The organism is Methylobacterium crusticola (assembly GCF_003574465.1).
Taxonomy (GTDB): domain Bacteria; phylum Pseudomonadota; class Alphaproteobacteria; order Rhizobiales; family Beijerinckiaceae; genus Methylobacterium; species Methylobacterium crusticola.
Genome location: NZ_QOWC01000044.1, coordinates 1 through 45,347 on the forward strand (window position 1 = coordinate 1; position 45,347 = coordinate 45,347).

General features: G+C 73.5%; 47 protein-coding genes. 34 read left to right on the forward strand and 13 right to left on the reverse strand.

Annotation, left to right across the window (positions count from 1 at the left end; translation table 11 throughout):
* Positions 1 to 188: 188 nt before the first annotated feature.
* The 9 genes from murB to DT057_RS17770 all read left to right on the forward strand — a co-directional run bounded on the left by murB (position 189) and on the right by DT057_RS17770 (position 11,219).
* The gene (murB, locus tag DT057_RS17730) at positions 189 to 1,106 is read left to right on the forward strand and encodes a UDP-N-acetylmuramate dehydrogenase (RefSeq protein ID WP_128563431.1); all 918 of its coding nucleotides are present in this window, start codon (positions 189 to 191) and stop codon (positions 1,104 to 1,106) included.
* Between the two features lie 50 nt (positions 1,107 to 1,156).
* The gene (locus tag DT057_RS17735; protein ID WP_128563432.1) at positions 1,157 to 2,080 is read left to right on the forward strand and encodes a D-alanine--D-alanine ligase; all 924 of its coding nucleotides are present in this window, start codon (positions 1,157 to 1,159) and stop codon (positions 2,078 to 2,080) included.
* Positions 2,047 to 3,048: a cell division protein FtsQ/DivIB gene (locus DT057_RS17740; protein ID WP_128563433.1), complete on the forward strand. Its 1,002-nt coding sequence runs from the start codon at positions 2,047 to 2,049 to the stop codon at positions 3,046 to 3,048. Before DT057_RS17735 ends, DT057_RS17740 begins: the two co-directional genes overlap by 34 nt.
* Positions 3,049 to 3,220: 172 nt before the next feature.
* The gene (gene ftsA / locus DT057_RS17745; protein ID WP_128563434.1) at positions 3,221 to 4,546 is read left to right on the forward strand and encodes a cell division protein FtsA; all 1,326 of its coding nucleotides are present in this window, start codon (positions 3,221 to 3,223) and stop codon (positions 4,544 to 4,546) included.
* Positions 4,547 to 4,668: 122 nt separating this feature from the next.
* Positions 4,669 to 6,504: a cell division protein FtsZ gene (ftsZ, locus tag DT057_RS17750; RefSeq protein WP_128563435.1), complete on the forward strand. Its 1,836-nt coding sequence runs from the start codon at positions 4,669 to 4,671 to the stop codon at positions 6,502 to 6,504.
* A gap of 360 nt (positions 6,505 to 6,864) precedes the next feature.
* Complete coding sequence (lpxC, locus tag DT057_RS17755; RefSeq protein WP_128563436.1) at positions 6,865 to 7,812, forward strand: UDP-3-O-acyl-N-acetylglucosamine deacetylase; 948 nt, start codon at positions 6,865 to 6,867, stop codon at positions 7,810 to 7,812.
* A gap of 266 nt (positions 7,813 to 8,078) precedes the next feature.
* A complete protein-coding gene (locus tag DT057_RS17760) occupies positions 8,079 to 8,978 on the forward strand; it encodes an outer membrane protein assembly factor BamD (protein ID WP_128563437.1) in 900 nt (299 codons plus the stop codon).
* Between the two features lie 169 nt (positions 8,979 to 9,147).
* Positions 9,148 to 10,821: a DNA repair protein RecN gene (recN, locus tag DT057_RS17765; RefSeq protein ID WP_128563438.1), complete on the forward strand. Its 1,674-nt coding sequence runs from the start codon at positions 9,148 to 9,150 to the stop codon at positions 10,819 to 10,821.
* Positions 10,822 to 11,015: 194 nt separating this feature from the next.
* Positions 11,016 to 11,219, forward strand: coding sequence for a hypothetical protein (locus DT057_RS17770; RefSeq protein ID WP_128563439.1), 204 nt, complete (start codon positions 11,016 to 11,018; stop codon positions 11,217 to 11,219).
* A 196-nt stretch (positions 11,220 to 11,415) separates the two neighbouring features.
* Here DT057_RS17770 and DT057_RS17775 read toward each other — a convergent pair whose 3' ends face one another.
* From DT057_RS17775 to DT057_RS17785, 3 genes are all read right to left on the reverse strand, one after another.
* Positions 11,416 to 12,141, reverse strand: a complete 726-nt coding sequence (locus DT057_RS17775; RefSeq protein ID WP_128563440.1) for a sigma-70 family RNA polymerase sigma factor — start codon at positions 12,139 to 12,141, stop codon at positions 11,416 to 11,418.
* Positions 12,142 to 12,327: 186 nt separating this feature from the next.
* Positions 12,328 to 12,501 (reverse strand): CsbD family protein, encoded by a 174-nt coding sequence (locus DT057_RS17780; protein ID WP_128563471.1) that lies wholly within the window; start codon positions 12,499 to 12,501, stop codon positions 12,328 to 12,330.
* Between the two features lie 101 nt (positions 12,502 to 12,602).
* Positions 12,603 to 12,860: a hypothetical protein gene (locus tag DT057_RS17785; RefSeq protein ID WP_238313731.1), complete on the reverse strand. Its 258-nt coding sequence runs from the start codon at positions 12,858 to 12,860 to the stop codon at positions 12,603 to 12,605.
* A gap of 228 nt (positions 12,861 to 13,088) precedes the next feature.
* On the opposite strand from DT057_RS17785, the gene pstS reads away from it, so the two are divergent.
* From pstS to phoB, 6 genes are all read left to right on the forward strand, one after another.
* Entirely contained in the window at positions 13,089 to 14,129 is a 1,041-nt protein-coding gene (gene pstS / locus DT057_RS17790) for a phosphate ABC transporter substrate-binding protein PstS (protein ID WP_128563441.1), read from the forward strand.
* A 109-nt stretch (positions 14,130 to 14,238) separates the two neighbouring features.
* On the forward strand, positions 14,239 to 15,213 hold the full coding sequence (pstC, locus tag DT057_RS17795; RefSeq protein ID WP_128563442.1) for a phosphate ABC transporter permease subunit PstC: 975 nt from the start codon (positions 14,239 to 14,241) through the stop codon (positions 15,211 to 15,213).
* A gap of 26 nt (positions 15,214 to 15,239) precedes the next feature.
* A complete protein-coding gene (pstA, locus tag DT057_RS17800; RefSeq protein ID WP_128563443.1) occupies positions 15,240 to 16,220 on the forward strand; it encodes a phosphate ABC transporter permease PstA in 981 nt (326 codons plus the stop codon).
* Between the two features lie 19 nt (positions 16,221 to 16,239).
* Positions 16,240 to 17,052: a phosphate ABC transporter ATP-binding protein PstB gene (pstB, locus tag DT057_RS17805; RefSeq protein ID WP_128563444.1), complete on the forward strand. Its 813-nt coding sequence runs from the start codon at positions 16,240 to 16,242 to the stop codon at positions 17,050 to 17,052.
* Between the two features lie 22 nt (positions 17,053 to 17,074).
* Positions 17,075 to 17,794 carry a phosphate signaling complex protein PhoU gene (gene phoU, locus DT057_RS17810; RefSeq protein WP_128563445.1) on the forward strand — a complete coding sequence of 240 codons (720 nt, stop codon included), beginning with the start codon at positions 17,075 to 17,077 and terminating at the stop codon, positions 17,792 to 17,794.
* A 31-nt stretch (positions 17,795 to 17,825) separates the two neighbouring features.
* A complete protein-coding gene (gene phoB, locus DT057_RS17815) occupies positions 17,826 to 18,527 on the forward strand; it encodes a phosphate regulon transcriptional regulator PhoB (RefSeq protein WP_128563446.1) in 702 nt (233 codons plus the stop codon).
* Between the two features lie 83 nt (positions 18,528 to 18,610).
* Here phoB and DT057_RS17820 read toward each other — a convergent pair whose 3' ends face one another.
* Together DT057_RS17820 and DT057_RS37245 are read right to left on the reverse strand one after the other, a co-directional pair.
* Complete coding sequence (locus DT057_RS17820) at positions 18,611 to 19,075, reverse strand: hypothetical protein (protein WP_203236305.1); 465 nt, start codon at positions 19,073 to 19,075, stop codon at positions 18,611 to 18,613.
* Between the two features lie 449 nt (positions 19,076 to 19,524).
* The gene (locus DT057_RS37245) at positions 19,525 to 19,656 is read right to left on the reverse strand and encodes a hypothetical protein (protein WP_269153052.1); all 132 of its coding nucleotides are present in this window, start codon (positions 19,654 to 19,656) and stop codon (positions 19,525 to 19,527) included.
* A gap of 520 nt (positions 19,657 to 20,176) precedes the next feature.
* Between DT057_RS37245 and DT057_RS17825 the strand changes: the two genes are divergently transcribed.
* Positions 20,177 to 20,368 carry a hypothetical protein gene (locus DT057_RS17825; RefSeq protein ID WP_128563447.1) on the forward strand — a complete coding sequence of 64 codons (192 nt, stop codon included), beginning with the start codon at positions 20,177 to 20,179 and terminating at the stop codon, positions 20,366 to 20,368.
* A gap of 27 nt (positions 20,369 to 20,395) precedes the next feature.
* Here DT057_RS17825 and DT057_RS17830 read toward each other — a convergent pair whose 3' ends face one another.
* A complete protein-coding gene (locus DT057_RS17830; RefSeq protein ID WP_128563448.1) occupies positions 20,396 to 20,590 on the reverse strand; it encodes a hypothetical protein in 195 nt (64 codons plus the stop codon).
* 197 nt (positions 20,591 to 20,787) lie between these two features.
* Here DT057_RS17830 and DT057_RS17835 point away from each other — a divergent pair, with 197 nt between their 5' ends.
* Complete coding sequence (locus DT057_RS17835; RefSeq protein WP_128563449.1) at positions 20,788 to 21,258, forward strand: Lrp/AsnC family transcriptional regulator; 471 nt, start codon at positions 20,788 to 20,790, stop codon at positions 21,256 to 21,258.
* Positions 21,259 to 21,269: 11 nt separating this feature from the next.
* Here DT057_RS17835 and DT057_RS17840 read toward each other — a convergent pair whose 3' ends face one another.
* Positions 21,270 to 22,385: a helix-turn-helix transcriptional regulator gene (locus DT057_RS17840; RefSeq protein WP_128563450.1), complete on the reverse strand. Its 1,116-nt coding sequence runs from the start codon at positions 22,383 to 22,385 to the stop codon at positions 21,270 to 21,272.
* A gap of 278 nt (positions 22,386 to 22,663) precedes the next feature.
* Between DT057_RS17840 and DT057_RS35515 the strand changes: the two genes are divergently transcribed.
* On the forward strand, positions 22,664 to 22,954 hold the full coding sequence (locus tag DT057_RS35515) for a hypothetical protein (RefSeq protein WP_162501439.1): 291 nt from the start codon (positions 22,664 to 22,666) through the stop codon (positions 22,952 to 22,954).
* 52 nt (positions 22,955 to 23,006) lie between these two features.
* On the opposite strand, the gene DT057_RS17850 is transcribed toward DT057_RS35515, so the two are convergent.
* From DT057_RS17850 to carB, 3 genes are all read right to left on the reverse strand, one after another.
* Positions 23,007 to 23,507 carry a hypothetical protein gene (locus tag DT057_RS17850; RefSeq protein WP_407068118.1) on the reverse strand — a complete coding sequence of 167 codons (501 nt, stop codon included), beginning with the start codon at positions 23,505 to 23,507 and terminating at the stop codon, positions 23,007 to 23,009.
* A 98-nt stretch (positions 23,508 to 23,605) separates the two neighbouring features.
* Complete coding sequence (gene greA, locus DT057_RS17855; RefSeq protein WP_128563452.1) at positions 23,606 to 24,082, reverse strand: transcription elongation factor GreA; 477 nt, start codon at positions 24,080 to 24,082, stop codon at positions 23,606 to 23,608.
* A 126-nt stretch (positions 24,083 to 24,208) separates the two neighbouring features.
* Positions 24,209 to 27,682 (reverse strand): carbamoyl-phosphate synthase large subunit, encoded by a 3,474-nt coding sequence (gene carB / locus DT057_RS17860; protein WP_128563453.1) that lies wholly within the window; start codon positions 27,680 to 27,682, stop codon positions 24,209 to 24,211.
* A gap of 165 nt (positions 27,683 to 27,847) precedes the next feature.
* Between carB and DT057_RS17865 the strand changes: the two genes are divergently transcribed.
* On the forward strand, positions 27,848 to 28,621 hold the full coding sequence (locus tag DT057_RS17865) for an SDR family NAD(P)-dependent oxidoreductase (RefSeq protein ID WP_128563454.1): 774 nt from the start codon (positions 27,848 to 27,850) through the stop codon (positions 28,619 to 28,621).
* 143 nt (positions 28,622 to 28,764) lie between these two features.
* Positions 28,765 to 29,229 carry a GtrA family protein gene (locus DT057_RS17870; RefSeq protein WP_407068115.1) on the forward strand — a complete coding sequence of 155 codons (465 nt, stop codon included), beginning with the start codon at positions 28,765 to 28,767 and terminating at the stop codon, positions 29,227 to 29,229.
* A gap of 103 nt (positions 29,230 to 29,332) precedes the next feature.
* Here DT057_RS17870 and rplS read toward each other — a convergent pair whose 3' ends face one another.
* Positions 29,333 to 29,728, reverse strand: a complete 396-nt coding sequence (gene rplS / locus DT057_RS17875; RefSeq protein ID WP_128563455.1) for a 50S ribosomal protein L19 — start codon at positions 29,726 to 29,728, stop codon at positions 29,333 to 29,335.
* Between the two features lie 289 nt (positions 29,729 to 30,017).
* Between rplS and DT057_RS17880 the strand changes: the two genes are divergently transcribed.
* From DT057_RS17880 to DT057_RS17940, 13 genes are all read left to right on the forward strand, one after another.
* Positions 30,018 to 30,281, forward strand: a complete 264-nt coding sequence (locus DT057_RS17880; RefSeq protein ID WP_128563456.1) for a GCG_CRPN prefix-to-repeats domain-containing protein — start codon at positions 30,018 to 30,020, stop codon at positions 30,279 to 30,281.
* A 264-nt stretch (positions 30,282 to 30,545) separates the two neighbouring features.
* Entirely contained in the window at positions 30,546 to 31,049 is a 504-nt protein-coding gene (locus DT057_RS17885) for a universal stress protein (RefSeq protein ID WP_128563457.1), read from the forward strand.
* Positions 31,050 to 31,237: 188 nt separating this feature from the next.
* Positions 31,238 to 31,801 (forward strand): NifU family protein, encoded by a 564-nt coding sequence (locus tag DT057_RS17890; RefSeq protein WP_128563458.1) that lies wholly within the window; start codon positions 31,238 to 31,240, stop codon positions 31,799 to 31,801.
* 211 nt (positions 31,802 to 32,012) lie between these two features.
* Complete coding sequence (gene tsaB / locus DT057_RS17895) at positions 32,013 to 32,711, forward strand: tRNA (adenosine(37)-N6)-threonylcarbamoyltransferase complex dimerization subunit type 1 TsaB (protein ID WP_128563459.1); 699 nt, start codon at positions 32,013 to 32,015, stop codon at positions 32,709 to 32,711.
* A gap of 12 nt (positions 32,712 to 32,723) precedes the next feature.
* Positions 32,724 to 33,206, forward strand: coding sequence for a GNAT family N-acetyltransferase (locus tag DT057_RS17900; protein ID WP_128563460.1), 483 nt, complete (start codon positions 32,724 to 32,726; stop codon positions 33,204 to 33,206).
* A 197-nt stretch (positions 33,207 to 33,403) separates the two neighbouring features.
* A complete protein-coding gene (locus tag DT057_RS17905) occupies positions 33,404 to 34,288 on the forward strand; it encodes a lysophospholipid acyltransferase family protein (RefSeq protein ID WP_128563461.1) in 885 nt (294 codons plus the stop codon).
* Positions 34,289 to 34,341: 53 nt separating this feature from the next.
* Positions 34,342 to 35,754, forward strand: a complete 1,413-nt coding sequence (gene miaB, locus DT057_RS17910; RefSeq protein WP_128563462.1) for a tRNA (N6-isopentenyl adenosine(37)-C2)-methylthiotransferase MiaB — start codon at positions 34,342 to 34,344, stop codon at positions 35,752 to 35,754.
* An 11-nt stretch (positions 35,755 to 35,765) separates the two neighbouring features.
* The gene (locus DT057_RS17915; protein ID WP_128563463.1) at positions 35,766 to 36,881 is read left to right on the forward strand and encodes a PhoH family protein; all 1,116 of its coding nucleotides are present in this window, start codon (positions 35,766 to 35,768) and stop codon (positions 36,879 to 36,881) included.
* Complete coding sequence (gene ybeY / locus DT057_RS17920; RefSeq protein WP_128563464.1) at positions 36,878 to 37,363, forward strand: rRNA maturation RNase YbeY; 486 nt, start codon at positions 36,878 to 36,880, stop codon at positions 37,361 to 37,363. Before DT057_RS17915 ends, ybeY begins: the two co-directional genes overlap by 4 nt.
* Before the next feature lie 30 nt (positions 37,364 to 37,393).
* Positions 37,394 to 38,521 carry a hemolysin family protein gene (locus tag DT057_RS17925; RefSeq protein WP_128563465.1) on the forward strand — a complete coding sequence of 376 codons (1,128 nt, stop codon included), beginning with the start codon at positions 37,394 to 37,396 and terminating at the stop codon, positions 38,519 to 38,521.
* Positions 38,518 to 40,248, forward strand: a complete 1,731-nt coding sequence (gene lnt / locus DT057_RS17930) for an apolipoprotein N-acyltransferase (RefSeq protein WP_128563466.1) — start codon at positions 38,518 to 38,520, stop codon at positions 40,246 to 40,248. The genes DT057_RS17925 and lnt overlap by 4 nt, the downstream gene beginning before the upstream one ends.
* Entirely contained in the window at positions 40,223 to 40,639 is a 417-nt protein-coding gene (locus DT057_RS17935; RefSeq protein ID WP_128563467.1) for a helix-turn-helix domain-containing protein, read from the forward strand. The genes lnt and DT057_RS17935 overlap by 26 nt, the downstream gene beginning before the upstream one ends.
* Before the next feature lie 200 nt (positions 40,640 to 40,839).
* The gene (locus DT057_RS17940; protein WP_238313729.1) at positions 40,840 to 42,081 is read left to right on the forward strand and encodes an MFS transporter; all 1,242 of its coding nucleotides are present in this window, start codon (positions 40,840 to 40,842) and stop codon (positions 42,079 to 42,081) included.
* 81 nt (positions 42,082 to 42,162) lie between these two features.
* Here the strand turns inward: DT057_RS17940 and DT057_RS17945 are convergent, their stop codons facing one another.
* Positions 42,163 to 43,359, reverse strand: coding sequence for a lytic murein transglycosylase (locus DT057_RS17945; protein WP_128563468.1), 1,197 nt, complete (start codon positions 43,357 to 43,359; stop codon positions 42,163 to 42,165).
* Between the two features lie 212 nt (positions 43,360 to 43,571).
* Here DT057_RS17945 and DT057_RS17950 point away from each other — a divergent pair, with 212 nt between their 5' ends.
* Complete coding sequence (locus DT057_RS17950) at positions 43,572 to 44,591, forward strand: hypothetical protein (RefSeq protein ID WP_128563469.1); 1,020 nt, start codon at positions 43,572 to 43,574, stop codon at positions 44,589 to 44,591.
* 10 nt (positions 44,592 to 44,601) lie between these two features.
* Here DT057_RS17950 and leuD read toward each other — a convergent pair whose 3' ends face one another.
* The gene (gene leuD / locus DT057_RS17955; RefSeq protein WP_128563470.1) at positions 44,602 to 45,204 is read right to left on the reverse strand and encodes a 3-isopropylmalate dehydratase small subunit; all 603 of its coding nucleotides are present in this window, start codon (positions 45,202 to 45,204) and stop codon (positions 44,602 to 44,604) included.
* Between the last annotated feature and the right edge of the window lie 143 nt (positions 45,205 to 45,347).

Consider the following 45,347-nt stretch of genomic DNA (forward strand, 5'->3'; position numbering starts at 1 on the left):
CGGGGCCCCGCGATGGGGTCCGGGACCGGGTCCCCGCGGCCGGGCGCCCGGGCCCGCCGCGGGCGGTGAGCGCCGCCGGTGCCCGCCCCCCGCCCGAAAAAACCGCCCCGCCGCCCGGGCGGCGGGCCCCCATCCCCCCGTCGGCGCCCGCGCGCGCCCTCGTCCCGCGCCGAGCCGGAACCGACCCCATGACCTCCGACGACATCCTCTCCGCCCTGCGGCCCGCCGCCCTGCGCGGCCGCCTGCTGCCCGACCACCCCCTCGCCGACCTGACCTGGTTCCGGGTCGGGGGACCCGCCCAGGTGCTGTTCACCCCGGCCGACGAGGAGGACCTCGCCGCCGCCCTGGCGGCGCTGCCCGCGGAGGTGCCCGTCACGGTGATCGGGCTCGGCTCGAACCTGATCGTGCGCGACGGCGGCGTGCCCGGGCTGGTGGTCCGCCTCGGCGGGCGCGCCTTCGGGACGATCGCGGTCGACGGCGAGGCGATCCGCGCCGGGACGGCCGTGCCCGACATGAAGGTGGCCCGCGCCGCCGCCGAGGCCGGGCTCGACGGGCTCGCGTTCTACCGCGGCATCCCGGGCTCGATCGGGGGGGCGCTGCGCATGAATGCCGGGGCGCATGGCGGCGAGACCACCGGCGTCCTGGCCGAGGCCCGCGCCGTCGACCGCGGCGGGGTGCTCCGGGTCCTCGGCCACGCCGAGATGGGCTTCGCCTACCGCCATTGCGGGGCGCCCGCCGACCTGATCTTCACGAGCGCCCTGTTCCGGGGCCGGCCCGGCGACCCCGCGGCGATCCTCGCCGAGATGGACCGGGTCACGGCGGCCCGCGAGGCGGCCCAGCCGATCCGCGAGCGCACCGGCGGCTCGACCTTCAAGAACCCCGACGGCGCCAAGGCCTGGCAGCTCATCGACGCCGCGGGCTGCCGCGGCCTCGTGCGCGGCGGCGCCCAGGTCTCGGAGATGCACTGCAACTTCCTGATCAACCGCGACCACGCCACCGCGGCCGACATCGAGGGCCTCGGCGAGACCGTGCGCGGCCGCGTGCTCGCCCGGTCCGGCGTCGACCTGCACTGGGAGATCAAGCGGATCGGCGTGCCGGCCCGCTGATCCGCGAATCACCTCATGGGCCGGGCCGGGCCCGGGCGAGAGAGAGAACCATGACCAAGCACGTCGCCGTCCTGATGGGCGGCTGGTCCGCCGAGCGGGAGGTCTCGCTCAATTCCGGGCGGGCCTGCGCGGCTGCCCTGGAGGCCCGCGGCTTCCGGGTCACGCCGGTCGACGCGCAGCGCGACCTCGCCTCCGTCCTGGCCCGGGTCGCCCCCGACGCGGTGTTCAACGCCCTGCACGGCCCCCACGGCGAGGACGGCACCGTCCAGGGCCTCCTCGAGATCATGGGGCTGCCCTACACGCATTCGGGCGTGCTCGCCTCGGCGCTCGCGATGCAGAAGGACCGCGCCAAGGTGGTGATGAAGGCCGCCGGCGTGCCGGTGCCGGACGGCGTCGTGGTTAACCGGCGTGAGGCATCTCGGCAACACATCCTGCCGCCGCCCTACGTGGTCAAGCCGGTGGCCGAGGGCTCCTCGGTCGGGGTCATCATCGTGCGCGAGGGCAGGTCCCACCCGCCCCAGGAGCTCGCCCGGGAGGATTGGTCGTTCGGGGAGCAAGTCCTTGTCGAGACTTACATTCCGGGCCGCGAGCTGACCTGCGCGGTGATGGGCGACCGCGCCCTCGGGGTGATCGACATCCGGCCCGCCACGGGCGAGTGGTACGACTACGACGCGAAGTACGCCAAAGGCGGCTCGATCCACGTCCTGCCGGCGGAAATTTTACCGGATATTTACCAGCGAGTTCGAGAGTTGGCGTTAACGGCGCATCAAGCACTTGGTTGCCGGGGCGTGAGCCGTGCCGACCTCCGCTACGACGACACACCGGATGGAACCGGTGCGCTCGTGGTGCTGGAGGTCAACACGCAGCCCGGGATGACCGAGACGAGCCTGGTGCCGGAGATCGCAGCCCATGCCGGGCACAGCTTCGGTGAACTCGTCCAATGGATGGTGGAGGACGCTTCCCTGAACCGCTGACCGTCGCCGGTTTCGCCGGCGCCGGGGCCGGCGCACCCGCGACGCCCCCCGGGGCGGGGCGGGCGGCCGGCGGAGCGGGCCCGCGCGCGCCCTCGGGGCGGCTCGCCGGGTACCTGCCGCGGTTCCTGCGGCCCCGCCGCGCGTCGGTGGCGGTGCCCCTCGGGCGCAGGATGCCGCGGCTCCTCGGCACCGCCCTGGTGTTCGGGTTCTTCGGCGCCGTCAGCGCCGTCGGCTTCGTGGCCGGCGGGAGCTACGCCGAGTTCTCGGCGCGCCACGGCACCCCCGCCGACGTCGCGGCCCGCGCCCTCGGCTTCGGCCTCGACAAGGTCACGATCGCGGGCCTCGCGCAGCTGCGCTCGGCCGAGATCCTGCAGGCGGCCGGCATCGACCAGCGCCACTCGCTGCCCTTCCTCAGCGTGGTGGAGGTCCGCGACCGCCTGTCCGCGGTGCCGCTGATCGGCGCGGTCTCGGTGCGCAAGATCTACCCGCGCGAGCTCCTGGTCACCCTGACCGAGCGCGAGCCGAGCGCGCTCTGGCAGCGCAACGGCGAGATCGCCGTGATCGCGGCGGACGGCACGGTCATCGACCGGATGCGCGACGGCCGCTTCGAGGCCCTGCCGCTGGTGGTGGGGGAGGAGGCGAACCTCCGCACCAAGGACTACCTCGCGCTCCTCGAGGCGGCCGGCCCGCTCAAGGACCGCATCCGCGCCGGCACCCTGGTGTCGGGCCGGCGCTGGACCCTCAAGCTCGACGGCATCGACGTGCGCCTGCCCGAGACCGGCGCCCGCGAGGCGATGGCCCGCCTGGTCCGGCTCGAGGCCGAGTCGCGCCTCCTGGGGAAGGACATCATCGCGGTGGACCTGCGCATGCCCGACCGGGTGGTCGTGCGGCTGACCGAGGAGGGCGCGGCGGCGCGCCAGGAGGCCCTGAAGAAGCAGCAGAAGAAGCCCAAAGGGACCGAGACATGATGCGGGACCGAGACATGATGCGGGACCGAGACATGATGCGGGACCGAGACCCGATGCGGGACCCCGTCCCGCCCCACGACGGCGGCGCGCCCCGCGCCGGCCGCCCCGACGCCCACGGCCCCCGGCCCCTCCCTCGCCCCATGAGCCTCCCTCGCCCCATGAGCCCCGCGTCATGAGTCTCCTCCAGCACGGCCTGACGCCGCGCCTGAAGCCGCTCTCGGCGCGGCGCAGCGCGACCCTGTCGGTGCTCGACATCGGCACGAGCAAGATCGTCTGCCTCGTCGCCGAGCTGCAGCCGGTCGAGACGCTCGCCTCCCTGCGCGGCCGCACCCACCTCGCCCGCATCATCGGCATCGGCCACCAGCGCTCGCTCGGCCTCAAGGGCGGCGCCGTGGTCGACCTCGAGGCGGCCGAGAACGCCATCCGCCAGGCGGTGCACGCCGCCGAGCGCATGGCGCGGGTCGAGGTCCAGTCCGTCATCGTCAGCCTGTCGGGCGGGCGGCTCGGCTCGCAGCACTTCGACGCCCGGGTGCCGGTGCGCACCGGCGCCGTCACCGGCGCCGACGTGCAGCGGGTGCTCGAGGCGGCCAGCACCCACAGCGTCAGCCCCGGGCGCGCGGTGCTGCACGCCCTGCCGACCGGCTACGCCCTCGACCAGCAGAGCGCGGTGATCGACCCCTCCGGCATGCTCGGCGAGAACCTCGGCGTCGACCTGCACGTCGTGACGGCCGAGATCGCGGCGGCCCGCAACCTGATGCTCGCCGTGGAGAACACCCACCTGCGGGTCGAGGCGGTGATCGCCACGCCCTACGCCTCGGGCCTGTCGGCCCTCGTGGACGACGAGGCCGAGATGGGCGTCGCCGTGGTCGACATGGGGGGCGGCACCACCAGCGTCGGGGTCTTCTCCGGCGGCCACCTCGTCCACGTCGACGCGCTGGCGGTGGGCGGGCACCACGTCACCATGGACATCGCCCGGGGCCTCTCGACCCGGGTGGCGGCGGCCGAGCGGCTGAAGACGCTCTACGGCGCCGCCATGGCGACCGCCTCCGACGAGCGCGACATGATCGCCGTGCACGGCGTCGACGAGGACGAGCGCGACCTGCCGCACCACATCCCGAAATCGCACCTCGTGCGCATCATCCGGCCGCGGGTCGAGGAGGTGCTGGAACTGGTGCGCGACCGCCTGCGCAACGCGGGCTTCGCCGCCCAGGCCGGGCGCCGGGTGGTGCTGACCGGCGGCGCGAGCCAGCTCGTCGGCCTGCCGGAGGTGGCCCGCCGCATCCTCCAGGGGCAGGTGCGGATCGGGCGCCCGCTCGGGATCAAGGGATTGCCGGAGGCCGCCAAGGGTCCGGCGTTCTCGGCCGCCGTCGGCCTCCTGGTCTACCCCCAGGTGTCGCACGTCGAGCACTTCGAGCCGCGCGGGCAGAGCGGCGCGATCGGCCTTCCGCACGACGGCTACCTGCACAAGGTCGGCCGCTGGTTCCGGGAGAGCTTCTAGGGAATCGCCCGCCCGTCTCCGGCCCCGCGGGGGGCCGGAGACGGGCGGGCGGGACGGGACATCGGCGCCGGGTACGGGCGCCTGCCAAGACACAAACGAGAGGCACGAGAGGCTCGCGCACCATGGCCATCAGTCTGCAAGCGCCGGATATCCGGGAACTCAAGCCCCGCATCACCGTCTTCGGAGTCGGCGGAGCCGGGGGCAATGCCGTCAACAACATGATCGAGTCGGGCCTGCTCGGCTGCGAATTCGTGGTCGCCAACACCGATGCCCAGGCGCTGACCTCCTCCAAGGCCGAGCGCGTGATCCAGATGGGCATCGGGGTGACGCAGGGGCTCGGCGCCGGCTCCCAGCCGGAGGTCGGCCGCGCCGCCGCCGAGGAGGTGATCGACGAGATCCGGGATCAGCTCTCGGGCGCCCACATGTGCTTCATCACCGCCGGCATGGGCGGCGGCACCGGCACGGGCGCGGCGCCCGTCATCGCCCGCACGGCCCGCGACATGGGCATCCTCACGGTCGGCGTCGTGACGAAGCCGTTCCAGTTCGAGGGCGTGCGCCGCATGCGCACGGCCGAGACCGGGATCTCGGAGCTGCAGCAGGCCGTCGACACCCTGATCGTGATCCCGAACCAGAACCTGTTCCGGGTCGCTAACGAGAAGACCACCTTCGCGGACGCCTTCGCGATGGCCGACCAGGTGCTCTACTCGGGCGTCGCCTGCATCACCGACCTGATGGTGAAGGAGGGCCTCATCAACCTCGACTTCGCCGACGTGCGGGCGATCATGCGCGGCATGGGCAAGGCCATGATGGGCACCGGCGAGGCGAGCGGCGAGAAGCGCGCCAACCGGGCGGCCGAGGCCGCGATCGCCAACCCGCTCCTCGACGACGTCTCGATGAAGGGCGCCCGCGGCCTGCTGATCTCGATCACCGGCGGCAACGACCTCACCCTCTACGAGCTCGACGAGGCCGCGACCCGCATCCGCGAGGAGGTCGATTCCGACGCCAACATCATCCTGGGCGCCACCTTCGACGAGAGCCTCGACGGCATCATCCGGGTCTCGGTCGTCGCCACCGGCATCGAGCCGGCCCTGATCGCCGCCAACGCCGTTGGGTCGCCGGAGATCGCCCAGACCGAGCAGCGCATCGCCGAGGTGGCCGAGCGCCTGCGGGCCGAGGCCCGGGCCCGGGCGGCGGCGCCGAGCGCCTCCTTTCGGCCCGAGGCCCCGGTAGCGGCCCGCGCCGCCGAGCCGGCCCCGATGCCCGTGGCCCCGGCGCCCGAGCCGGTCCGCCTCGAGGCGGCCGCGCCGCAGCATCAGCCCCACCCGCCGATGATGCGCGACGAGGTCCAGATCACCCCGGCCCAGCCCCGGTCCGCCCCGGTCTACGACCCGGCCCCGGCGCCCCAGCCCGAGCCGCAGATGAGCGTGGCCTCGGGTCCCTTCATCCCGCCGTCGCCGGCGGTGGTGCGGGCGCCGCGGATGCCCCGGGTCCAGGATCTGCCCCTCCCGGCGCAGAACCAGATCCGGGCGAGCCGCGGCGAGGAGCCGGTGCAGCAGCCGACCGCCCAGGACGTCAAGCGCACCTCGCTCCTGCGCCGCCTCGCCACCGTCGGCTTCGGCGGGCGCCGCGAGGACGAGGCCCCGGCGGCCCAGCCGGCCCCGCACCCGCAGGCGATGCCCCAGCCCGCCCCCCGGCAGGCGCCGCCCCAGGCTCAAGGGGGACAGGCCTACGGCGCCCCCCAGGGCTACGCCCCGCAGGCGCAGCATGCCGCGCCCGCCCACCGGCAGCCCGCCCCCCCGGCCTACGCGCCGCAGGCTCCCGCCTACCCCGCCCAGCCGCAGGGCTACCGCCCGGCGCAAGGCAACCTCGACCCCCAGGGCAGGATGGTGCCCGCCCCCCGCATGATGGACGACGACCAGCTCGAGATCCCGGCCTTCCTGCGGCGCCAGGCGAACTGACCGAAGGCCGGACGGCGGGGCCCCGTCCGGGGTGCCATCTTCCCGCCATCAAGGCGCTCTGTGGAACCCAAATGACACACCCCGAGGCCTCGCGGCCTCGGGGTTAACGCGTCTTTTAAACCTTTGGTGCAAAAGAGCTTTCGGCGGGCCAATCCGGTCCGCCGTTCTGTTACAGAGCGTAAGAAAGCGTGATTTGGCCGTGCTTCCGAGCGCGACTATAGCTGTCTTCAGACGAATAAGGGTGCCGGCCCGCGCTGCGGGCACAGGCATCCCCAAGGGGCTTCAAGCAACGGACGGATCGCCTCGAGCGTGTCACCCCACAGTGGGACGCGACGGTGAGTCACGGCCGAGGGCTGAGGAATGAGAACAAGTCAGCAGACGACCCTTCGCTCAGCCGCAAGCCTCTCGGGCATCGGCGTACATTCCGGCAATCCCGTTTCCATCACGCTCCACCCCGCCGAGGCGCATCACGGCATCGCCTTCCTGCGCACCGGCATGGCCGGCGGCCGGGACCGGGTGATCCAGGCCCACCACGCCCAGGTCACCGCCACCGAGCTCTGCACCGTGATCGGCGACCGCCAGACCGGCGCCGTCGCCACCATCGAGCACCTGATGTCCGCCCTCTACGGGCTCGGGATCGACAACGCCCTCGTGGAGATCGACGGGCCCGAGATGCCGATCCTCGACGGCAGCAGCGCGCCCTTCGTGGACGCCGTCGCGGCGGTCGGCACCACCTCCTGCGGGGCGCCCCGCCGCTTCATCAAGATCCTGCGGGGCGTGCGCGTCGAGAAGGGCCGCGCCTTCGCGGAACTGCGTCCCTTCGAGCGCGGCTTCCGCCTCGACGTCGAGATCGACTTCGAGAGCCCGGTCATCGGCCGCAGCCGCAAGGCCCTCGACCTCACCCCGGCCGCCTACCGCCGCGACATCGCCCGTGCCCGCACCTTCGGGATGATGCGCGACGTCGAGCGCTACTGGAAGGCCGGCTTCGCCCTCGGCGCCTCCCTCGAGAACACCGTCGCGGTCGGCGACGGCGGCGTGGTGAACCCGGAGGGCCTGCGCTACAAGGACGAGTTCGTCCGCCACAAGATGCTCGACGCCATCGGCGACCTCGCCCTCGCGGGCCTGCCGATCCTCGGCGCCTACCAGTCCTATTGCGGCGGCCACGGCCTCAACGTCGGCGTCCTGACGGCCCTGTTCGCCGACCGGGCCAACTACACGATCGTCGAGGCCGCCGGCGGCCGCCGCGAGCCCGTCTTCGCCGAGTTCGGCGTCAGCCTCGGCAGCGCGGTCTACGCGCCCGAGTGCTGAGGCTCCGTCCGGGTTGTGCCGAAGCCACACCCCGGGGCTTTCGACGCGCCGACGCCCCCCGGAGGGGTGATCCGGGCGCACAACCGGCCGGCGCGCCGCTTTCGCGCCCTAATCGCCTCCCAGGGTTAAGCGGTTCCGAACGATCGCCGCGGCGTCCTGGCGAGGCGGTCGTTCCCGGGCGTGGCGCTCGCCGCGCGCCCGGGATGAGGGGCTTGGCTTTGACGATCAGCGGCCGCGACGTGCCGCCTGCTTGGGGAAGAACCCGAATGCCGCTCGCCCACCCGCTTCGCGACGCGAAGGTAACCGTTCTGCGGACCGTGCTGCTCGCGGCGTGCGGCCTCGGCCTCGCGGGCTGCGACTCGCTCGACGCCATCAACCCGTTCGCGTCCGAGAAGTACAAGACCGAGATCGTCCCCGACGTCCCGGCCGACAAGCTCTACAGCCAGGGCCTCGCCAAGATCGAGGATCGCGACTTCGAGGCCGCGACCAAGAAGTTCGGCGACCTCGACAAGCAGTACGCCTACTCGGACTGGTCGCGGAAGGCCGTGCTGATGACCGCCTACGCCAATTACGAGGGCGGCCGCTACGAGGACGCGATCACCGCCTCGAAGCGCTACCTCCAGCGCCATCCGGGCTCGAAGGACGCGGCCTACGCCCAGTACCTGCTGGCGATGTCGCACTACAAGCAGATCCCGGACGTGACCCGCGACCAGGATCGCTCCGAGAAGGCGCTCGTCGCCCTCCAGGAGCTGGCGCAGAAGTACCCGACCTCGGAATACGCCGTCGACGCCAAGGCCAAGATCCAGATCACCCGCGACCAGCTCGCCGGCAAGGAGATGGAGATCGGCCGCTACTACCTGGAGCGCCGCAACTTCCCGGCCGCGATCAACCGCTTCCGCGACGTGGTGAGCAAGTACCAGACCACCCGCCACGCCGAGGAGGCGCTCGAGCGCCTCGCCGAGGCCTACATGGCCCTCGGCATCGCGGGCGAGGCTCAGACGGCCGCCGCGGTGCTCGGCCACAACTTCCCCGACTCGCCCTGGTACAAGGACGCCTACGGCCTGCTCCAGAACGGCGGCCTCCAGCCCCGCGAGGAGCGCTCGTCCTGGATCAGCAAGGCGTTCCGCGGCATCATCGGCGACACCCGCACCGCCGAGGCCCAGTAGAGGAGGGCGCCCCGGGACCCGGGGCGCGTCCGGGCCCCCCGGAGCCCCGCGGGGGTGTCCGGGTCCATCCGGGACCGGCCGCTGCGGCGGCGGCGCGCACTCGCGCCACGGCTCTCGCGGCTGTAAACACCGTCCCGTTCCTCCGTTCGACGGTCCCGGCAAGGGTGGCATGCTGGTTCAGCTCGCGATCCGCGACATCGTCCTGATCGACAAGCTCGAGCTGAATTTTCGCGATGGCCTGAGCGTCCTGACCGGCGAGACCGGCGCCGGCAAGTCGATCCTCCTCGACGCCTTCACGCTCGCCCTCGGGGGGCGCGGCGACGGCCGTCTCGTGCGCCACGGCGAGGCGCAGGGGCAGGTCACGGCGGTGTTCGACGTTCCCCCGGCGCACCCGGCCCGGGCGCTCGCGGCGGCGGCCGACCTCGACACCGAGGGCGACCTGATCCTGCGCCGGATCCAGGTGGCGGACGGGCGCACCCGCGCCTTCGTCAACGACCAGCCCGTGGGCGTGCAGGTCCTGCGGGCGATCGGGTCGGCGCTGGTCGAGATCCACGGCCAGCACGACGACCGGGCCCTCGCCGACCCGACCACCCACCGGGCCATCCTCGACGCTTTCGGCGCCCTGGCGGAGGCGCAGGGCGCGGTCGCCGGGGCCGCCCGGCGGGTGCGCCAGGCCCGCACCGCCCTCGCCGAGCACCGCGCCCGCGTCGAGGCCGCCCGCAAGGAGGTCGACTTCCTGCGCCACGCGGTCGACGAGCTCGGCGCCCTCGATCCGAAAGCCGACGAGGAGACGGGGCTGGCCGAGCGCCGCACCGCCATGCAGCAGGGCGAGAAGGTCGCCCGGGAGCTCCACGAGGCCCTCGACGCCGTGGGCGGCCAGGGCTCGCCCACGGCCCACCTCTCGGCGGCCCTGCGCAAGCTGGAGCGCCGCGCCGCCCAGGCCCCCGGGCTGGTCGAGCCCTGCATCGCCGCCCTCGACAACGCCCTCGTGGCCCTGGACGAGGCCCGCACGGCGCTGGAGGACTCCCTCCAGGCCGCGGAGTTCGACCCCCGGGAGCTGGAGCGCGTCGAGGAGCGGCTCTTCGCCCTGCGGGCCGCCGGCCGCAAGTACGACGTGACGGTCGACGACCTCGCGGCCCTGCGCGAGCGCTACGCCGCCGACGTCGCCGCCATCGATGCCGGGGAGGAGGCCCTGGCGCGCCTGGAGGCGGAGCTCGCGGCGGCGGACGCCGCCTATCTCGGCCTCGCCCAGGGCCTCAGCAAGGGCCGCCGCAAGGCGGCGGCCGCCCTCGACAAGGCGGTCCAGGCCGAGCTGCCGCCCCTGAAGCTCGAGCGGGCGCGCTTCATCACCGAGATCAGCACCGACCCGGACTCCCGCGATCCCGCCGGGCTCGACCGCATCGAGTTCTGGGCGCAAACCAACCCGGGCACCCGGCCCGGGCCGATGATGAAGGTCGCCTCGGGCGGCGAGCTCTCCCGCTTCATGCTCGCCCTCAAGGTCGTGCTGGCCGACAAGGGCTCGGCCCCGACCCTGATCTTCGACGAGATCGACACCGGCGTCGGCGGGGCCGTCGCCGACGCGATCGGCGCGCGCCTCGCCCGGCTCTCCGAGCGGGTCCAGGTCGTGGCCGTCACCCACGCGCCGCAGGTCGCGGCCCGGGCCTCGACCCACTTCCTGATCGCCAAGGAGGCCGTCAAGGGCTCGGACCGGGTCGCGACCCGGGTCAGGCCGCTCTCCGCCGCGCCGCGCCAGGAGGAGATCGCCCGGATGCTCGCCGGCGCCACGGTGACCGAGGAGGCCCGCGCCGCCGCGGCCCGCCTGCTCCAGGCCGCCGAGGCCTGAGGGCCCGCCCTGGACAGCCCTGAGCGGGCGGTTAAGCTGACAGCGCGCTGCGCTGATTCGCCGCCCGGGATCGCCGTCATGGTGAATGAAGCGCGAATTTAACGAAATCTTTACCATATCGGCCGAGACTGGCGCTTCACGGAGCAGATCACCCGATCGGGGTGCTGACGCGGCGGCACGGGGCTCTCGGTCTCATGAAGCAGGATTCCATTCCATCCGGCGAGGCGGCGCGGGAGCGCGCCATGCCGGCCCTCGGCGCCGACGCGCAGCGCCGGCTCGGGCTCAAGCTGCGCTCCCTCTACGAGCGCACGATCGACGGCCTGCCGATCCCGCTCGAGCAGGTCGAGTTGCTGCTGCGCCTGCGCCACCGCGAGCGGGACGCCCAGCGCGCACGCTAGGGCGCGCGCGCCGCCGCGCCATCGATCGAGGGCGGGGCCCGGTCATCCGCACGACCGGGTCTCGCGCCGCCGGGACGGCGCGCGTGCGCGCCGCGGGGCCTCCCCGCGCCCGGCCTTGCCGGAACGCGAAAGGGGCGGGCCCGCGCCGCCGCGTGCCCGCCCCCCAAAAAAAACCTTCTCGCCCCGGGACGGCGGCTCAGACGCCCTCGCCCATGGCGGACTGCATCATCCGGTCGCCCGTCAGGTCGTCGTCGCCGTAGCCGAGCAGCTCCGCCAGCCGGTTGCGGGCCCGGTTGACCCGGCTCTTGATCGTCCCGATCGCGACGCCGCAGATCCCCGCCACCTCCTCGTAGGACAGGCCCTCGGCGCCGACGAGGATCAGCGCCTCGCGCTGGTCCGGGGGCAGCTTGGCGAGGCCGGCGCGCAGGTCCTGCACGTCGAGGCGGTGGCCCTGGTCGGGGGCCGTGAACAGCCGCGCCGCGTACGAGCCGTCCTCGTCCTGCACCTCCCGCATGCGCTTGCGCTGCTCGGAGTAGAAGGCGTTGCGCAGGATCGTGAACAGCCAGGCGTTCAGGTTGGTGCCGGGCTGGAAGCGGTGCTGGTTCTGCCAGGCCCGCAGGATCGTGTCCTGGACGAGGTCGTCCGCCCGGGCCGCGTTGTTCGTCAGCGACAGCGCGAAGGCCCGCAGGGACGGCAGCGCCGCGAGCAGGCCGGCCCGGAATTCCGGCTCGACCGCCTGGCCCCGGGCGGTGAGCGCCGCCTCGAGCTTCTCGATCAGCGCCAGGAAGGCATCGGGCGTCTTCGCGGTCTCGATCGGCGCGTAGGCGTCCCGCAACTGCTGCCCGAGATGCCGCTGGACGCCGGAGGGCAGGCAGGGCTTCGCATCGGACTCGGTGTCGGTGACGGTGCGGTTGGCGAGCATTCGACTCTCACAAGGCTGGAACGGAACGGGAAGGGGGGCGGTCATGCCCTGCGGCCGGGCCTCGCCCTACCGCCAGGGTGCTGCCGCTCGCCCCATCCCGCGCGGGACGGCATCCATGGGAGGGAAGTGGGGTCGGGAGCGCGCCTGTCGAGGTGCGGCACGGCCCCGCGGGGCACGCGGCCGGGGTCAGCGGCCCTTGAGGGCGTCCTTCACGCCGCCGACGGCGTTCTGGACCTTGCCGCCGGCCTTCTGGCCCTTGCCCTCGGCCTCGAGCTTGGCGTCGCCCGTGACCTTGCCGGCGAGTTCCTTGGCCATGCCCTTCGCCTGCTCGACCGCGCCCTCCACCCGGTCCTTGTCGATCGCCATCGGGGTCTCCTCTCTCGACGCGGCGCGCCCGAGGCCGCCGCTCCGGGGCAACGGGCCACAATGGTCAAGGTTCCGGGGCCGAACCCCGAACGGGCTCACCAGGAGCGCGCGCCGGGCTTGGTCCGGTACTCCGCGGCGCGGATGCGCGTCATGAGCCGGTCGAGCGCGACGAGGAGCGCCGCCTCCTCGGCCTGCGCGGCCGCGACCGCGGCGGGGTCGCTCCGGTAGAGGCGCTGCTGCGCGGCGAGCGCCAGCCGGCGCTCGAGCGCCTCGCGCTCGGCGTGGAGCGCGTGGAGCTCGCGGCGGCAGGCGTCGTTCCCGTTTCCGGTCTGGATCGTCTCGGCGTTCGGCACGGGCGCGGATCCTCTCGCCTCCTCGCGGATGTCGCGGGGGGTCAACGCGCGAGGGCGTGGAAACGTCGCAACGGAGGCCGCCCGGCGGGGGCAGACCCGCCCCTGTCATCCAATCGTCATCCAACCGTCATAGGGCCGGCGTCGTGCGGGGCCTATGGCTCCCGGCGCGACGGCGGCCCCGGTCCGGCCCCGGCACCGTGCCAGATCGACCCGAACACGGAGAGTCACGTGAAACCCTTCTCCACCGCGCTCGCCATCGGGCTCGCGACCGCCCAGATCGCCACCTCGGCGCTGGCCCTCGACATCACGGGGGCCGGGGCCACGTTCCCGTTCCCGGTCTACTCCAAGTGGTCCGAGGTCTATCGCCGGGACACCGGCAACGGCCTGAACTACCAGTCGATCGGCTCCGGCGGCGGCGTCAAGCAGATCCAGGCCAAGACCGTCGATTTCGGCGCCACCGACGCGCCGCTCAAGGGCGCCGCCCTCGAGAAGGACGGCCTCGTCCAGTTCCCGACCGTGATGGGCGGCGTCGTCCCGGTGGTGAACATCCCGGGGCTCAAGACCGGCGAGATCAAGCTCACCGGCGAGATCCTGGCCGAGATCTACCAGGGCAAGATCCGCAAGTGGTCGGACCCGAAGATCGCCAAGCTCAACGAGGGCGTGAAGCTGCCCGACGCGCCGCTGACGCCGGTCTACCGGTCCGACGCCTCCGGCACCACCAACATCTTCACCACGTACCTGTCGGACGTGTCGCCGGCCTGGAAGTCCGAGTTCGGCGCCTCGACCACGGTGAGCTGGCCGGCCGGCCAGGGCGGCAAGGGCAACGAGGGCGTCACCGCCGTCGTCAAGCAGGTGCCGAACGCCATCGGGTACGTCGAGTACGCCTACGCCAAGCAGAACAGCCTGGCGGTGGCCCTGATCCAGAACCGGGACGGCCAGTACCCGATGCCGGGCGACGAGGCCTTCCAGGCCGCCGCCGCCAACGCCGACTGGAAGGCGGCGCCGGGCTTCGGCATCTCGCTCACCAACCAGCCCGGCGCCAAGGCCTGGCCGATCACCGCCGCGACCTTCATCCTGGTCCACAAGAATCCGGCCGAGCCGGCGCGCACCGCCGAGGTGCTGAAGTTCTTCGCCTGGGCCTACAAGAACGGCGACACGCTCGCGACCAGCCTCGACTACGTGCCGCTGCCCGACAAGGTCGTGACCCAGGTCCAGGACGAGTGGAAGAGCATCGTCGGCAAGGACGGCAAGCCCGTCCTCGGCATGTAGGCACCCCGGGGGCGGGCGGCCCGCGCCCGCCCGCCCCCGGCGCCGCCACCCGGCTCGCGCCGCCCCGCGCGGCGCGCTACAGGCTCCGTTCGTCGACAAGGAAACCCGGATGGTCGCGTTGTCCGAAAACGTCGCTCTCGCGTCGCGCCCCGCCGCCGCCCGCCGCACCCCCGGCGGCCTCGCGGACCGCGCCTTCCGCACCGCCGCCTACGCCTCGGCGCTGCTGGTGCTCCTGGTGCTGGCCGGCATCCTGGCGGCGATCGCGTATGGCGGCTGGCCCGCCTTCCAGACCTTCGGCCCGGGCTTCCTCACCTCCAGCGCCTGGAACGTCGGACGCGAGGAGTACGGTGCCCTCGTGGCCGTCATCGGCACCCTGGTGTCGGCCTTCCTGGCGCTCCTGATCGGCGTGCCGGTCTCCCTCGGCATCGCGATCTACCTGACCCAGCTCTGCCCCGGCTGGGCCCGGCGGCCCGTCGCGATGACGATCGAGCTGCTCGCCGCCGTGCCGAGCATCATCTACGGCATGTGGGGCCTGTTCGTGTTCGCGCCGCTCTTCGCGCGCTTCGTGCAGATCCCGGTCTCGAACCTCGTCGAGGGCCTGCCCGTCGTCGGCACCCTCCTGTACGCGCAGGTGCCCTCGGGTGTCGGCGTGCTCACCGCCGGCATCATCCTGGCGATCATGATCGTGCCCTTCGTGGCCTCGATCACCCGCGACATGCTCGACCAGATCCCGACCGTGCTGCGCGAGAGCGCCTACGGCATCGGCTGCACCACCTGGGAGGTCGTGCGCCACGTGCTGATCCCGCAGGCCTCGGTCTCGATCATCGGGGCGATCATGCTGGGCCTCGGCCGCGCCCTCGGCGAGACCATGGCGGTCACCTTCGTGATCGGCAACGCCAACCGCCTCTCGGCCTCGATCTTCGATCCCGGCTCCACCATCGCGTCGCGCATCGCCAACGAGTTCAACGAGGCGGACGGCATGCAGCTCAACGCCCTGATGGCGCTCGGGTGCATCCTGTTCGTCGTCACCTTCGTGGTGCTCATCATCGCCCGGCTGCTGGTGCGCCGCGCGAGGGTGGCCTGACCCAGCGCCGCACGGAGACAACCCCGATGGATGCCCCGACCCCGTCCGCCCCCGCGCCCCAGGCGGCCGTCCCGGCGGTGCCGGCGAGCCCCGCGCCGCAGGCCTACCCTGCGCAGCAGGCTCTTCCTGCGCAGCAGGTCCTTCCTGCGCAGCAGGCTTGGGGCCGTGTCCGCGCCGGGCGGCGCACGGCCGACCGCCTGCTGATCCTGCTCTGCACCGCCGCCACGTTCCTGGGCGCCCTGGTGCTCGGCTCGATCCTGCTGATGCTGATCATCGAGGGCCTGCGCGGGCTCTCGCCGGCCCTCTTCACCGAGGTCACGCCCGGCCCGGGCTCCGAGGGCGGCGGCATCGCCAACGCGATCCTGGGCAGCCTCGTGATGACGCTGATCGGCATCGTGGTGGCGACGCCGGTCGGCGTCCTGGCCGGCACCTACCTGGCGGAGTACGGCCGCACCTCCGGCCTCGCCAACCTGATCCGCTTCCTCAACGACATCCTGCTCTCGGCCCCGTCGATCCTGATCGGCCTGTTCGTCTACACCCTGATGGTGCGGCCGATGGGCGGCTACTCGGGCTGGGCCGGGGGCGTGGCGCTCGCCATCATCGCGACCCCGGTGATCGTGCGCACCACCGAGGACATGCTGCGGCTCGTCCCGGGCGCCCTGCGGGAGGCGGGGGCCGCGCTCGGCGCGCCCGCCTCGATCGTGATCCGCCAGGTCACCTGGCGGGCGGCGCAGTCGGGCATCGTCACCGGCATCCTGCTGGCGCTCGCCCGCATCGCCGGCGAGACCGCGCCGCTCCTGTTCACCGCCCTCAACAACAATTCCTGGTTCAGCCCGAACCTGATGGGCGGCGTCGCCAACCTGCCGGTGATGATCTACCAGTTCGCCCTCTCGCCCTACGAGAACTGGCGCCAGCTCGCCTGGGCCGGGGCGCTGCTCATCACCGCGACGATCCTGGGCCTGTCGATCACGGCCCGCTTCTTCCTGCGCGGCGTCAAGGCCCGCTGACCCCCTCCGGAGATCCCCGATGAGCGCCACCGCCACCGCCGCGCCGGTCGTCGGCCAGAGCCGGGCCGACGAATCCGCCCCGGTCCGCCTCGCCGTCAAGGACGTGAACTTCTACTACGGCGACTTCCGCGGCCTGAAGAACATCAACCTCGACTTCCGCGACCGCCAGGTCACGGCCCTGATCGGGCCCTCCGGCTGCGGCAAGTCCACCCTGCTGCGCACCTTCAACCGCATCTACAGCCTCTACCCCGAGCAGCGCGCCGACGGGCAGATCCTGCTCGACGGCCGCAACATCCTCGACCCGGCGATCGACCTCAACGAGCTGCGGGCGCGGGTCGGCATGGTGTTCCAGAAGCCGACCCCGTTCCCGATGTCGATCTACGACAACATCGCGTTCGGCATCCGGCTCTACGAGCGCCTGCCGAAGGCCGAGCTCGACGACCGCGTGGAGGAGGCCCTGCGCAAGGGCGCCCTCTGGGACGAGGTCAAGGACAAGCTCCGGCAATCCGGCATGGGCCTGTCGGGGGGCCAGCAGCAGCGGCTCTGCATCGCCCGCACGGTGGCGCAGCGCCCGGAGGTGATCCTGCTCGACGAGCCGACCTCGGCCCTCGACCCGATCTCGACCGGCCGCATCGAGGAGCTGATCGAGCAGCTCCGGTCCGAGTTCACGATCGCGATCGTGACCCACAACATGCAGCAGGCGGCCCGCATCTCGCAGTTCACCGCCTTCATGTATCTCGGCGAGCTGATCGAGTTCGGGCCGACCAACCGCCTGTTCATGAACCCGGCCAAGCGCCAGACCCAGGACTACATCACCGGCCGATTCGGCTGAGTTCCCCTCGGAGGACGGCCCCATGGCGAACCACATCGTCAGCTCCTACGACACCGACCTGCAGAACCTGCGCCGCAGCATCGCCGAGATGGGCGGCATCGCCGAGAAGATGATGGCCGACGCGAGCCACGCCCTCGTGCGCCGCGACGTCGGCCTCGCCCAGAGCGTGATCGCCGCCGACCCGCGCCTCGACGGCCTCCAGCGCGAGATCGAGGAGCGGGCGATCCTGCTGATCGCCCGCCGCCAGCCCATGGCGATCGACCTGCGCGAGACGATCTCGGCGATCCGCGTCTCCGGCGACCTCGAGCGCATCGGCGACCTCGCCAAGAACGTGGCCAAGCGCGTCGTGGCGATCAGCGACCAGGTGCAGCTCCAGAAGATCGTCGTCGGCGTGGAGCACATGAGCGAGCTCGTGCAGGCGCAGCTCAAGGACGTGCTCGACGCCTACGCCACCCAGGACACCAAGGCCGCCTTCGACGTCTGGGAGCGGGACGGCGACATCGACTCGCTCTACACCTCGCTCTTCCGCGAGCTCCTGACCTACATGATGGAGGACCCGCGCAACATCACGTTCTGCACGCACCTCCTGTTCTGCGCCAAGAACGTCGAGCGCATCGGCGACCACACCACCAACATCGCCGAGACCATCCACTACCTCGTCACCGGCGAGACCTTGGCGGGCGACCGGCCCAAGAACGACCGCTCGAGCTTCGCCACCGCCGAATCTCCGGCCGGGGCCTGACCGCCCCGGCCCGCCACCCGAACCGCCCGCCATGAACGCCCGTATCCTGATCGTCGAGGACGAGGAGGCCCTGACCCTCCTGCTGCGCTACAACCTGGAATCCGAGGGCTTCGCGGTCGACGCCGTCGCCCGCGGCGACGAGGCCGACCTGCGCCTGCGCGAGCAGGTGCCGGACCTCGTCCTGCTCGACTGGATGCTGCCGGGCCTCTCGGGCATCGAGCTGTGCCGGCGCATCCGGGCCCGGCGCGAGACCGAGCGGCTGCCGGTCATCATGCTGACCGCGCGGGGCGAGGAGGGCGACCGGGTCCGCGGGCTCGCCACCGGCGCCGACGACTACATCGTCAAGCCGTTCTCCGTGCCGGAGCTCCTGGCGCGGGTGCGCTCGCTCCTGCGCCGCGCCAAGCCCGCGCACCTCGCCCACCTGCTCGTCGCCGGCGACATCGAGCTCGACCGGGTGAGCCACCGCGTGCGCCGCGACGGCCGCGAGCTGCATCTCGGGCCGACCGAGTTCAAGCTGCTCGAGTTCCTGATGCAGAGCCCCGGGCGGGTCTTCTCGCGCGAGCAGCTCCTCGACGGTGTCTGGGGCCACGACGTCTACATCGACGAGCGCACGGTCGACGTGCATATCGGCCGCCTGCGCAAGGCCATCAACCGCGCCCGCCACCCGGACCCGATCCGCACCGTGCGCGGCTCGGGCTACTCGTTCGACGAGATGTTCGCGCCCGGCGCGTAGGGCGCCGCACCGGCTGGGGAGGGCGCCCTGCCGGGGGGACCCGGACCGGCCGTGCGGTCCGGTCCGGGGTTCCTGCCGAGACTTCAGTCGCAGACGCGTCTCACCACGATCCTGCCGGAGCGGTCGACGACCCGCCTGACGTCGCAGCCGTCGTCGTAGGCCGGGGCGATGCCGACCGGTTGCAGGCCCCATCCGGTGTTCCAGCCGAAGCCGTGGTGCCAGTGGTGCCCGTGATGGTGTCCGTGGTGGTGCCCGTGATGGTGTCCGTGGTGGTGTCCGTGGTGCCCGTGGTGGTGCCCGTGGTGGTGTCCGCCGGGGCCGCCCGGATTGCGCTCGCCGACCGCGATGCCGGCGCGGCTGCCGAGGCCGCCGTTCCGGACGCCCCCGCCCTGGAAACCCCCGCCGTGGAAGCCGCCGTGGAAGCCGCCGCCGTGGCCGCCGGAGCCGCCCCGGTGGCCGCCGCCGAAGCCGCGGGCCTGCGCGGCACCGGCGAGCGCGACCGCCGCGATGCCGGCGACGAGGGCTGCGCGAAGTACTGACCTGGTCATGTCTGCTCCTGTTCGTGCGATGTGGGAGCAGATTGACCGCGTGCGGCCTCTCCTTCTGTGATGTGGATCACGTCCGTGGGGCGGGGACGGACGGGCTCGTCCCCGGCCGGTCCCCCGGGGGCGGCCGGGTCCACGTCCGCGGCGGCCAGACGGTGACGGCCGCCGCCCCGCCGGCCGCTCCGGCGCGCAAAGCGGACCGCACCCTGACGGAACGGAGTCTCGAGGTGTCCGCCGCCTGGCCCGGCACGGGCCGGCGGCTCCCTCGGCCCGCGCGTCCTGCCGGAGGCGGGGCGGCCGGGGCCGTGCGCGCCCTCGATCCGCGGCCGTCGCGGGGCGGGTGCGCGGAGCGGAGCAATCGTCGCCCAGGCGCCGGGACCGGCCGCGGCGCCCGGGACGCCGGCCGGGCGCCGCGGACCCGGAGGTCCCGCGGGCGCCGACCGGTCAGGCCGTCACTTCTTCTGCTCGGACCGCGCGCTCGCCGAGATCCCGCCCTTGAGGCTCGGGGCCGCGGCACTGGCCTGCGGCTTCTCCTTCTTGGGCTTCTTGACCTCGCGGTTCCCGCGCTTGCGATCGGATCCCATGGGAAGCTCCCTCGGTGATGGCTGGCGGATCGACGCGACCAGCACGCCGCGCGCAGGCAGGAACTCCGCCCCGCGGCGCCGATCGCGCGTACTGATGAAGAACACAGCGGACCAGACGCGATCCAGAGCCGCTTAATCGACGCGCGCCCGGATAGCTGGCAAATCATCATGGCACGGTTCGCCCAGCCTGTCCGAAAAATATTTCCGGATCGCGATGAACAACGCGGGCTGCCGGGAGGACGTCCATGATACGAGGAGAGCCGCGCCGGTCCGACGGCGCGCCGCATCACGGAGGATGTGATGCCCACCGACTATCCCCGGAAAGCGCACGTCCCCCCGGGCCTCCTCGGCACGTTCCGGCTCCGCCTCCTCACGCTCCGGCTCGACCTGACCTGCCGGCAGATCCGCCGGGCGCGGGCGCGCCACGATCACCAGGGCCTGCTCCGCCACACCGAGGTGTGGGCCGGCCTTCACCTCCGGGCGGAGGAACAGGCGAGCGTACGGCCGCGGGCTCGACGACGTGCGGGACGTGATCTGCGAGCGCGTGCGCGTCACGGTCCCCCGGATCGAGCGCGAGCGCTGCCGCATCCGCTGGGCCCTCGGCCGGATGCAGCGGGCCGAGGCCGCCGACGACCGGCGCGCCTACGAGCACGCGCAGACCCTGGGCGAGGCCGCCCAGACCCGCCTGGCCCGGCTCTGGGCGACGCTGTAGGGCCCGGCGCCCCCGGCGCGTGCGCCCTCAGGCCGGGACCGGCGCCGTCGGGGCGGCGTCCCGCAGGAGGCGCAGGGCCTTGAGGTGCGCGATCTTCTCCTCGCGCGTGGCCGCGTCCTGGTCCAGCTCGGCCCGCAGCCGCGCGGCCCGGCTGACCTGCAGCTGCACGTCGCCCTCGAAGCGGCCTGCATTGCGGCCGACGCTGAGAAAGTTGATTGCCATCGTGGTCGCCTCGGCAGCGCGATGCCGCTGATTCGAAGTAGGCCGCCCGGCGCCCGAGTAAATCGGGTCGTTCGAAAACATATTTCCCTCGGCATCCCGGACGGGGCGGCGACGGCCGCGCGCCCGCTTGTGTCGGCTCCGGCGGGCGGGTAGTGACCGGGCTTCGCCCGCACAAGCCGCCAGGAACGCCCGCTCCCGTGCCCGCCCGCCTCGACGCCATCGACTGGGCGATCCTCCGGGAATTGCAGGCCGACGGCAACATCACCAACGTCGAGCTCGCCCGGCGCGTCGGCCTCTCGGCGCCGCCGTGCCTGCGCCGGGTCCGGGCGCTGGAGGAGGCCGGGATCATCCGGGGCTACCGGGCGCTCCTCGACCCGAAGGCCCTGGGCTACGAGGTCGTGTGCTTCGCCATGGTGCAGCTCGCCGCGCAGGGGCAGGCGGACCTCGCCGCCTTCGCGGCGCAGATGCGCGGCTGGCCCCTGGTGCGCGAGTGCTGGACGCTCTCGGGGGAGACGGACTTCCTGCTCAAGTGCGTGGCCCCGAACCTGGCGGCGTTCCAGCAGATGGTCGGCTACCTCACGGGCCTGCCGAACGTGCGCAGCGTGCGCACCGCGCTCGCCATCGACCAGATCAAGGACGACCCGATCGCGCCGCTCGGCGAGGCGTGAGCGCCGGCCGTTCAGGCCGGCAGGGCCATGCGGACGAGGAGGGCGACGAGCTCGGCCTGCCGGTGCGTTCCGGTCTTGGCGAACACGGCCTTGAGCTGGCTGCGCAGGGTGGCGACCGTCGTGCCGCCCGCCGCCGCGACCTCGGCGAGGTCGCGGCCCCGCGCCAGCGCGTTGGCGAGGCGCGCCTCCGCGGCCGTGAGGCCGAAGGCCTGCCGCAGCAGGGCGTCGCCGACCTCGCCGGCCTCGGCGGGGTCGCGGATCAGCAGCACGGCCCGGGCTCGCCGGAACGGCTCCTGCCCCGAGGCGACCAGGGGGGCGGCGTGCACGACCAGGGGCGGCCCGCCCTCGCGGGGCACCGCCACCGGCGGCGCGGCCGGCGCCGCGTGGGCGGGGCCGCGCCCGATCACGCTCCCGATCAGGCGCCCGAGGGCCGCGTTGGTGGCCGCCGGATGGGCGACGAGCGTGCCCTGCACCACGCGCAGGGTCCGGCCGCCCATCGCGCGGGCCCGCCCGTTCTGGCCGACGACGCGCCCGGTGCCGTCGAGCAGCAGGCCGCCGCAGCGCATCAGCTCGAAGGCCTCGAGGATCGACGAGGCCCGCGTCTCGGCGAGGCGCAGCGCGACCTCCCCGGCCCGCTGGAAGTGCGGCAGCATCCGGCCGATCTGGGCGATCTCCCGGTGGGAGAACGGTTCCTGGCCGGGCTTGCGCTCGACCGACAGCATGACGCTGTCCTGCCCGGAGGCGACCAGGTAGATGCCGGCGAACCAGCGGAACCCCGAGCGGGCGACGAAGTCGGCGTTGAAGGGCAGGTGGTCGAGCTCCCGGGGCGTGAAGATCTGGGACTCGACCAGCACGCCGCGGGTGTCCTTCAGGGCCGGGATCCCGCGCGTCACCCGGGGATTGTCCGCGAACCAGCCCTCGTCGACGCCGCGGCTCACGACCGCGTCCAGGCCCTCCGAGCAGGCCGGCGCGACGGCGGCGCGGGGCCCGGGCAAGATGAGCGCCCCCTCGGCCCCGAGCGCCTCGCTGTAGGCGTGCAGCGCCGTACGCCAGAGCTCGGGCCGCAGGGCCGCCTCGTAGAAGCGGTCGACAACCTCCCCCAGGCGATTCTCGCGCGACCCCGCCATCCCGCCCCGCACCCGCCGGTCCCGCCCCGCCACCTAACGGTCAAACGGTGGCAGGCGCACTATACCGATCGGGTCATTTACCTCAAATAAGGGATGTCGGGCCTGTACTTGCGAAGCGTAATCCAGGGGCGCGGGCCGGCGGGACTGTGTCGAGATCGATCGCCATCCCGCGATGTCGCGCAGGCAGGATGCGGTCGTCCTCGCGGATCATCCGGAGCCGGGCCGCGAGGGCGCCCCGCCTCGCCCCGGGACGCGTGCGTGGCGACGAAGGATCGGCGATGACGGATTGCAGCGACGTCGTGAGGTTGTTTGCCACGCCGATCGGATCCGCGCGGAGCCGCGACGACGCGGCCCTGCCGATCACCCAGACGCTCTACCGCACCGGCGACGGCCGCTACGTGCTGCGCACCTGCATCCGGCTCTCGCCGGAGGCCGCCACGGCCGCCTGCGACGTGATGATCTACGACACCGAGGCGGCGCTGCGGGAGGCCCTCGGCGCCGACCGGGGCGGCAGCGACGACCTCGACCGGGCCCTGCTCGCGGCGGCGGATTTCGGCCCGGGCCGCTGAGGCCGCGGGCCGGCGCGGGCCGCGGGCCGGCCGGCGCCGGCGGGGGGCCGCGTCAGTCGAGCCCGAGCCCGCGCTTGAGCCACGCGGCGTAGTGCTCGGCCAGCACCGTCGTGCGGCGGCGCTCCGAGGCGGGGTCGTACCAGGCGCCGCCGTAGCTCGCGGGCGTGGCCGAGAGCTGGGGACGGCGCAGCAGCACCTCGCCCTTGCGGCCGAGCACCAGGGCCTCGCCGTCGAGGTAGTCGGTGTTGCTGCCGCCGCCGCGGCCGTGGCGCGAGTCGCTGCCCGCGTAGGCGTTGAGCGATACGCCGGTCACCCGGACGACGAGGACCGGGCCGGGGCCGCCGAGACGGTCCGCGAAGACCCGCCCGAGGGCGGCCTGCAGGTCGCCCCGCACCTGGAGCGCGAAGCCGTCGAGGCCCTGGGCCTGGAGCGGGCCGACATCGACCCGAATCGCGGAGAACCGCGTCCCGGGGGGCAGGCGGTCGTCCTGCGCCGCCGCCGTGCCGGCGGCGAGGATCCCGGCGAGCAGCGCGCCGACGAGCCCCCGCACCAGGGCGGCCGCGCGGGCTCGCCCGGCTGCGGGGCGCGGCCGCGGGCCGGCGCGCCGCGTCGTCTGGCTCACGTCGTCCGGTCCGCCGCGCCCGGGCGCCCTCAGGCTCCGAACCGCACGCCGACGACCTCGTAGGACTTGCCGCCGCCCGGCGTCGAGACCTCGACGGTGTCGCCGACGGCCTTGCCGATCAGCGCGCGGGCGATCGGGGAGGTGATCGAGACCCGGCCCGAATGCACGTCCGCCTCGGGCTCGCCGACGATCTGGTAGGTCTTCTCCTCCTCGGTGTCCTCGTCCACGAGCTTGACGGTGGCACCGAACTTGATCTTCGACCCCGACAGCTTGGCCACGTCGATGATCTCGGCGCGGGAGATCAGGCTCTCCAGCTCGAGCACCCGGCCCTCGTTGAGGGACTGGGCCTCCTTGGCGGCGTGGTACTCGGCGTTCTCCGACAGGTCGCCGAGCGCGCGCGCCTCCGAGATCGCCTGGATGATGCGCGGGCGCTCCTCCTGCTGGCGGCGCTTCAGCTCCTGCTCCAGAGCCGCGAATCCCCGCACCGTGATCGGAACCTTGTCCATCGTCGTCGTCTCGCGTCACAAGTAATGGGCCCGGTGAGAGGGAGAGCCACTCTCGACCAGGCCTGTTCAGACCACCCTGAATGGGCGCGACGTCGTCACGGCGGGCGTATACCCGCGTCCCATGGATCAGGCCACGAAATATTCCTGCAAGGCACGCACCTGGAGATCGTCCTCGAGATAGGCCTTGATCCCCTCGGCGGCTGCCATCGCCCCTGCGAGAGTGGTGTAGTACGGGACTTTATGCAAGAGGGCGGCCCGGCGCAGGGACCGGGAGTCCGACAGGGCGCCCGCGCCCTCGGTCGTGTTGAACACGAGGTGGATCTCGCCGTTCTTGATGGCGTCGACGACGTGGGGCCGGCCCTCCAGCACCTTGTTGATGCGGGCGGCCGGCACGCCGTGCTGCGCCAGGAAGCGCTGCGTCCCGGTGGTGGCGACGACCGAGAAGCCGACATCGGCCAGCATCCGGATCGCGGGCAGGATGCGGGCCTTGTCGGCGTCGCGCACCGACACGAAGACGGTGCCGGATTTCGGCACCTGGGTGCCGGAGCCGAGCTGGCTCTTGGCGAAGGCGACGCCGAAGCTCCGGTCGAGGCCGATGACCTCGCCGGTGGAGCGCATCTCCGGGCCGAGCAGGACGTCGACCCCGGGGAAGCGCGCGAACGGGAACACCGCCTCCTTGACCCCGATGTGCTGGAGCGGCCGCCGCTCCAGGCCGAAGCTCGCGAGGGGCTCGCCCGCCATCACCCGGGCGGCGATCTTGGCGATGGGCTGGCCGATCACCTTGGCGACGAACGGCACGGTGCGGGAGGCGCGGGGGTTGACCTCCAGCACGTAGATCGTGCCGTCCTTGATCGCGTACTGCACGTTCATCAGGCCCCCGACCTCGAGGGCGAGCGCCAGCCCCCGGGTCTGGCGCTCCAGCTCGGCGATGGTCTCGGGCGGCAGCGAGCGCGGGGGCAGGGAGCAGGCCGAGTCGCCCGAGTGGATGCCCGCCTCCTCGATGTGCTCCATGATGCCGGCGATGAAGACGTCCCGCCCGTCCGAGACCGCGTCGACGTCGACCTCGATCGCGTCCGAGAGGTAGCGGTCGAACAGGAGCGGGTTCTTGCCCAGCACCGTGTTGATCTGCCCGGTCTTGTCGTTGGGGTAGCGCGCCTTCACGTCGGAGGGGATCAGGCTCGGGAGCGTGTCGAGGAGGTAGTCGGCGAACTGGGTCTCGTCGCGGATGATCGCCATGGCGCGCCCGCCGAGCACGTAGGAGGGCCGCACCACGAAGGGCAGGCCGAGGTCGGCGGCGACGAGCCGGCTCTGCTCGACCGAGTAGGCGATGCCGTTCTTGGGCTGCTTCATGTGCAGCTTGTCGAGGAGGCGCTTGAACCGGTCGCGGTCCTCCGCGAGGTCGATGGCGTCCGGCGACGTGCCGAGGATCGGCACGCCGGCCTCCTCGAGGGCGCGGGCGAGCTTCAGCGGCGTCTGGCCGCCGAACTGCACGATGACGCCGTGCAGCGTGCCGGCCTGGCGCTCGGTCTCGATGATCTCCAGCACGTCCTCGGCGGTCAGGGGCTCGAAGTAGAGCCGGTCCGACGTGTCGTAATCCGTCGAGACCGTCTCCGGGTTGCAGTTGACCATGATCGTCTCGAAGCCGGCGGCGCTGAGGGCGAAGCAGGCGTGGCAGCAGCAATAGTCGAACTCGATGCCCTGGCCGATCCGGTTCGGGCCGCCGCCGAGGATGATCACCTTGCGGGCGTCCGTGGGCCGGGCCTCGTCCGCGACCGTGCCGGCGAAGGGCGCGACGTAGGTCGAGTACATGTAGGCGGTCGGCGCCTTGAACTCCGCCGCGCAGGTGTCGATGCGCTTGAACACCGGCCGCACCGCGAGCGCCCGGCGGGCCTCGCGCACGCCGGCCTCGTCCGTGCCGGCGAGCACCGCGAGGCGCGCGTCCGAGAAGCCCGCCGCCTTGAGCTGCCGGAAGGCGCCCGGGGTGGCGGGCAGGCCGAAGCGCTTGACCTTGTTCTCGAGGTCGATGATCGCCTGGAGCTGCTCGAGGAACCAGGGATCGATCCTGCAGGAGGCGTGCACCTCCTGGTGGCTCACGCCGAGGCGGAGCGCCTGCGCCACGTTGAGCAGCCGGTCGGGGGTCGGGGTGCCGATCGCCGCCTTGATGGCGTTGCGGTCGTCGCCCTTGCCGAGGCCCTCGATCTCGATCTCGTCGAGGCCGGTGAGGCCCGTCTCCAGGGAGCGCAGGGCCTTCTGGAGCGACTCGGCGAAGCAGCGCCCGATCGCCATGGCCTCGCCCACCGACTTCATGGCGGTGGTCAGGGTCGGCTCGGCGCCCGGGAACTTCTCGAACGCGAAGCGCGGGATCTTGGTGACGACGTAGTCGATCGTCGGCTCGAACGAGGCCGGGGTGGCGCCGCCCGTGATGTCGTTGGCGATCTCGTCGAGCGTGTAGCCGACCGCGAGCTTCGCCGCGACCTTGGCGATCGGGAAGCCGGTGGCCTTCGAGGCGAGGGCCGAGGAGCGCGAGACGCGCGGGTTCATCTCGATGACGATCATCCGGCCGGTGGCCGGGTCGATGGCGAACTGCACGTTCGAGCCGCCGGTCTCGACGCCGATCTCGCGCAGGACCGCCAGGGAGGCGTCGCGCATGCGCTGGTACTCCTTGTCGGTCAGCGTCAGCGCCGGCGCCACGGTGATGGAATCGCCCGTGTGCACCCCCATGGGATCGATGTTCTCGATGGAGCAGACGATGATGCAGTTGTCCGCGCGGTCGCGGACCACCTCCATCTCGTACTCCTTCCAGCCGAGCACCGATTCCTCGACCAGGACCTCGTTCGTCGGGGAGGCGTCGATGCCGCGCTCGACGATCTCCAGAAACTCCTCCCGGTTGTAGGCGATGCCGCCGCCGGTGCCCCCGAGGGTGAAGGAGGGCCGGATGATCGCCGGCAGGCCGACCTCCGCGAGGGCGATCAGGGCCTGGCCGATGGCGTGCTCGCCGTAGCGCTTGCGCCGGTCGTTCTCGCCCGCCGCCCACTTCTTCTCGAAGGCCACAAGGGCGGCCTTGCGGGCGTCCGGATCGGCCGCGGCGGCCTCGATCCGGGCGACCTCGGCGAGGTACTTCTGCCGGTCCGCCTTCTTGGCCGCCGAGGCGTTGGCGAGCGCCGATTTCGGGGTCTCGAGGCCGATCCTCGTCATCGCGTCGCGGAAGAGGTGGCGGTCCTCGGCCTTGTCGATCGCCTCCGCGGTGGCGCCGATCATCTGCACGCCGTACTGCTCCAGCACGCCCATGCGCTTGAGCGAGAGCGCGCAGTTCAGCGCGGTCTGCCCGCCCATGGTCGGCAGCAGCGCGTCGGGCCGCTCCTTCTCGATGATCTGGGCGACGATCTCGGGCGTGATCGGCTCGACGTAGGTCGCGTCGGCGAGATCCGGATCGGTCATGATCGTGGCCGGGTTCGAGTTGACGAGGACGATCCGGTAGCCTTCCTCCTTCAGGGCCTTGCAGGCCTGGGTGCCGGAATAGTCGAACTCGCATGCCTGCCCGATGACGATCGGGCCCGCACCGATGATGAGGATGGAGGAGAGATCGGTGCGCTTGGGCATCGGACGCTTCAGACTCGGGTGCGGCGCGCGCCCGGCCTTCGTCCGGGCCGGACCGCCCGGGGGCGGAGGCGGGCGCGGAACGTCCGGGAGCGGCGGGGGATTGTCGTTGCGCGCCTTTAGCATGGGGGGCTCGATGAAAGGAAGGGCGGGGCGGGGGGCGGGCCCTTGAGCGGGGCGCCGGCCTGGACGCTCGTGACGGGCGCCTCGAGCGGGATCGGCGCGGCGCTCGCGGCGGCCTTCGCGGCGCGGGGGCGTCCGCTGATCCTCAGCGCCCGGCGGGCCGAGCGCCTGGAGGCGCTGGCCGAGGCCCTGCGCCCGCAGGTCCCCGTGGAGGTGGTCCCGGCCGATCTCGGCGAGCCGGAGGCGCCCGCGCGCCTCCTCGCGGCGGTCGCGGCGCGCGGCCTCGTGCTCCACACCCTCGTCAACAACGCGGGCTTCGGCCTGCGCGGGCGCTTCGCCGCCCTGCCGGCCGGCGACCTCGCCGAGATGGTCGCGGTGAACGTCGCGGCGCCCACCGCCCTCGCCCGGCTGGTGCTGCCCGGCCTCATCGCCCGCCGCGCCGGCGGCATCCTCAACGTCGCCTCGGTGGTGGCCTACCTGCCGGGCCCCAACATGGCGGTCTACCACGCCAGCAAGGCCTACCTGCTCTCGCTCTCCGAGGCGCTCTTCGAGGAGGCGAGGCCCCACGGCGTCACCGTGACGGCGATGTGCCCGGGCGCGACCGCCACCGAGTTCCCGCACAGGGCCGACCCGCCGGGCACGCGGCGCGTCAGGGGCGGGGTGATGAGCGCCGAGGCGGTGGCCCGGCTCGGGGTCGCCGGCCACCTCGCCGGCAAGGCCGTGGTGGTGACGGGCGCCGGCAACGTCGGGGCCGTCCTCGCCACCCGCCTCGTGCCGCGCTGGCTCAGCCGCAAGGTCGCGGCGCGCCTCCAGGGCTGAGCGCGGCGCCCGCGGCCGCCGGCGCCGCGGTCGCGGTCGCGGTCGTCGCGCTCGCGGGCGCGAAGAAGTCATCTCCGGTTCAGTCCCCGGCGCTACAAGGAGGGGGCGGCAACGACCGCCGGTGGCGTCGAGCGGGGACGGGCGTGGCGGATACACGAGGGCGACCGGCCCGGCGCGAATGCCGGGGCGCGGCGGCGGCCGGCCTGGCACGGCAATTCGCCGCCTACGTGGGCGTCGGCCTGGCGGCGCTCGCGGTGCATTACGGGCTGCTCGTCGGGCTCGTCGAGGCGGCCCGGCTCGACCCCGTGCGGGCGGCCCTCGCCGGCTACGTGGCGGGCGGCGTCGTCTCCTACACCCTCAACCGGCGCCTGACCTACGCCAGCGACCGCCCGCACGCCGAGGCGACCTGGCGCTTCGCGATCGTGGCGCTCGTGGGCCTCTCGCTGACCTGGCTGGCGATGGCCGCGCTCACGCGCGGGCTCGGCCTGCCCTACCTGCCGGCGCAGGTGGTGACGACCGGGACCGTGGTGTTCTGGAACTTCTCCGGCAACCGGCTCTGGACCTTCGCGCGGCGGCCCGGGATGGCGGTCCCGGGCGGCGTCGGCTGAGACGGGCGCGGGGTGCGGCGGGTGCGGCGCCCTTGAAACGAGGAAGGCCGCCTCGACCCGGTCGGGGAGGCGGCCTCGTGCGGGGCGGCGTGCGGGCGCCGGCCTACTCGGCGGCGGCCGGCTTCGGCTTGCCCCTCTCGGAGCCGCGCTCGGCGCGCTCGGCGATGCGGGCCGACTTGCCGCGGCGGTCGCGCAGATAGTAGAGCTTGGCCCGGCGCACCCTGCCGCGGCGGCTGACCTTGATCGAGTCGATCAGGGGCGAGTAGATCGGGAAGACGCGCTCGACGCCCTCGCCGTACGAGATCTTGCGGACGGTGAAGCTCTCGTTGAGGCCGGCGCCGGAGCGGGCGATCACCACGCCCTCGTAGGCCTGGACGCGGCTGCGCTCGCCTTCCTTGACCTTGACGTTCACCACCACGGTGTCGCCGGGCTCGAAATCCGGGATGGTCTTGTTGAGCTGGGCGATCTGCTCCTGCTCGAGCTGCTGGATGATGTTCATGGATCAAGCTCCCGCCGTCGCCGCCGCGCCTTGGGATAAGGTCCGGCGTCAGGATTTCGGCGTCCTGTTGTGAGTTGCCGGCTCTCTACAGGAAGGGCCGCGGCTTGTCGACACGGCGGGGGCGGGATTCCGGCCCCGGTCGGGGCTTCCCGCGACGGGGATGGGCCCGCGCCGGCGCGGGCACCCGGCCCCGCGCCGGCGCTCATCTGGCGTTCAGGCGGCCTCGGGTCTGTGGTCGCCCCGCCGGCCCGCCCGCCGGGCCGGCTCGACCCACGGAGGACATTCCGCCATGCCGATGCGTTGGAAGCTCGCCGGGCTCGCCGCCCTGGCGCTCGGCGGCCTCGCCGCCGCGCCCGCCGCGAACGCGGCGCCGGCCGGTCCCGGCCTCCTCGCCCCCGAGGCGCCCGTCACCCGGGTCGCGCAGGGCTGCGGCCCGGGCTTCGCCCGCGGGCCCTACGGCCGCTGCCGCCCGGTCTACGGCCGGGGCGGCTACGGCCGGGGCTGCGTCGTCCGCCCGACGCCCTACGGACCGCGCCGGGTCTGCCGCTACTGAGGAGACCGCCCGCGGCAGGGCGGGGGCCCGCGCCCCCGCCCTGCCGGCGTGGCGGCGCGCCGGGTCGCCGACGCCGTCGGTCATCCGGCGGAAGGCCCGGCCCGGCCCCGCGGCCCAGGACTCCCCCGGAGAGGCTCACCAGCACGGTGCCGCGGCGGCGGTGATGTCGTTCGATCCCCTGATGAAATTTCCGGCGCCGGCGGGCCGCCCTTGCGGGCCCGCCCCCGAGTCGGGCAGCATCGCGGCGGTGGAGCGCAACCCGTCATGGTCGATATCACGCGACGCCGGTCGTTCGAGGCGGGCCACCGGCTCAAGTTCATGGTGCTCGTCGACGAGACCCCGGAATGCGACCGCGCGGTGCACTTCGCGGTCCGCCGCGCGGCCCGGCTCGGCGCCCGCGTGGTGATGCTGGCCGTGGCCGAGCCTCCCGACACCCTCGAATGGCTCGGCGTCGGCGACGCCATGCGGGCCGAGGCGGAGGCCGAGACCATGGAGCGCCTCGAGGTGCTCGCGGCGGCGGCGCGCCGGGCGGCGGGCGTCGACCCCGAGCTCGTGGTGCGCACCGGCGAGCGCGCCGACGCGATCCTGGCGCAGATCCACGAGGACGCGGACATCGGCTTCCTGGTGCTCGCGGCGGCCACCGGCACCGACGGCCCGGGCCCGCTCGTCTCGACCATCGCGGGGCGCTCCGCGGGCTCGTTCCCGGTGCCGATCGTGATCGTGCCGGGCGCGCTCAGCGAGGCGGAGATCACCGCCCTCGCGGGGTGAGCGTCCGGGCCCCCGCGGCGCGCGGCGCTCCCCGCCCGGCGCCCGGCCGGATCCGTCGCCCGGCGCACGAAAGCCGCCCTTCGACGGATTGAGCTTTCGGCGCGGCGGGTCCACATCTCCCGCAGGCGCCCGCAGGCGCCGTTCCCGGCCGGCCTTGAACCGGCGCAGAGAACCCCGAAGGATCATCGATGTTCATCCAGACCGAAGCGACCCCGAACCCCGCCACCCTGAAGTTCCTGCCCGGCCGCGTCGTCCTGGGCGAGGGCACCTTCGAGGCCCGCGATTCCGGCGCCGCGGCGCGCTCGCCCCTGGCCCAGAGCCTCTTCGACGTGCCGGGTGTGTCCGGCGTCTATCTCGGCCACGACTTCATCTCGGTGACGAAGGCCGAGGGCGAGCCGGGCTGGCCGCAGGTGAAGCCGGCGGTGCTCGGCGCCATCATGGAGCACTTCATGTCGGGGGCGGCGGTCCTCGACGCGAACGCGGCGCCCCAGGAGGAGGCCGAGGAGTTCTTCGAGGCCGCCGACGCCGACACCGTGGCGACCATCAAGGACCTGCTCGAGACCCGGGTGCGCCCGGCGGTGGCGGGCGACGGCGGCGACATCACCTTCCGGGGCTACCGGGAGGGCGTGGTCTACCTGGAGATGAAGGGAGCCTGCTCGGGCTGCCCGTCCTCCACCGCCACCCTGCGCCAGGGCGTCCAGAACCTGTTCCGCCACTTCCTGCCCGACATCCGGGAGGTCCAGGCCATCTGACGCCGGGGCCGCGCGTCGCGCCGGGCCCGACGTCCGGCCCCGGCGCCCGCCTGCGCGTCCCCCGGCGCCCGCCGGCGCGAGGGCCGCGTTTTGCGTTAACCCCACGGTGTCATTCTGTCCCGCGGCGCGGGGGGCCCTGTGGCCCGCGCGGCCGGTGACACGGATCCGGCCGCGGCGATCCCGGGGCGGCGAGAGGCGGAGCCTGACGGCAGTGCGTATCCTGGCCATCGACACGGCGCTCGAGAGGTGCGCGGCCTGCGTCACGGCGGACGAGTCGCCCGAGCCGCTGGCCGAGGAGAGCATGGACCTTGCCCGGGGCCACGCCGAGGCGCTGCTGCCCCTCCTCGAGCGGGTGATGGCCCGGGTCGAGGGCGGCTTCCCGAGCCTCGACCGGGTCGCCGTCACGGTCGGCCCCGGCAGCTACACCGGCCTCCGGGTGGGCCTCGCGGCGGCCCGCGCCATCGGGCTCGCCGCCGGCGTCCCGGTGGTCGGGGTGACGACGCTCTCGGCGCTGCTCGCGCCCCTGCTGGCGGACGAGCAGGACTTCCTCGGCCAGGGCTACCTCCTCGCCGCCGCGATCGACGCCCGCCACGGCCACGTCTACTTCCAGGCGCTCAGCGCCGACGGCGGCATCGCGGTGCCGCCCTCCCTGCTCCCCCTCGCCGAGGCGGTCCGGCTGATCGGCGCCGGCCCGGCCGCCCTGGCGGGCTCCGCCGCCCCGGCGGTCGCGGCGGCGGCCGCCGCCGCGGGAGTGCCGGCCCTGGTGCCGGAGGGGCACACCGCGCCCCAGGTCGCCTGGGTGGCCTCCCTCGGACTCGTGGCCGACCCCGACCACGCCCTGCCGCGGCCGCTCTACCTGCGCGGCCCCGACGCCCAGCCCCAGGACCACGCGCGCCTGCCGCGCCGCTGACGGACCCCTCCCATGAAGTGGATGCCGTTCCGTTCCACCCCGGCCGCCCACGTCGCGCCGCTCGCCTCGGCCGACCACGCCGCGGCCATGGCCGACCTGCACGCCACCGCCTTCGCGCGGCCCTGGGAGCCGCACGAGTTCGAGCGGATGCTGTGCGAGCGCGGCCATTCCGCCCACGCGCTGATGCTGGGGCCGAGCCTCGGCGGCTTCGTGCTCTCGCGCCGGGTCCTCGACGAGGCCGAGATCCTCACCATCGTGCTCGGCCCGGCCTGCCGGGGCGCCGGCCTGAGCCGCCAACTCCTCGCGACCCACCTGCGGGCGCTCGCCGACAGCGGCGTGCGCGCGGTCCACCTCGAGGTCGACGACGGCAACGGCCCGGCGCTCGCCCTCTACCGCCGCCTCGGCTTCAGCGAGACCGGGCGGCGCGCGAGCTACTACGCCCGGCCGGACGGGAGCCGGGCGAACGCCCTGATGATGCGGGCGGCGCTGGACTAGGGCGGCACCCGCGCGCAGCCGCACCGCGCGAGGTCCTCTGGCGCGCCGCGCGAGGTCCTCTGGCGCGCCGCGCTCCCGCGCGCCGGGGCCGGTGCGCCGCGCCGGTGGACGGCGGCCGGCGGATTCGCTATGCGGCCCTGCCGCCCGCCGCGCCGTCGCGGCGGACCGAGCCGGAGCCCGCGGCCACCATCCCGTTCATGACGCACCTCGTCGCCGGCCTGCGGCTGCTGATCTACGCCCTCGCCTTCCTGCTCCTCGTCGGGCCGCACTGGCTGAGCCTGAGGATCGGGCGCGGGCACGTCGCCGACGTCGCGCCGGTCTGGCTGCACCGGCTGTTCGTGCGCCTGTTCAACGTCCGCATCACCGTCGTGGGCACGCCCCCAGCCCCCGGCGAGGCGGCCCTCGTGCTCGCCAACCACATCTCGTGGCTCGACATCCCGGTGCTCGGGGCCCTGCGGCCCCTCTCCTTCGTGGCGAAGTCCGAGATCGCCGGCTGGCCGGTGATCGGCACCCTGGCGCGGCTCCAGCGCACGGTCTTCATCGACCGCGCGCGCAAGCGCCACACCGCGACCGTCAACACCGCCCTGAGCCAGCGCCTGCGGGACGGCGACCTGATCGTGCTGTTTGCCGAGGGCACGACCGGCGACGGCACCCGCCTCCTGCCCTTCCGCACCTCCCTCGTGGGCGCGGCCCGGGCGGCCCTCACCGAGGGCGGCCTCGACCGGGTGCGGCTCCAGCCGCTCTGCATCGCCTATCCGCGCCGCCACGGGCTGCCGCTGACCCGGGTCGAGCGCCCCGACATCGCCTGGTACGGCGACATGGAGCTCGGCCCCCACGTCGCGTCCTTCCTCGAGCGGGGCCCGGTCGACGCCCACGTGGTCTGGGGCGAGCCGATCACCTTCGCGGCCGGCACCGACCGCAAGGCCGCGACGGCGCTCGCCGAGGCCGCGATCCGCCGCGCCCTCCAGGAGGCGGTGACGGGCCGCGCCCCGCTGCAGGCGCCGCCGAGGCCCGCCGGCGCCGCCCCGGCCCGGGACCCGGCCGGGGCGGCGCCTATTCTCATTCCCGCCGAGACCGCCTAAATGACGGGGAGTTCCCCGTCGCGTCGCCGCTCCCTCCGACCAAGGCCGGTTCGTTGAAGAAAGCGTTCGTCAAATCCTACGGCTGCCAGATGAACGTCTACGACGCATCCCGGATGGTCGACCTGCTCGGCCGCGAGGGCTTCGCCGAGACGGGCGCCGTCGAGGAGGCGGACGTCGTCGTCCTCAACACCTGCCACATCCGCGAGAAGGCGGCCGAGAAGGTCTATTCCGAGCTCGGCCGCCTGCGCGTGCTGAAGGGCGAGCGGGCCGAGGCCGGCCGGCCGACCACCATCGTGGTGGCGGGCTGCGTCGCGCAGGCCGAGGGCCGCGAGATCCTGGCCCGGGCGCCCGGCGTCGACGTGGTGGTGGGCCCCCAGAGCTATCACCGCCTGCCCCGGCTCCTCGAGGCCGCCGCCTCCGCCAAGGTCGTGGACACCGAGTTCCCGCTCGAGGACAAGTTCGACCACCTGCCGGCGCGGCGCACCCCCGGGGTCTCGGCCTTCCTGACCGTGCAGGAGGGCTGCGACAAGTTCTGCGCCTTCTGCGTCGTGCCCTACACCCGGGGGGCCGAGGTCTCGCGGCCGGCGGCCCGGATCCTGGCGGAGGCCGAGCGCCTGGCCGGGGCCGGCGCCCGGGAGCTGACCCTGATCGGCCAGAACGTCAACGCCTACCACGGCGAGGGCCCGGACGGCGCGCCCTGGTCCCTCGGCCGGCTCCTGCACCGCCTCGCCGCGGTGCCGGGCCTCCTGCGGCTGCGCTACACCACCAGCCACCCGCGGGACATGGACGACGCGCTGATCGCCGCCCACCGCGACCTGCCGGCCCTGATGCCCTACCTGCACCTGCCGGTGCAGTCGGGCTCGGACCGGATCCTCGCCGCCATGAACCGCCGGCACGACGCCGACACCTACCGCCGGCTGATCGACCGGGTGCGCGCCGCCCGGGCCGACATCGCCCTGTCCTCCGACTTCATCGTCGGCTTCCCGGGCGAGACCGACGCCGACCACGCCGCCACCCTGCGGCTGGTGGAGGAGACGGGCTTCGCCAGCGCCTACTCGTTCAAGTACAGCCCGCGCCCCGGCACGCCCGCGGCCGAGAGCGGGGACGCGGTGCCCGAGGACGTGAAGCGCGCGCGCCTGGCCGAGCTGCAGGACCTGCTGGAGGGCCAGCGCCAGGCCTTCAACCGCGCCGCCGTCGGGCGGACCGTCGAGGTCCTGATGGAGAAGCCCGGACGCCATCCGGGGCAGGTCGCCGGCAAGTCGCCCTACCTCCAGGCCGTGCAGGTCGAGGCCGACCCCGCGGCGATCGGCACCGTGGTGCCGGTCCGCATCCTGCGCGCCGGCGCCAACAGCCTGTTCGGCGAGGTCGCGGCGGCCGGGACCGCCGCGGCTCCGCCCCCCGGAGGCCCGGCCGCCGCGGGTCCGGCCGCCGCGACCCCGGCCGCCGCGACCCCGGCCGCCGCGTGAGGAACGACAGGATGGCACCCGGAGACACGGGCGGACGCGGCAATCCGCGGGGGCGGGAGCCCTCGCCCCGGGCGGTGGCGGGCCTGAGCGAGGCCGCGGAGGTCGCCCTCACCTTCGACGACAACCGCCTGGCCAGCCTGGTCTTCGGCCAGTACGACCAGAACGTCGCCCACCTGGAGCGCCGCCTCGGCATCGTGGCGACCGCCCTCGGCAACCACGTCGTGGTCAAGGGCCCGCCGGATTCCACCGAGCGGGCGCGCCGGGTGCTGGAGCGGCTCTACGCCCGGGTGCGGGACGGCGGCGGCACGCCCCTCACCCTCGGGGACGTCGACGGGGTGATCCAGGAGGCCTCGCTCCAGGGCAACCTGTTCTCCCCGGCCGAGGCGCCCGCCGACGGCGAGCGGCTGCAATTCGACCAGATCGCCACGCGCCGGCGCGGCGCCGTGCGGGCCCGCAACGGCGCCCAGGACGCCTACATCAAGGCCCTGCGCGCCCACGAGCTCGTCTTCGCCGAGGGGCCGGCCGGCACCGGCAAGACCTGGCTCGCCGTGGGCCACGCGGTCTCGCTCCTCGAGCAGGGCCACGCCGAGCGGCTGATCCTGTCGCGGCCGGCCGTGGAGGCCGGCGAGCGCCTGGGCTTCCTGCCGGGGGACATGCGCGAGAAGGTCGATCCCTACCTGCGGCCGATCTACGACGCCCTCTACGACTTCATGGAGGCGCGCCACGTCGACCGCGGCCTCCAGACCGGCATGATCGAGATCGCGCCCCTCGCCTTCATGCGCGGGCGGACGCTCACCAACGCGGTGGTGCTGCTCGACGAGGCGCAGAACACCACCACGATGCAGATGAAGATGTTCCTGACCCGGCTCGGCGAGAACTCGCGCATGATCGTCACCGGCGACCCGAGCCAGATCGACCTGCCGCCGGGCCAGAAATCCGGCCTCGTCGAGGCGGTGCGCATCCTCGACGGCGTCGAGGGGATCGGACGGGTGACGTTCCGCGACGTCGACGTGGTGCGCCACGACCTCGTGCGCCGCATCGTCACCGCCTACGAGTCCGACGCGCAGGTGCACCCCGACGCGCCGCCCGGCCGCCCGCTCCCGCCCCGCCGCGGCCCGCTGCCGTGACGGGGGGCAACGAGATCGACGTCGCGGTCGAGGACGAGCGCTGGGCGGGGGCCGTCCCGGACCTCGACGCCGTCGTGGCCCGGGCGGTCGAGGCGGCGCTTGCCGTCGTGCCGCCGGGCGCCCCCGTCGAGATCAGCGTGGTCCTGACCGACGATCCCGCCGTGCGGGAGCTGAACCGGACCTGGCGGGGCAAGGACGCGCCCACCAACGTCCTGTCCTTCCCGGTCGGCCACCCGCACGGGGGCGGCCTGCGCGCCCTCGGCGACGTGGTTCTTGCCTATGACACAATGCTGCGCGAGAGTGGCGAGCAGTCCAAGCCCCTCGGCCACCACCTCGCGCACCTCGTGGTTCATGGCACGCTGCACCTCCTCGGTCACGACCACGAGACCGGCGAGGCCGAGGCCGACGCCATGGAAGCTCTGGAAATCGCGGCGCTCCGGCGCCTCGGCGTTCCCGATCCGTACGGCGACGCGGCCGCATGAGCCGCCGCCCTCACTCCAGACCAGAGAGACATGACCAACGACCGAAGTCGCGGCGCCGCCGCGACCGCGCAGGCGACCCCGGACGACGACAGTCCGGCGCGTGAACCCTGGTACGATCGCCTCCTGAACATCTTCCACCTGAGGCCGCGCGACGCCCAGCGCGACGACCTCACCGACGCGCTGGCCGAGGCGCAGTCCGGCGACCACGCCTTCTCGCCCGTCGAGCGGGCGATGCTGAAGAACGTGCTCAGCCTCCACCGGGTGCGGGTCGACGACGTGATGATCCCCCGGGCCGACATCGTGGCGGTGCCGGTGGAGGTCGGCCTCGGCGAGCTCCTCAAGGTGTTCCGCACCGCCGGCCACTCGCGCCTGCCGGTCTACGGCGAGACCCTCGACGATCCCCGCGGCATGGTGCACATCCGCGACTTCGTGGACCACATCGCCACCCGGGCCGAGACCGGGAGCGGCCGGCCCGCGAAGGCCGCGCCCGAGAGCGCGGTCCCGGCCGGGGACGGGCGGGCGCGCCGGCCCCGGCCCGGCCGGCTGCCGAACCTCGGCGAGGTCGACCTCGCCGCCAGCCTGTCCTCGACCCGGATCCTGCGCCCGGTGCTGTTCGTACCGCCCTCGATGCCGGCGATCGACCTCCTGGTGCGGATGCAGGCGACCCGCACCCACATGGCGCTCGTCATCGACGAGTACGGCGGCACCGACGGGCTGATCTCGATCGAGGACCTCATCGAGGTCGTGGTCGGGGACATCGAGGACGAGCACGACGTGGCCGAGGGCCACCGCGTCCTGCGGGTCGAGGGCGAGACCGAGATCTTCGTGGCCGACGCCCGCGCCAGCCTCGACGACGTCGCCGAGGCGACCGGCGTCGATCTCGCGGCCGCGGTGGGCGAGATGGCCGGGGAGGTCGACACCATCGGGGGGCTGATCGTGACCATCGCGGGCCGCGTGCCCGCCCGCGGCGAGGTGATCGCCGTGCCGGGCGACTTCGAGGTCGAGGTGATGGACGCCGACCCGCGGCGCATCAAGCGCCTGCGCCTGCACCGCGGGCTCGCGCGCATCGAGGCCGCCCCGGTTCCCCTCGCGCTGCCGCCGCCGGCCCGGGGGATCCACGGAGGCAACGGCGCCACGCGGGCCGATTCCGGCGCATGAGCCGACTCGCGGGTGCGCCTGCGCGGGAGGCCGGGCCCCTCGTCGCGCCGGCGCCCGCGGCGCTCGGCGCCCTCGCCGGGCGGGTCGCGCTCACGGCGGGCCTGACCCGGCTGGCGCTGGCCTGGGCCGCCGGGGCCTGCGGGGCGCTCGCGATGCCGCCCTTCGGGATCCTGCCGGCCCTCGTCGTCGCCCTGGTGCCGGCGGTCTGGCTCCTCGACGGCGCCGCCACGGGCTCGCGCCGCCTCGGGCGCCGCGCCGGCACCCTCGCGGCCGCGGCGGCGATCGGCTGGGCCTGGGGCTTCGGCTACATGACGGCCGGGCTGTGGTGGCTCGGGGCCGCCTTCCTGGTCGAGGCCGACCAGTTCGCCTACCTGATGCCCCTCGGGGTCCTGGGCCTGCCGGCGGTGCTCGGGCTGTTCTACGCCGCCGGCTTCGCCCTGGCGCGGCTCGCCTGGTCGCCGGGGCCGGGCCGCATCGCCGCGCTCGCCTTCGGGATCGGGGCCTCGGAGTGGCTCCGCGGCCACCTGTTCACGGGGTTCCCGTGGAACACCCTCGGCATGGCGCTCGGCCAGAATCTCTGGCTGATGCAGGCGGCCTCGGTGATCGGGCTCTACGGCCTGACCGTGCTGGCGGTGCTGGCCTGCGCCGCGCCCGCCACGCTCGCGACCGGCGCGCGCCCGGCCGCGCGGTTCGGCCCCTCCCTCGCCGCCCTGGCGCTCCTCGCCGGCCTCGCCGGCGCCGGGGCCCTGCGCATCCCGGCCGGGCCCGTGCCGGACGTGCCCGGGGTGCGCCTGCGCCTCGTGCAGCCGAACGTGCCGCAGGACGCCCGCTTCAACCCGCGCAACCGCGAGGGCATCCTCCAGCACTACCTGGGCCTGAGCGACAGCGCCACGGCCCCGGACCGGAGCGGCCTCGCCGACGTCACCCACGTGATCTGGCCGGAATCCGCCTTCCCGTTCCTGATTCAGCGCGACCCGCAAGCCCTCGGCCGCATCACCGCCGCCCTGCCGCCCGGCAAGGTCCTGGTCACCGGGGCGGCCCGGGCCGACGAGCCGCTGCCGGGCGAGCGCCTGCACTTCTTCAATTCGATCCTGGTGATCGGGCCCGAGGGCTTCGTCGGCGGGGCCTACGACAAGCTCCACCTCGTGCCCTTCGGCGAGTACCTGCCCGGGCCGGCGGACGCCGTCCTGCGGGCCCTCGGCCTGAGGCAGTTCGTCGCCGTCCCGGGCGGCTTCACGGCCGGCGAGGCCCGGCACGGCCCGGCCCTCGCCGTGCCGGGCCTGCCGCCGGTCGCGCCCTCGATCTGCTACGAGGCGATCTTTCCCGGCACGCTCGCGTCCCGCCGGGAGCGGCCGGGCCTGCTCCTCAACCTCACCAACGACGGCTGGTTCGGCGACACGCCCGGACCCCGGCAGCACTTCGCCCAGGCGCGCCTGCGTGCCGTAGAGGAAGGCCTGCCCCTCGTGCGTGCCGCCAACACCGGCGTGAGCGCGGTGACCGATCCGTTCGGTCGCGTCGTCGGGCTTTTGCCGGTGGGTGCCGAAGGGGTACTCGACCGCAATCTCCCGAGGAACCTTGCGGAAAGCACACTCTACGCACGATTTGGCGATGTTTTTTTCGCCGGCTTGCTTCTAGGATGCCTCCTGCTTGCACTCGGCGCACGGCATGGCCGATCGCGTCCCCTGGCGCGCGGAGCGTATCGTGAAGAAGGCCCCCGATCCGGTTGACCGTCACGTTGGGCACCGCGTGCGCGTCCGGCGTCTCCTCGTCGGCGTGAGCCAGGAGAAGCTCGGAGACGCGCTCGGCGTCACCTTCCAGCAGATCCAGAAGTACGAGAAGGGAACGAACCGCATCAGCGCGAGCCGGCTGCAGCAGATCGCCGAGATGCTGGGCGTCGCGGTCGGCTTCTTCTACGAGGGCGCCCCGCGCCACGAGGGCAACGCCGGCGAGGACAAGCCCAGCAACGGCGCCGCCGTCGACATGAGCAGCGACCTGTTCTGGACCAGCCAGGACCTGCAACTCGTGCGCGCGTTCCAGCGCATCGGCGACAGCCAGGTGCGCCGGCGCATCATCGGCCTCGTCGAGTCCCTCGGCGCGCCCCCCGAGACCGCGGGCTGAGCCGCCGGCCCGGCGCGGCCGTCCCGACCCCGCGCCCGCCCGGCCCCGCGGCCCCTCCCGAACGGGGTGCCGGCGCCCTCCATCCTCCCGCGACATGCGGCGCGACCGGGCCGCGGCCGCGCCTTTTGCATGTTCGCCGCGGCCGGCCGTGCTCTAAGACGCCCTGAAGCGCGGCATCGCGCACCGGGGAGAGGGAACGCGTGCCAACGACAGGACAGGACGTGGCCGCCGGGAGGCGCGGGGCCGCCGGGCCCGGCGGCGGGACGACGGCGCGGGGCCTGCGCAGCCCCGTCGCGATCGGCCTCGGGCTGATGCTGATCGCCTTCAACCTGCGGCCGGCCCTGTCGAGCGTCGGGCCGCTCCTGCCCGGCATTCGGGCCGAGACCGGGCTGTCGGGCGCCCTCGCGGGCGCCCTCGTCACCCTGCCGGTGCTCTGCCTCGGCGTGTTCGGGCGCCTCGGCTCGCCCATCGCCCGCCGGATCGGGCCGGATGCCGGGGTGCTCGCCGCCCTGCTGGTCCTGGCGGCCGGGCTGGCCCTGCGCGGGCTCGGTGGCCTGGGGGCCCTGTTCGCCGGCTCGGTCCTGGCGGCGGCGGGCATCGGCATCGTCGGGGTGATCCTGCCGGGCATCGTCAAGCGCGACTTCCCCGACCAGGGCGGGCTGATGACCGGCCTCTACACCGCGCTGCTCTGCCTCGGGGCCGCCGCCGGGGCGGGCCTCACGGTCCCGCTGGAGCGGGTTCTCGGGACCGGCTGGGAGGGCGCCATGATGGCCTGGGCCGCACCGGCCCTCGTCGCCGCCCTTGCCTGGCTGCCCTTCGTGCGGGCCCGGCCCGCACCGGCCGCCGGGGGCGGCGGCGCCCTCGGCAGCCTCTGGGGCGACCCGCTCGCCTGGCAGGTCACGGCCTTCATGGGGCTGCAATCGTCGCTGGCCTACATCGTGTTCGGCTGGCTGCCCGCGGCCCTGACCGAGCGGGGCTACGACACCGTGACGGCGGGCCTGCTCGCCTCGGTCTCGGCCCTGGCGCAGGGCGTCCTGGCGCTGGTCGTGCCGACCCTGGCGGCCCGCCGGCGCGACCAGCGCCCCTGGGTGCTCGTGGTCGTGGGCCTGCCCGTCGTCGGCTTCTGCGGCCTGCTGCTCGGCCCCCTCGCCTTCGCCTGGGGGTTCGCGCTGCTGCTCGGCCTCGGCCTCGGCGGCTGCTTCGGCCTCGCCCTGACGCTCATCGTCCTGCGGGCCCGGGACCCCCGGACCGCCGGGGACCTCTCGGCGATGGCGCAGGGGATCGGCTATTGCGGCGCCGCCCTCGGCCCGTTCCTGGTCGGGATCGCCCACGAGCGCAGCGGCGGCTGGGGGCTGCCGGCGGCGCTCTACGTCGCCCTCGGGCTCGCCGCGACGGGGTTCGGCCTGCTCGCCGCCCGCGACCGGACCGTCCTGCCGCAGTGAGCGGCCGGCCAGGCGGCCCCGGGAGCCCCGGCACCGAAGCCCTAGCTTCGGCACCGAAGCCCTAGCTTCGGCACCGAAGCTTCAGCTTCGGCGCAGGGCCTCCAGCACCTTGGCGCCGGGGCGCCCGGTCTCCGGCATGCCGAGCCGGCGCTCGACGTCCTTGATCGCGTCCCGGGTCTTGGCGCCGACCCGGCCGTCCGGCTCGCCGACGTCGTAGCCGCGCGAGGCGAGCGCGCTCTGGAGGCTGCGCCGCTCGGCCCGCGACAGCGGCGGGTCGTCCGTCGGCCACGCCGCCTGGATGCCGGCCCGCCCGCGCAGGCGGTCGGACAGGACCGCGATGGCGAGGCCGTAGGACTCGGCGGCGTTGTAGGAGTAGATCGCGTCGAAGTTCCTCGTCACCAGGAAGGCCGGGCCGTCGGCCCCGGCGGGCGCGATGATGCCGGCCGGGCCCTCGCCCGAGAGCGGGTGGCCGTCGACCTTGGTCACGCCGAGGGAGGCCCAGTGGGCGACCGGGCGCTTGTTCTTGCGGCCGGCCGACCCGACGTTGAAGCCCCGGGGCAGCCGCACCTCGTAGCCCCACGGCTGGCCGTTGTGCCACTTGGCGACGCGCAGGAAGTTGGCCGTGGAGCCGACCGCGTCCGGCACCGAATCGACCACGTCCCGGCGCCCGTCGCCGTCGAGGTCGACGGCGAGGCGGTGGTAGGTGGTCGGCATGAACTGGGTCTGCCCGAAGGCGCCGGCCCAGGAGCCGGTGAGGCGCTCGGTCGCGATGTCGCCGCGCTCGATGATCTTCAGGGTCGCGATCAGCTCGCCCTTGAAGAAGTCGCGCCGGCGGGTGCCGCCGCAGGCCAGCGTCGCGAGGGACTGCACCAGCGGCATCTTGCCGAGGTTCTTGCCGAAATTCGACTCGACCCCCCACACCGCCGCGATGGTGTAGCGGTCGACGCCGTAGCGGGCCTCCGCCTGCGCAAGGGCCGCGTTGTACTGGCGCATGGCGGCGCGGCCGTCCTCGACCCGCTCGTCGTCGACCAGGGAGGCCATGTAGTCCCAGATCGGGGTCTTGAACTCGGGCTGGACCTGCGACAGCTCGATGACCTTGTCGTCGAAGGCGATGCCGGCCGTGGCCGCCTGGAAGGTCCCGGCCGACACGCCGGCGGCGGCGGCCTCCCGGCCGATCCCGGCGAGGCAGGCGCGGAAATCGGCCTGCGCGGCACCGGGCAGCCCGATCCCGGCGAGGCAGAGGAGGGTGGCGACCTGTGTGCGCACGCGCCGCGTCATGAGCGAACATACCCCGTTTCGCCGAACCAATCACCCGAATAGGGCGGCATGAGGGTTAACGAAGCCCTGACGTCGACGTCGAGGTCGATCCCGTCCGGGTCGTCGGAAATCACTTTTCCGTCGTCGCGGCACTACTACCTATGGACGATCCGGGCGACTTTGCTACCATAGCGTCAGTCACCTTCTGAATTCGCAATCGGACAGGCTCTGTCATGCTCGGCTCGGACGTGCTCGAGATCGGAATAGGGCTGACTTTGTTGTTTCTGTTCGTGAGTCTGATGTGCACCGCTCTGCGCGAACTCATTGAAACGGTCATGAAGTCACGGGCAAGCGATCTGGAGCGGGGAATTTCCGAGTTGTTGTTCGTCGCGAGCAATCCCGAAATGCTCGCTCAATTCTACCAAAACTCCCTCATCTCCTCCTTGTACAACGGAGATTATCGGAGCCGAAGCAATCCGGAACCCGCTTGCTTGAACTGGCCCGGGATGCTCATCCGGGAAGCCCGGCGTCGATCGAACCTGCCGACCTACGTGCCGGCACGGAGCTTCGCATCCGCCCTGATCGACATCGTCGGCGCCCCGAGGATCCCCGGCGAGAGCCTGACGGTCGCGTCCCTGCGCGATGCCGTGGAGAGAATCGACCACAACGACCGGCTCAGGGGCGTCCTGCTGACCGCGATCGACGGGGCGCAGGGCGACCTCGATCGCGTCCGCAGCAACCTGGAGATGTGGTACAACGCCACGATGGACCGGGTGTCCGGCTGGTACAAGCGCCGGACCCAGGCGATCCTCGCACTGCTCGGGCTGTCGGTCGCGATCCTCTTCAACATCGACGCTGTCCAGGTCGCCCAGAACCTGAACACCGACAAGGCTTACCGGCAGGCGGTGGTGAACCAGGCCGGCACGCTGCTGCGGACCGACGAGGGGGCCCGGGGCGCCCCGCAGGAGCGCCTGAAGCAGCTGCAGCAGGACTTGAGCCGGGCCGGGTTCCTGATCGGCTGGCCGGCGCCGCAGCTCACGGCCTGCCAGGGGAGCGGCTGCACCGGCGCGTTCCTGCGCATGCTCCTCGGCTGGCTCGTGACCGCGCTCGCCGTCACGCTGGGCGCGCCGTTCTGGTTCGACGTGCTCAACAAGTTCATGGTCATCCGCTCGACCGTGAAGCCGTCCGAGAAGAGCCTGCCGGAGGCCTCCAAGGACAGCCGGCCGGCGCCGCCGCAGCCGGGCGGCGCTTGAGCGGGCCCCGTCAGGCCCAGGGCCGCTCGGCCAGCCTCGCCTCGTAGGCGTCGATCGCCGGGGCCTTCTCGAGCGTCAGGCCGATGTCGTCGAGCCCGTTGAGCAGGTTGTGCTTGCGGCCGGGCTCGATCTCGAAGTGCAGCGTGCCGCCGTCGGGCCCGCGGATGACCTGGTTCTCGAGGTCGACCGTCAGGGTCGCGTTGGCGCCGCGGCCGGCATCGTCGAGGAGCTTCTCCAGGTCCTCCGGCGCCACGGTGATCAGCAGGATGCCGTTCTTGGCGCTGTTGTTGTAGAAGATGTCGGCGAAGCTCGTCGAGATGATGCAGCGGATGCCGAAATCGGCGAGCGCCCAGGGGGCGTGCTCGCGCGAGGAGCCGCAGCCGAAATTGTCGCCCGCCACCAGGATCTTGGCCTGGCGGTAGGCCGGCTGGTTGAGCACGAAGTCCGGGTTCTCGGTGCCGTCGTCGCGGTAGCGCATCTCCGAGAACAGGCCCTTGCCGAGGCCGGTGCGCTTGATGGTCTTGAGGTACTGCTTGGGGATGATGCGGTCGGTGTCGACGTTGACGATCGGCAGCGGCGCCGCGACGCCCTCCAGCACGGTGAACTTTTCCATGACCCTGCGCGCCCAAGAAGCTGTCCGCGCGGGCGACGGGGCCCCCGCGCGAGGGAATCCGGAGGGGTTCTAGCAAGCCCGCGGGGCGGCGGGAAGCGCGCCGCCCCGCGGGCCAGGGCTCTGAACTCGGGTTAATGGCAGTT

Bases quoted from the DNA above. Each gene is read 5' to 3' on its own strand.
- lnt (WP_128563466.1), top strand. From the start codon at position 38,518: ATGAGCCGACTCGCGGGTGCGCCTGCGCGGGAGGCCGGGCCCCTCGTC.
- lpxC (WP_128563436.1), top strand. From the start codon at position 6,865: ATGAGAACAAGTCAGCAGACGACCCTTCGCTCAGCCGCAAGCCTCTCG.
- murB (WP_128563431.1), top strand. From the start codon at position 189: ATGACCTCCGACGACATCCTCTCCGCCCTGCGGCCCGCCGCCCTGCGC.
- rplS (WP_128563455.1), bottom strand. From the start codon at position 29,728: ATGAACATCATCCAGCAGCTCGAGCAGGAGCAGATCGCCCAGCTCAAC.
- pstB (WP_128563444.1), top strand. From the start codon at position 16,240: ATGAGCGCCACCGCCACCGCCGCGCCGGTCGTCGGCCAGAGCCGGGCC.
- carB (WP_128563453.1), bottom strand. From the start codon at position 27,682: ATGCCCAAGCGCACCGATCTCTCCTCCATCCTCATCATCGGTGCGGGC.
- DT057_RS17830 (WP_128563448.1), bottom strand. From the start codon at position 20,590: ATGGCAATCAACTTTCTCAGCGTCGGCCGCAATGCAGGCCGCTTCGAG.
- pstC (WP_128563442.1), top strand. From the start codon at position 14,239: ATGGTCGCGTTGTCCGAAAACGTCGCTCTCGCGTCGCGCCCCGCCGCC.
- DT057_RS17885 (WP_128563457.1), top strand. From the start codon at position 30,546: ATGGTCGATATCACGCGACGCCGGTCGTTCGAGGCGGGCCACCGGCTC.
- ftsA (WP_128563434.1), top strand. From the start codon at position 3,221: ATGAGTCTCCTCCAGCACGGCCTGACGCCGCGCCTGAAGCCGCTCTCG.
- DT057_RS17945 (WP_128563468.1), bottom strand. From the start codon at position 43,359: ATGACGCGGCGCGTGCGCACACAGGTCGCCACCCTCCTCTGCCTCGCC.
- DT057_RS17900 (WP_128563460.1), top strand. From the start codon at position 32,724: ATGAAGTGGATGCCGTTCCGTTCCACCCCGGCCGCCCACGTCGCGCCG.
- pstA (WP_128563443.1), top strand. From the start codon at position 15,240: ATGGATGCCCCGACCCCGTCCGCCCCCGCGCCCCAGGCGGCCGTCCCG.
- DT057_RS17905 (WP_128563461.1), top strand. From the start codon at position 33,404: ATGACGCACCTCGTCGCCGGCCTGCGGCTGCTGATCTACGCCCTCGCC.
- DT057_RS17775 (WP_128563440.1), bottom strand. From the start codon at position 12,141: ATGCTCGCCAACCGCACCGTCACCGACACCGAGTCCGATGCGAAGCCC.
- phoU (WP_128563445.1), top strand. From the start codon at position 17,075: ATGGCGAACCACATCGTCAGCTCCTACGACACCGACCTGCAGAACCTG.
- DT057_RS17880 (WP_128563456.1), top strand. From the start codon at position 30,018: ATGCCGATGCGTTGGAAGCTCGCCGGGCTCGCCGCCCTGGCGCTCGGC.
- DT057_RS17820 (WP_203236305.1), bottom strand. From the start codon at position 19,075: ATGACCAGGTCAGTACTTCGCGCAGCCCTCGTCGCCGGCATCGCGGCG.
- ftsZ (WP_128563435.1), top strand. From the start codon at position 4,669: ATGGCCATCAGTCTGCAAGCGCCGGATATCCGGGAACTCAAGCCCCGC.
- DT057_RS37245 (WP_269153052.1), bottom strand. From the start codon at position 19,656: ATGGGATCCGATCGCAAGCGCGGGAACCGCGAGGTCAAGAAGCCCAAG.
- DT057_RS35515 (WP_162501439.1), top strand. From the start codon at position 22,664: ATGACGGATTGCAGCGACGTCGTGAGGTTGTTTGCCACGCCGATCGGA.
- DT057_RS17740 (WP_128563433.1), top strand. From the start codon at position 2,047: ATGGATGGTGGAGGACGCTTCCCTGAACCGCTGACCGTCGCCGGTTTC.
- leuD (WP_128563470.1), bottom strand. From the start codon at position 45,204: ATGGAAAAGTTCACCGTGCTGGAGGGCGTCGCGGCGCCGCTGCCGATC.
- recN (WP_128563438.1), top strand. From the start codon at position 9,148: ATGCTGGTTCAGCTCGCGATCCGCGACATCGTCCTGATCGACAAGCTC.
- DT057_RS17770 (WP_128563439.1), top strand. From the start codon at position 11,016: ATGAAGCAGGATTCCATTCCATCCGGCGAGGCGGCGCGGGAGCGCGCC.
- DT057_RS17735 (WP_128563432.1), top strand. From the start codon at position 1,157: ATGACCAAGCACGTCGCCGTCCTGATGGGCGGCTGGTCCGCCGAGCGG.
- greA (WP_128563452.1), bottom strand. From the start codon at position 24,082: ATGGACAAGGTTCCGATCACGGTGCGGGGATTCGCGGCTCTGGAGCAG.
- DT057_RS17925 (WP_128563465.1), top strand. From the start codon at position 37,394: ATGACCAACGACCGAAGTCGCGGCGCCGCCGCGACCGCGCAGGCGACC.
- DT057_RS17890 (WP_128563458.1), top strand. From the start codon at position 31,238: ATGTTCATCCAGACCGAAGCGACCCCGAACCCCGCCACCCTGAAGTTC.
- DT057_RS17915 (WP_128563463.1), top strand. From the start codon at position 35,766: ATGGCACCCGGAGACACGGGCGGACGCGGCAATCCGCGGGGGCGGGAG.
- DT057_RS17840 (WP_128563450.1), bottom strand. From the start codon at position 22,385: ATGGCGGGGTCGCGCGAGAATCGCCTGGGGGAGGTTGTCGACCGCTTC.
- DT057_RS17950 (WP_128563469.1), top strand. From the start codon at position 43,572: ATGCTCGGCTCGGACGTGCTCGAGATCGGAATAGGGCTGACTTTGTTG.
- DT057_RS17760 (WP_128563437.1), top strand. From the start codon at position 8,079: ATGCCGCTCGCCCACCCGCTTCGCGACGCGAAGGTAACCGTTCTGCGG.
- phoB (WP_128563446.1), top strand. From the start codon at position 17,826: ATGAACGCCCGTATCCTGATCGTCGAGGACGAGGAGGCCCTGACCCTC.